This window comes from Blautia faecis, from assembly GCF_027662325.1.
Lineage (GTDB): Bacteria > Bacillota > Clostridia > Lachnospirales > Lachnospiraceae > Blautia_A > Blautia_A faecis.
In genome coordinates, this window is the sequence record NZ_JAQDKY010000015.1 from 33,323 (window position 1) to 81,471 (window position 48,149).

Below are 48,149 nucleotides of genomic sequence, written 5' to 3' on the forward strand. Positions count from 1 at the left end.
ATCACAGAACAACCAGTTTTTACGGCCTACTGTAAACGGACGGATCGCATTTTCACTGAGATTATTAAAAAAACTGCAGCGGCCGTCTTCCAGATAGGTGGACAGATAGGAGCGGCGGTTCTGAATGTAGGTGACAGCTTTATCCATTCTGCTTCCACGGATAGGGTTCTGCTGATCAAGCCACGCCCAAAAGCCTTCTAGCATCATATCTGCTATCGGAATAGAGTAGTACTCACAGATGCTTTGGATGATAGTCATTTTCTTCGTATACTCACATTGAGAAGATTCCAAGACTGAAATGATGGAGCAATCCGGGTACTTGCTCCTAATGGCTCTGATGATGGACTCATAGTTCGTGGAGAAACCATCTGTACAGTCATTCTGACCGTAGCAGATGATTGCCAAATCATACTCCATATTATCATTCAGAACCATCGTTCGGACATAACCGGCATAGGATACATTACCGCCCATTGAAACATTTGTGAAAGATACGCTGTTGCTGTTGCCATAGGTCTTTCTCAGGTTGTTCTGAAGAAGGGTGCACCAACCTTTTTCACCCTAACCATTTTCTGCAATTGAATTACCTACGACTAGCACATTCACATCAAAGCCATCTACTAGTTTCTGAAAAAAGCTATCATCTGCTTCAGTGCCTCTTTTTTTCTTGCTCTTCCTCCAAAAGCTTCTTGTTGAGTTCCCAAAATTCTGCTGATTTCTAGTCTTCACTGACGCTATTCATCCATAAAAGAATTCCCAGCAGTATCGCCAATATGACAGTTATTATTCCTAATATCAGATTTTTCTGGGAACTACTGCGGTACCCCCTCCCATTTATTATGACTCATATTTTAAATTCCCTTTCCCACTGAATGATTACAAATTTTCATTAAATTGTTTTCTAGCTCTTTCTAAGTCATCAGCATCATCAATTTCACACCACATGTTCTCTGGAACTTCAACTATACGTGCATCGCATTCTCTATAATATAACAAACTTCCTAGCACCTTCTCGTAATAGCTATTTTCTCCCATGTTCTTAACATACCACTTAATTAACGGCATATATTTCTTTTCGACGAAATCACGGCTAAATTTATACATATTAACTGTTTTTCGAGTATTGGTATAATCAAACTCCATTCCTTGCCATTTACCTAATATAAGTGCCTTTGCAACGTCACCTTCTACTTCTATGACTGTACCATCCATGGTATCTTTATTAAATGGTGATACTAAAATAGAGCATTCTCCTTTTCCCGCCTTTAATGCTTCTAGCATTTCTTTATGATAAAAGATATCACATTCCAGCATTAACATATCTTCATCACAAAAATCTATTGCCTTATATAACGAAACAATATTGTTTGTCTCCAAATACCGCTTGTTCTCATAGTACTTGATTGGAATACCTCTCCATTCCATACCGATATGCGATTTAATATAATCTGCCATATGTCCAACTACGATACCTATCTCTGAAATATCACCAATACTGTATAAATTATTTAATGCGTTTTCAAGCAATGGCGTTCCATTTACTTCTACCATAGATTTTGGAATTGTATTTGTAATTGGACGAAGTCTTTTTCCATACCCTGCTGCCAAAATTAATGCTTTCATCTTATTACACCTCACATAATTTTTCTTGATTCCATATAATATCGTTTTTCTTGAGCATGCCCCATAGAAAATGTTTTCCGTGGCAATGCACCGTCTTTAATAATTCCTTGAAATAAACTTTTTTTATCAATTGCATATAAAAGGAAACCTATCGTATCAGAATTATTGCTCAACTGTTTCAAAACACTATCGTCGTGAATATAATCCACAAGAATACTGCTATTATTTACATAGTCATCCAAAAAATTTTGCAAAATTCCTACAGTAAGTTCACCGAGACGTTCATCTAAATACAACGTACCGCAATCATCCTGCGCATAGTATTCAATCTTATGTTTGCTGTATTCTACACATATTTGTTCACGCATATTTTTTAATAAATTTTGTACGTCTACATATTTTAGCAATCTATGAATTGGTTCAAATTTCTGTGCTTCATCCTGCAAATTTTCTAATTCAACTAACGCATATCTTGCTTTTATCTGTGAGCCAAATTCTTCTTTGCGCAATTCATAACACTTTTTCGCAGCAGCCAGTGAATGGTTTCCATCGCCAACAGCAAAGAACATTGCATCTTCATCTAAATTCTGATACTTTTTCTCTGTTTCTTGTAAATATTTTTCTAAAGCATTATCAAATAAAGAAACAGCTTCTCCCTGAACTAATCGTCCTGTAATATGGCCCCCGTCTTGCATCAGATTAAAATCATATAACACTGGCAATTTGTCTTTTATTGTTTCAATTGATTCTAATAATTGATGCTCTGGATCATCACATAAAAGCAATATATGCGGCAGCTCCAGCGGCGCATTTTCTCGAATTTTCACTCTTGGTGGGAGGCGATCTACAACAGTTTTTTCTGTTGCCCGAATCCCTGTATTTGCTGTTGGTGTATAATCATAATCTTCCAAATCTATTACACCGACAATTCCCTTGCGAATAACGCCATTGTTTAATTCTCTTTCCACATAAACATATGAATTTTCATAAACATTAAAAATACCCTTCTGCAAATATTCTTCCATTGTTTTATTTATTTCAACAATTCTATCAGAATCATTTATTGATAATTCTGCTTCTGGTAAAATCAAATGATATGAAGACACATCGTCCCCTACAAGTTTTTTCACCTGTTCCCAATATTCTGGCTGTGATGTAAATTGATCACAAGCAACAACAGCCCATTTACTATAGCTATCTAATGCCGGTAACAAAATATCTGCCTTATTAAATATCATCCTATTATCCCCACTTATTATTTTTACTTCTCAGTTTCTATCCTTTTCTTAATATCAGTAGTACTGATGCCTTTTGTATATGATAAATACTCAATTGATGCCCCATATTCTGCAAACTGCTTCTCTGTCCGCAAGTATCTCGCAGAGCCTTTCCAGTCATCTCCCGAAAACAAAACATCAAATTTGAATTTTTTCAACGCAAGCATCTTATCATCGGTTTCTTCAATTGTTACCAATTCCGCATAATCAACAACTTTCAATGCATTGAGGATTCGTACTCGCTGATTTTCTGGATATACAGGTTGCTTCTTTTTGATATCTGTCACATACTTATCATCACAAACACCAACAATAAGAATATCACACATCTCCTTGCATCTTTCTAAAAGATTCAAGTGTCCAACATGAAACAAATCAAAAACACCACACGTATAACCAATATGATACTTTTTCATTTACATATCCTCCCTCATAATAAATCCCATAAAAATTCTGCGCATTTTCAATCACCATAAAACGCAAAATTAATATTTCTAAACAATGACGGTGCAATTGCTCTAACTCCACCAAACCCTATTGCAACCTCCGATAATCTCGCCATGCCAGAATCATTATCTCCATCTCCAATTGCAACCATTGGCTGTACAAATTGTTTGACAATCCGTTCTTTATCAGCAACACTTATAACCTTTGAAATACGATTGTTTACCACTTCTGCTTTGGAACAATAACAATGATTTTCTATTCCAATTTTTTTCATTAATCTGCTAATCCAAACATCTAAATTTCCTGTAACAACATAATATCTTTCTCTATTTTCTTTTATAAACTCTACAATATTTGAATTCAGTGGAATATCAGAAACTATATCATTAACTTCACTAACCGGAATATCACTTAATATCTCTACTCTTCTTAAAAAAGAAGTGCGAAAAGGAATTTCACCACGCATTGTTGCTTCTGTTAAATTTCTCATTTCTGCATTTCTATTAATTTTTTGTGCAATCGTTGGTAACACTTCTTCCTTGGTAATTGTTGAATCCATATCAAACAAAAATATATACTCTGATATTAATCTCTTCTCCCTTGTAACATATGTACGAAATCATTTTATAAATTTAGCAATTTAGCCAATTGCTCCGAAGAATGTCCATCATGATATTTATAAATATAATCTCTTACTTTTATTCTTTTTTCTTTATATTTATCATTGTGATTCACTACATCCATAATAAAATTTTTTTATTGTTCAAAGTCATATATTTCATGTCCTCAATAAGCTGATGAATATCTTCAACCACAAATCCAGAAATATATTCATTTAAGTCATCCAACACATAACCTATAGGACGATTTAATTGCAAATATTCATATGCTGCCCCAGAATAATCACAGATTAAAGCATAATTATCTTCCTTTACTTTTGAGACATTTACTTAACTGAGAATTAACTCACAATTTAATAAGTTTGGTATCTGTTCAGAATCCACCTGGGTTCTAAATAAACATTTGTTGTGCAAAACAGAGAATTGAAAAAAATTTTTCCGTCTGATCTGCAGTTACTTTGTTGTTAAAATCGATGCTTTCCGATCCATTTATCATCCTTGTGGATAAATCGGAAGCAGCATCCTATTACCTGCGTTATTTTCGCCTTATAGGACGATTTTAAATATATTTATTACCATTTGTATCTTCAAATTTTATACTTATCCACCGTCATTTTGCCATGTATCTTTTTTTCTGGTTAGCTTTTTTACGGCATTTCCGTTACAACAGAAATATAAAAAAACGCGGAAAGAAGGTGGTCTGAATGCCAGTTAATATCACAGAAGAATTCGTTCGTTTTCTGATGAAGCAAAACAAAGAACAAAGTGCTCACATTGCTGAGCTTTCTGCTGAAATTACAAGTCTGAACCAGACCATCCGAGAACTGAAAGAGCAGTTAAACCAAAACTCAAAAACAGTTTCAAGCCACCTTCATCTGACGGACTTAAGAAGCCGACTGTTAAAAAGGATCGCAATCTCCGTGAATCTTCCGGGAAAAAGCAGAGTGCTCAAAAAGGTCATGACAACGTTCATCTAGCTGTTATTTCAAAACCGGATCATGTCAAGGAGCATATGCACTCCGACTGTACCGGTTGTCCTTATCGTGCCAGCTGTCTTGATAAAGCATGCATAAAGGAAGCACGCCACGAAGTAGATGCTGAAGTGATCGTGGATGTCACTGCACACAGCCTGATTGAAGTGCGTAAATGTCCGATGCAAGGTAGTGTAAAAACCGGTGCATTTCCTCTCCTTACAATCGAATCGTCCTTCTTTCATTCCACATCAATATAAGCTTTAAATAAATGATGAGAAACACGCTTTTCTATCGGTGGCAGCTCCATATAATTTTTGTAAAAGCAGGTCAGCCACTGATCCCATCCTGCAGGTGCTTTATATTTTTTCCCCTCAAACTCTACCTCAACAAAGGAATCAAATATTTCTTTCGACGCTTTTATTTTGGTAGTAGCTAGAAAATTTCCTACCCAGCTGGTCTCCTGCGTGCTATATTTTTTTGAATTTCTGACAATTTTTCTGCAAATAAAACAAGGTGACACTTTGCCGCATATTGCTTTTATTGAATTTTTTACGAATCCCACTTTGCCAACGTTCCTTAATTTTGTTTTATACAACAAAAAATGATAGATTTTATTATAAAAATCTCTTTTTCGGTACATCCTCTCCACCAATTTATCGTCTTCTGGTGCATTATCATACACAAAAATATCAATATTGATAGACAACTTCACTCCTTGCTCATTTGGCTCATATAGAACCGTATTGGTATCCAACACCTTTCCAAATGGATATGGAAAATTTATATCGTTTTCAACAGAAAACACCTGATACTGTTTGTTGAACTTATTAAACATCGCCAAGAACCGGTCATAATCTGGGCGCAACATTCCAATATCAATGTCATCATCCCACGGAATATATCCACCATGTCTTATAGCCCCCAGTAACGTTCCTGAATCAAGCCAATAATTGATATTATTTTCTCTGCAAAAAGCATCTACGACATCTAAAATTGCAATCTGTCTATCTTTTAACTCATCCAATAAAATTTCTCTCATATATTTTCTCCGTTCAAGATTATACTTTCTGGAATACGAAAAGTTGCTCATCAGCACGACTTAACCTTAGACTTTAATACCTTCAATGGCATTAAAACTTCCTTACGATAGAATCCGATCAGCATTATAAACAATACTATTTGAATCATATACATTATGCAACCACTCGGAATCAGCAACAATAAAACAGCCTGAATAACTAACAATATGTATGATGCAATGTCTCTCTTCAAATATAGTTTTGCCTGCAAATACCTTCTCATATAGCACAATCTAATTCCCCAAACAACAATATAGGAGATTGCAGTTGAGACAGCAGCACCAATTGCTCCGACCATAGATACTAAAACAATATTCAAAATAATATTGACTACTGCACCAATTGTAGTCGATTGCGCTAACATCTTTGCTTCTTTTAAAGCTGAAAAGATTCCTCCTATATACCCTGCGGTAGCACCAAACACGATAGAAATCAATAAGAATGGTACATATTCCCACGCTTTATAAAAATCCTTTGCATACAGAATTCTTGCAAAGAACTTGTCACTCAAGATCAAAAAACTGCATGCAAGTACCATCAGACAATTAAAGCCGTTATACATATTCGAAAAAAATCCGTCTTTATCTTCTGGATCAAATTCTTTGACAGCCGACAACGTCCACGCTTGCGTAAAAATTGATTGCAAAATATTCAATATTGATGGAATCTTATATGCAACTGAATAAATTCCGTTTGCAGCAGTTCCACATAACCACATTACCACATAGCGATCCGATGCATTTGTAATCCACCAAGCCACCGTATTTGCAATCAAAGGACAGCTATATTTAAGCATGCTGCCTTCCGTATCTTTATTTATTCCCCGAAATCTGAGATATCTCCATGTTTTGGTAACTCTTGTCAGATAGAGCACCTGCGACAGATTCCCTAGAATGCTGGAGAGGAAATAGCCCATCAAGCCCAACTTAAAAACAACCAAGAACAAGATGTTTAATCCAATAAAAACAACCGAACCAAGTACACTTGCAATGGATATCTCTGTGATTTTTTCGCATCCTCTCGCAAACGCTATCATAATACCTACAAGTGCCTGAAAAATATACATCAGAACAAACACTAACAAATAATCATTGAAAATTGGGAACAAATTAGCTACATGATTTACCGCAGAAAATACTAGTAATATAACTAACCCTTTTCCAAATATATCCAAGCTAATGGATATAATATCCTTTTTCTCATAATTTTTGTCTAACGAAAAACGAATCGTAGCATCTTGAATATTCAGAGTCAAAATCGGAACTAACAAGTAAACCGTTGTAGCAAACAAATCATAGGTTCCGTATTCCTCCGTTGTTAATATACTGGTATAAAGTGGAACCAAAAAGAAACTTAGCAATTTTGTTGCAAAGTTACTAAGCGCCAAAACACCGATGTTTTTCGCCAAATACTTATAATTACCCATTTTTTTCCTTTCTTTTTTTACCACTCGATTATTTCGGTTCACATATCCTCTTTACCACTGATTCTATTTTCGCAATTCCTTTTTGGGATAATAGGCTTACACAGATTGATCCAAATAATGTCATAAATACCATTGACACATAGGCTAAATAGCCTCTCCCCAAAATATATAGGATATGCATTTTTTCCAAAATCCGATATACAAACATATGACACAGATAAATTTCCAACGAGATTCCAGAAATAAATGTTACACATTTATTATTTAATACAATACTTTCAACGCTTATTGCATAAATGACCCATAAACCAAAAACAATCAGGCAAACAAATGGCTCCACCAAACCGGATATCTGTGGCCAAGCGTAAATACTTGCAATAGTCATCAACAATATAACCAACAAATAGCCGTATCTGTGCTTTTTGACGTACGTCATAAATTCGCTTCTGTAAAGATAAACCAGACCACCAGCGCAAAAAAACATGGAACAAAACAGGAAGTTCGTATGGCTCTGATACCCTTCCACAACATGACTACTATCAAGAAAATAAAGTTGTTCACTTAAATTGTAAAAAACACACACTACAAATGTCAGCCAAGCATTTTTTTTGCTTCTCATCAAAAAACAATAAAAAGGAAAAATCATATAAAATAAAAATACTATTCCCAAAAACCAGCCCACTCCAAGTACCGAAATGCTTGCATTCGGTAATAAGGCATATACAAGAGTAATATCTGCAATTCCTTCAATGACTGAATTTAAACTAAGATTCGTCATGCAATCCATAAAAACTAACAATGCAAAAAACGGTAATATCTTTTTATATCTTTTTTTATAAAATTCTACAATTGAAATAGACTGATGTAGAATTCTTTCATAATATCCACAACACAAAGAAAAACCGCTAATAATCATGAATAAATAGATCAACCATTTCAGTAGATCTACTTTAGTAGAAACTGTACTTGCTATGCCGGTATATTCCGAATTTTCCAATACATGCATTGCTAAAATTGCAATTGCTGCATATGCCCTCATTCCATTAAGTGAATCATATTTTTTTCTCATAGTTATTTACCAATTCTCTGTAGATTTCATTCATCGCACAGACTCTCTGCGACCAAGTATAATTTTTTTTGATTTTCCTAAAAGCATTTTCTCCCATAGCTTGTCTCATTGAGTCATTTTCAATCAATTTCCTTAATGCTGTTGCTAAATCTACCATCACTTGTTCTTTCGAACAAACATTTACCAAAATTCCGCAGTCATTCTGAACAATGTCTTTTACGCCGTTTTGATTTAATGCAACAATAGGCAGTTTATTTGCCATAGCCTCAAACACGGCTGTTCCGGTTGTCTCTCTTAACGACGGCAGGCAATATACATCCGCCTTCTTATATTGTTCCTGCATCTCCGCAAATGGAATATTGCCATGAAAAAAGACCCGATTCTCCAACTTATACGCTCGAACCTTATTTTTTAAGAATTGCTTCTGTTCTCCTTCCCCATAGATATCTACAATATATGGTCTACTTGTCTCTAGGTGATTCACTGAATCTAGTAAAAGCTCAATTCCCTTTCGATAGATTAATCTGCCCGATACCAGTATATGTATCTCTCTTGAATTGTCATGAAGAAGTTTTTCTCTTTCTCTCAAGTAATCGTCATTTATACCCAACTCTGTCAGTCGATATACCTTATCCTGATCAGCATACTTAACCTTCTTCCTAATTACTTCTTCAGTTTCTGCATTTGAGCAATAAATCAAATCTGCGTGTGATAATGCCTTTTTATAATTCGGTAGCATAATTAGGAGTTTATTCATCCACGCACGAAATTTTTCGTTCTTCTCATGGCCCTCGATATAGTCACTTAAACACTCTGGTGTCTCTTGCGCTCCACCTACCGGACCAAAAATAAAGGGGATATTCAATTTCCAAAGATATCCTGGAAAGCGAAAATCTGCAATTGAAATAACATGGGCTACATCGAACTGTTTCGTTGTATGAAGTTTTTTTGCCTCTTTATATGCAGCTTTTTGCCACATATAATATTGCCCTACCACTGCCAGTTGCTTATTAAATTTATATACAATTTTTCCAAATAACTCTGAGCTTGGTAAGTAAATAAAATGAATATTTTCATAGCCTTCTATCTTATTTTCGGCACAATACTTGTCAATATAAGGCTTATGATCGATTCGAAGCAACACATAAACTTCATTGGTCTTGGCCATATTACTTACCCAGGACCAACCAACATAAGGGTCAGAACCAAACATCGGATTGCATTCAAATGCCGACAATAGTACTCTCATGAAAACCTCCTTATCATCTTTTTTACTTTGTCTTTAGCGACACGTGTAACCCCAGCCTTTTTCCTACCACTTTGGATAGGTCACCGCTAACCAGTGCCAATAAAAAGAAGAAGTATGAGTTAAAGCTAATCTCACCGAATGAACAAAAAAAGAAGCCTATTAAAAAGATCGCTGCCAACTGATTCTCAATGTTATTAAAATAGCCATATCCAACGTTCAAAAAAGCATAAATTGTGTAAACAAAGGGAATCAATCCAATCAGACCTGTTTGAGTAATTACATCCAAAATACCATTTTGAGCATTCAGATATCCTAAAGTTGTATTCTGCATTATGATTGCATTATCATATCCTGCCCCAAGCCAAATATCTGTTCTCATGATTTTTAGAAAAGCATTATAGATTTCAACGCGACCAGTCATCACACTGGAACGATGCAATACATTTACAACAAAATATTGAATCATCGGATTGTTAAAGAGAACATTTGAAAATATCATTACTGTGGTAATCCCTAATACAATTGTAATTAGCATCCACGGTTTAATTCTTACAACAATTTTTCTTCCCAGAATCAGGAGTACTGTTACGCATATGCATGCAATACCAGTTGAACACCTTATCCTTGTACACATAAATATCCCTGCAGCCAAAGGCAAAACAAACGCTATGATATTTCGATTACGTCTCTTTATTGAGTACAAACACAGCCATATATAATACATATAGAACGTGATAAATTTTCCGCCAAACCAATACGTTGCTCCTTGCCATCCATAGGAGAACAATCCATTTGGTGCCAGAATAACCGTTGCCAAATTGAAAAAGGAAAAAACGGTAAATATTCTATATATCATAAGAAATACTTTTTCACTCTGATATGAGAACATATATGACACAATTAAAAAAATTGTAAGAATCCCGAGCAGATAAACAGCAGCACGAAATACTTTCATTAAATCCTTTGTATAATTGATTGTAACCAGTAGTAAGATTATTCCCCACACCATAAATCCAATGACAGGTGCCTTAATCAATCTCAAGCTCTTTTTCGCACATAAAAAAATAGTCACGCTATAAATAAAAAACTGTACCAAGTATATCACGCGTACAATCTGCGCCGCCTTACCGCTCGCATAAATCAGTCCATTTGGCAAAAAGGTCACAAAAATAGATAATAAGAAAAATATCTGAATATATGTAACCTTCAATTTAATTTGCTTCATCTACATATACACCTTTCCAATTTACAATCAATTCGTTTGTATACGACATCAAGCGTTCCTCGAATACACGTGTAGTAAACTTGCTGGTATACAGATTTCGCGCATGTTCTCCCATTGCTTTGTCATCTCTAGCACTCCATGCCGATATCATTTTTTTGCACAACGCATTCACATCCGATTCAAGATAAGAATAACCATCATATTCATCTTTTACCATGTAGTACTGCCCTGAACCAGAACTGATAATCACGTTTTTCCCGAACATAAAACATTCTGTAACAACTACTGGCAACGGATCGTCAATTGAGCAACAGATCAGTGCATTGATTTGCCGATACAATGCAGGGATTTCGCTTCGTTCAACTCGAGGAATGTAATCGATTTCTGGATACTGTTTCACAACGCGCAAAAATTCTATATAATATGGATCCTTCTCATCCAAAGGAGTACCTACCAACATCAGTTTGCTAGCCGCTCTAATTTTCTTCGGCAACAGATTATAGGCTTGAATGGCAAACAGCTGATTTTTCCGGCTACATATAGCTCCCATTACCAAAAATGTATAAATTTTTTTACCATTCATCTGTGCAATGGGCTCTTCATTTTCTGCCAGATCATCCAGTCCATAGTAAAGCATCCGTGTTTTATACTGGATGCCGTTTTTCGCCAATGCCATGGTTGTTCTGTCACTCACTGCCAAAACCATTGTACTCGATGCAACATGAGTGGGCATTTCGGCTGCGATTGGATCAATGTAGGAATCACCTTCATGAAGCCACCAAATTGTCGGAAAATTATTTTTTTCAAATAACTCGACCCATTTGTACATTACGGCCGTATTAACAAATGCAAATTGAAACTTGCAACTCAACACCAATTTTGATAGCATCTTCCATCCTCTTGGCACAATCCAAACTTCAATTTTTTGATCTCGGCAAACTTTAATCAAGTCTCCATAAAATTCTGTATATAGTATCACCTTATACCCATTCTTTTGGTAAACTTTTGCCGCTTCCAGAAGCACCAGCGGTGCTCCTCCATATCCCATTCCATTTGTTACTAGTATACAAGCTTTCACTTTTTTTTTGCATTTGAATCCTACGATCAAGACTAAGGAGTAGATTGCCACAATAATGTCTCTTGCGAACTTTATGCTTTCTTTTACTGCGTGCATTTTATTCTTCCCATTCTCTGTTTGTAATCAAAGCGTTTTTAATCGCCTCAAGATACCCATACTGATATTTCTCATCTGGTTCCAAATATCCACATTCTGCCCATTCATTCCATGCAGTTATAAAGAGCATATCAGAATGATAAACCTCTCTGGCTCGCTTTACCTGCTTCGTCATATACTTTTCAAACTTTTCCGGTGTTGCTCCATCATATATCTTGGCCTCATTTCCTCTTCGAGGCGAGTTATCAAAACCAACAAAGGCACCTGGAACATTTTTCTCGCTTTCAGGCTTTCTTTTCAGGATTGCTTCCCACGCCTTATCATAACTGAGCGGCTTATTTTTATTAAAGAAATTCTCTCCATAGTGCAGTAAGTCAATACCAAAATGTTTACCCACCCAATTCGAAACATTTCTGCGAATTGCTTTCAGATATTTATGCTGATTTGCAAACATATCTCTATATGCGTATAGTGGCTCAAATTCAATATTCAAATCAAATCGACTATCATCTTTATCTTTTGTCAAATCAAAATCTATATTCTGATATGCAAAGCAAAAGCCATTTTCGAAACCATTTTCTTTTGCAAGCTTATTCCAGTAATCCAGCATTTCGTTCAAACAACCAACAATTTCCGGTCTGTATAAAACAAACAAAGGTCTTCCATTCACGGTGATATAGCGTTCATCCTTAAAAAACGGCAGCAAGTAATCAAAATGCTCCCTCCATTCTTTTTCTCTGCCATAATTTTGTGGGATTAATACTTTTTTTGCATCTCCAACCCAAGCCTTTGTCCAAGGTTCATTTGCCCAACAAACACAAAAAGGTAAATCAATTTCCTTATTAGCTAGCATCTGTTCCATTGGCTTTTCCAGCAGCATATGACCGCTAAACCAGTAATGGTAGTAGCAAAAACCATATATGCCGTATTTTTTTGCAAGATCCACCTGCCATTTTTTTATATTATCATCCAGGAGATTATAATAATTTCCATTTAGTGGTACACGTGGTTGGTAGTGTCCTTCGTATAATGGCTTCGATTTTTTTACATTGACCCATTCAGTAAATCCATCCCCCCACCATTCATCATTTTCAGGAATATTATGGAACTGTGGCAGATAAAATGCGATAACTTTCATAATTTTATGTCCTCCGTTTTTATTTCCATCGATTAATTTTTTTATAAACCATTGGCATTATTGGTCTAGCAAACATATACATGAATAAAGCCATTTTCATTTTTTTCCGAATACATGAATCCTGCATGACCAGTTTAAAATTAATTTTTAGAAATTGCTCACTAGTCTGAATTTCAGAATCAAACACTCCATTGCGTGGCGCATTCATATAGATTCGAAAGGCAGCTGCAGTTTGATAGGAACGTGCTGCCTTCTGCAGTTTTTCACTTCGGTTTGACATGTATTCCGTTAACTGCTGACAAATTGTCAAAATATCACAGTCTCTCTTTGAAAACTCTTTTGTGGTAATGCTTCCCTCGCGGTGCATATATCCATAAAGCTTTGCATTACCATAAACGATTTTCTTTGCTTTATCGAAAATCTTATACATTACAGCACTATCTTCAAACAGCATTCCTTCTGGGAATTCGATTTCAGTGAAATAGTCTTTTTTGTACAATTTCCCCCAGGCCGCAACCAAAAAAGATTTCTGATACAACATTTCTACGATTGCATCTTCTGCTTTATAAACGCGCTTAAAAGTTTCCTGCTCAAAAACAATTTTCTCATTCGGATAGCAATGTACTGGATCACAAATTGCGATGTCCCCATCATTCTCTTCTAGAATGTTGTACAAATACTCTACATAATCTGAACTCACCACATCGTCGCTATCAATAAACGTAATATATTCTCCTTCTGCCTGTATAATTCCTTTGTTTCTTGCATCAGATAGACCTCCGTTTTTTTTATGGATAACCTTTATACGTTCATCCTGTCCCATGTAGTAATCACACATTTTCCCACTGCAATCGGTTGACCCATCATCCACCAAAATAACTTCTATGTTGCTATATGTTTGTTTTAAGATGCTCTTCACACAAGTACCGAGATATTTTTCCACATTGTATACTGGGACAACTATACTAATTAGTTCATTCATCTTTGTATGCTTCCTTATATAATCTTTTTAATTCCTGGCAAATACTTCATAATTGTAACTATCATGTAAGAAAGTGCCAGGTTCACGATAACGAGGATCATTCCTCCCATTGCGAAACTCACAGCAAATGGATTAAACTTGAATAGCTTATATGCTAAATTAATTATGACCATGTGGATCAGGTAGATTCCAAACGACTTCTCCCCAATTTCTGACAACACTTGATCTAGCTTACTCTCTATGTTCATGGAATTAAATAGCGAAAAAAGTCCAATTGACTGTATCACAACCAGCACTGAATCATATCCAAATAATGAACTGAGTGGCACACCAAATCCTTCCCACAGCACAGAAGTAAAGATTAGTAGCCCAGATGAAACCATTACAAGCACAACATTAAAATTTTTTTCACGCTTAAACATTCCACGATTCCATGCCGCGCCCATAAGAAGCCAGAACGGATAGATTGTATTGATATGACAATAAAACCCTAGATTAATTTTCCAAAGTTTCAACAACTGAAAAATCGATCCAAATAAAAATAAAATCACAAGAATATATCTCAGTTGCGCATCAGACGCATAATCTGCAAGAATCTTATACATTGGCAACAACACATAAAGTCCAAGAAGACAATATAGATACCACATATGTGCCCAAGTATTTCCTGTTAACACATTATATGCAGCTTGTAATATCTGCCCGAGTTCTAGTGTTCTGGAGTCAAAAAACAATTCCATCCAAGAAAAAGCACCCCCAAAGATAAGCAATACAAGTAGCATACGGAGAATATACTTCCTGTATAGCTTTTTTAAAGGTACTTTTCGATTCGAATCAAGCAATAAGGATCCTGTCATCATCAAAAAACAAGGCACAGCCCACCACATCATATTCATCACACATCGGTACATACTCTTTTCCGCAACTGATGCTCCTTCACCAAATTGCAAAAGTGCCGAATACATTGTATGAATCGTAATGACTGCCAGAACCGAAAATGCTCTAATATGCTCAAAGTGCTTATTCTTTTTTATCTCCATTCCTTTTTGCATCGTTTACTCCAACCTTTAAAAATAGAAATTTTCCAGTTCTTCTCTAGTTGAATTCCAGAACGGTTCCTTGAAATTCAATCTTTTTTCCACAAGATCATCTACATATCCAATCACTCTCGCAGGATTTCCTCCAACAATTGTTCCGGAAAGAACACGTTTCGTAACAACTGCTGCGCCAGCAATAATTGTATTATCCTCAATTACTACTCCAGGCATTATTGTTGCTCCCCCCCCACGCACACATTGTTTCCAATCGTTATCGTTTGAAAATGTGCACGAAATGTTCCCTTGTCTTTATATTGCGGAGATGCTGAAAACATCTGTCCAAAAATGTCATGGGTAACAAACGAAACATTTGCCGCAATTCGAACATTATTTCCAATCGAAATCAAACATGCATCCGCTGGCAAATAAGTCGGTTCAAAATAACAATTGTCTCCCATCACATGAAATACTCGATGTTTCTTCAAATACTCAGCTCGCCAATGTCCGTCTTTTTTTCTGTAAATCGTTTTGAATAAAATTTTATGTATCGCATTAGCTTTTCTTTCTTCAGTCAACGTGTTTTTTCCGTCATTTATTATCATAAGCAAATTCCTTTCTATCCATTTACTTTGCATTTATTAAAAACACATCTTCATACTGTCCGCAGATTTTGTCCCACGTATACTCTTCTGCCACACGCTTTTTGGCCTTTTTCCCCATCTCTGCAATTTCATCTGCAGTCATCAGGTCAGCCTTATCAATCAGCTTAGCCAGATTTCCATTCATACGACTCCAGTATAAAGCGCAATCTTCTGCTACTTCTCTATTAAACCCAACATCAACCAGCAAATTCAAATCCGTACTACCAAGTGCTTCAATCAGCGATGGATTTGTGCCTCCAACGGTATGACCATGAAAATATGCATAAGCATTTTCTCGAATCTTCTTGAGCAATTCCTGATCATAAACAGTACCAACAAATTTGATTCTTTTATCGCTTTTAAAATGCAATTTTTCTTCCAATTCGTTCAGAAACTTAGCATTTACATTTGTGATGATAGCAAAGTCCTTTTGGCTCTTACTCTTCATAAACTCTCGAATCATAACTTCAAAAGAGTTTTCCGGTACGAAGCGACCAACAACAAGATAATATCCCTTCTTCGTCAGTCCTTTTTCCTTATACCAGTTCATCAGTTTTTCATCGTCATCTGGCAGCTTACTGAGTGCTAAATCTGCACCATAAGCGATAAACGTAGTTTTCGGATTTCTTCCTTTAATCCCTTTCCCGTCATAGCACTCATGGATATACTTTTCGATATTCACAGAGTCACAGATAGCTAGGTCACAGTATTTGACCATCATCTGCTCCGAAATCTTCCAGTATTTTCGAATCGGCGCAGACCACTTTGCTCTCATCCACTCGTGTCCATCCGGATTCAGGTACACAGTGCCTCCCAGCTTATGGATTTCTCTGTAGAAATGACCTGCAAAAGGTCCGATACGACAAGCCATTATGTAGACAATTGGATGCGGAATATGATTCTTTTTAATATGCTCACAACAAGCCTTTAGTGCTTCCACATCATAATAAATTGCCTGTGCAGGTCCAATCTGAGGAATATCAATTTTGAAGCAATGAGCATTGTGCAATTCAAATTCGTGGTCATTAATCTTTGTCACACCCTCAAATTTGTTCTCGTCCATGCAGCCATCACCATTGGCTTTACAGGCAACATGATATTTAATATTCTCTTTGCTCTGGTGGTACTCTGTGAGCTTATAGACAAACGTCTCATATCCTCCATACGCTCCGAGGCTTTTGGCGCCAACCAGATACACATGCTGTACTTCTTTTTTTGAATCCATTCCTCTATTCCATCCTCATTTTTTTGTTTTTATCGCAACAATTTCTTTTCCCCAAACACTTTTTCCTGTTACCTTTTGGCCTGGTATTGCTACATTATAATATAACTTATCTATTTTTTAATTAAAAGCAATCACATCGACCCGTCTTTCTTCGCAACCACCATCACCGTCTTCAAAAGAATCTTAATATCCAACCCAATATCCCAATTTTCAATATATTCCTTATCCAGTCTCACAACCTCTTCGAAGTCCGTGATATCGCTTCGCCCACTGACTTGCCACATACCGGTGATTCCCGGCTTGATTGCAAGTCTCGCTTTATGTCGCGGTTCATACAAATTCGTCTCCGAAATCAACGGCGGTCTCGTCCCTACAATGGACATATCCCCCTTGAGCACATTAAAAAACTGCGGAAACTCATCCAGACTCGTCCTTCTAATAAAATCTCCCACCCCGGTCTTATGCGACCCATCCGGCAGCACCTTATTTCCGATTACTCTTGGGTCGAAATCCATCTTGAACATTTTGCCATCGCCCAGTTTGTTCTCTTTCATAAGCTCGGCTTTCCGCGCTTCCGCATCCATATACATGCTGCGGAATTTGTACATTTTGAATTTCTTTCCGTTCTTTCCTACACGTTCCTGGGAGAAGAAAATCGGGCCCGGGGATGCCAGGTAGATGGCGGGGCCAACAAAGATGGTAATGATTCCTGTGAAAATACAGCCAACCAGTCCGCCGCAGATATCCATCAGGCGCTTCAGGAAAAGCTGTCCGAAGGATGCATAGTTCAGACTTGTGGTCAGAACTGTATAGCTTCCAACTTTTTCCACAAACTGTCTTTTGCCAGTCTGGTTGGTGATTTTTGCAAGGTTCAGATGAACGGTTACGCCGGTTTCGGTGAGCTTATCGACAAGCCCATCCGGGTATGGCAGATCTTCGGAGATGACAATCAGCACCTCGTCAATCCACTCCTGGCAGACGTACATAGGCACGTCACTTTCGCCTGCCACAACAGGGACGCCACAGATTTTCTCACCGGTACATTCCTCATCGATCACAACCACTCCGGCAAGGGAATATCTGGCATAATTGTTTTCCTGCATGCTGTGCACTACGTTCTTCGCTACCGCTTTGGAGGTGATGATCAGCAGCTTCTTGTCGCCGCCGTTTTCCATTTTTTTATGTAAGGAATTTTTCCAGATTTCTCTTATGGCATAGGTGAGGATCAGGTAGATCACAATTGTGGTAATCAGGATCATTCTGGAAAAGCTCTGGCCTTCCTGGATTATGAACAGATAAGCGATTGCAAGAGCACCTACTATCACAGCATTTTTCAAGGTGGAGACAAATTCCTTATAGTGACCTCTTTTCAGAACGCTTTTCATGGTGCCGGAGGTGAAGATCACCACCAGGTCTGCAAATCCAAGGAATATTGCCATATTTCGATACAATATATCTCCATACACATTGAATCCGTACCCGCGGAATGCATATGCCAAAATAAATGCCAGCTGCAGACAGATCATATCCAGAGCAATAAAATCCCCATGTTTTAACCAGCCCTCTGAGTCCTTCCGATACATATTTTCCTTTTCCCTCCCAAGTACTTTTCTTCCGTTCAGCTTAGGTAAATACAGCTGACAGAAGCCTTCCATTCTCTAAAATGCAATGGCAAAATCTATTTTTTGTCTTATATTTATAACTTATCTAAATTTATTTTTTTCCCGCCAACGCTTCCCGTTTATGATTTTTCTCAGGCATCTTTGGGTCACCTCTCTCTTTGGATCTGTAACCACCGTTCATGCGTCAGCGGTATTATTTATTCCTTTTTTTCCAATTTCGACAAATTTCACCATTCCAGTCTTCTTAATAAAATACCACCCTGCCCTATTAGTGTCAACCCCCCCAGGTTTCTTTCTGGCCTTTCCGGCAAAGTTTGGTAATTTTATCCACTTAACCCGATTTTCCCACTGGTTTTTTCCACTACTTTTTCATAAAGTGTTTGATAAACAGGTACATGAGAATCACCAGTGCCCCAAAGTACCCCAGCACTCCAAAAGCCGGAATTCCCATTATTTTCGGTGTCATGTCTGTGGTGCAGATAATACTGGAGCTGATCAGAAGTGCCATGACCCAAAGACCAAGCACGATGTTCCGGATCAGGCGGCGCATCAGCCACGCCAGGTCATCGGAGGCGTGAAGGTCCAGATTGATCTTGGTCTGGCCCTTCATGCAGCCCTGCAGGAAATCTGCTGCCAGCGCAGGGATATCCACGGCGCGGAGCATGGAGCGATACAGCTTTTTCCCGGTGCCCTTCATCTGCTTCTTCCAGTTTCCTTCATCCAGAAGGTTTCCCTTCAAGCGGGCTGCTGCAATCTGCACCATATTGATCTCCGGGCTGATATCTGCCAGTACCCCTTCCATATGCGTCAGTCCTCTTGCAAGCATGGTAAGGCCATGGGGCATGACGATCTTGTTCTCCTTCATTACGTCCATCAGATCTGTGAGGATTTCTACGATATCGATTTCGCCAAAATCTGCGGTGCCGTATTTCGCCATAAGGTCTCGGATGTCTGTGTAAAGGCGGCTCTGATTGGGTTTCCCCTTGAATTCTCCAAGTGCCAGCACTGCATCCTGAATTTTTCCAATGTCATTCAGTGCCACCCCTTCGATAGCCTGCCCGATCAGCTCGCGGTCACGATCATTCAGCCGTCCCATCATTCCCATATCGATCCACACGATTTTGCCGCCCTGGATCATCACATTTCCAGGATGGGGGTCTGCGTGGAAAAAGCCGTCGTCCATAACCTGCTTGATAAAATTATCCACAAATTTGCTGCCGATCTCATCAAGGTCATAGCCGCCTGCGAGAAGCTCTTCCTTATGGTCGATGGGAATACCGTCGATGTATTCCATAACAAGGACACTGGCTGTGGTATACTCCCTGTAAAGAATAGGCGTTTTTACAAATGCCACATTTTTATTTTTCCTGGAAAATTCTTCCATGTTGGCTGCTTCCGTCAGGAAATTCATCTCTTCCTGGGTGACGCGCCACAGCTCTTCCAGCACAAGATTCAGATCTACCGCTTCCTTGATGCTTACAGGGGGAAGGAGCTTCACCGCCTTCTTCATCAGGCCGATATCGCGGGCCATGATCTCGTAGATGCCCTTTCGCTGAACCTTTATCACAACTTCTTCGCCAGTTTTCAGGACGGCGTGGTGTACCTGGGCGATAGAGGCTGAGCCAAGGGGCTTCTCCTGGATTTCCTGAAATTCTTCCTGCCAGGGACAGCCGAAGGCTTCCCGGAGGACTTCTTCTACTTCCGCAAATGGCATAGGGTCTACATCAGAGCAAAGCTTCATCAGCTCGTCGCAGTAGCGTTTGGGCAAAATGTCGGAACGCATGGACATGATCTGTCCCAGCTTGATGAAGGTGGGGCCGAGATCTGTGAGAATGAGGCGGAGCTTCTCCGGGGAGACGCCTCGGGTGATGGCATGCTTGTGGAGGACGACTGTAATTTCTTTTAGCCTTTCTTTATAAGTGCCGGTGTCTTTGCCATTTGACTTCTTACCAGCTGTACTGCTTTTCTCATTTTTACCCTGTTGGATTTCTGCTTCCAGATTCTTTCTTTGTGCCTGGTCTGCTTCTGACTTCATCGTACTGTCATTCTTTGTCACACCCATGTCTGTTCCCCTTACTGAAAAGGCAGGATTCGGGTACTCTTTCTCCTCATCCTGCCTTCATAAATTTCTTTATTTCGTTCTGCAATGCCGTTCAGGATTTCCTGCTGCACTTCTTAAACAAGGCAATACTATTTCTTTTTCGGAAAATGTTATTGCTTATTCCTGAGGGTCGTCCTCGTATTCTTCTTTGGCTTCCTCCACTTCTTCTGCCTCTTCCTCTTCTTCGGCAGTCTCCTCTGCGTCTACGTCTTTCGCCTGCATCTTGCTGATCTGCTCTTTCAGGGCGGCCAGCTGATCCGGAGTCATTTTGCCAAGGACTTCCTTCAGCTCGTCCGGGTTGGATGGCTTCAGAGTTACGTTTACGTTCTTCTTCACGCTCTCTTTGATATTGTGCTTCAGTTCCTGATTGAGGACCTTGCCCTGTTCTACAGTGAGCTCACCTTTCTTTACCAGTTCATCCAGAACTTCTTTGGATTTCTCTGCGGTCACTGCTGCAGTGCCGATTCCTGCAAGTAATATTTTTTTGATGCCTTCTCCAAGTTCCATAGTGTGTGCTCCTTTCTTATTTACAGCTATATCTGCCAACTCCCTGTGGGATTTTCGTTTTCAGCAGATCGGACTTCTCATAAAAGTCCAAGAAATACCAGCCCTTTAGGTACGAAAATGATCAGTCCGGCGATGGCGGCCATGATGGCGGCGATCAGGACGGCGCCTGCTGCGGTGTCCTTGGCGATCTTCGCCAGGGGCTTGTACTCGCTGGTCACCAGATCCACCACGGATTCTACGGCGGTGTTCACCAACTCCAGTGCCATCACCAGTCCGAAAAGGCCAAGACAGATGCACCATTCCACTGGGGAAAGCTTCAGGATGATGCCTGCGATCACTACCAGGACTGCCATGATACAGTGGATCTTCATGTTCCGTTCCTTGCGGATGCAGGTGAAAATTCCTTCAAATGCGTATCCGAAACTTTTCGTAATTGGTGGTTTCTTGGGTGCTGTCATTTCGTACACTTCCTGTCTGTTGGTTTGGGGATAGTATAGCATATTTTGTGCTAAATTACTATAAATTTAGATATTTTTTACAATCATCTCATAATTTTATATCTTTTTGTCGTTCCTTCAGCTTCTCCATAACCGTAGGATACCGCTTATAATCTGTATGTGGCAATGCCTGTGCCGCTACCATTAATTCCAGGAAATCCTCCACTTCGGCGAACTGAATATAAACCATTTCTTCCAGGATCTGGTCGATGTCAGTGAGGAGACTCCGGTTTAAAAGAAGCTTCTGAGCTCCTTCCAGTGAGGAGTTTCCAGCGTTGATAATGTGGTCGCGATCCATGTCGGGATACATGCCGATGGTGATGGCAGACTCTTTGGATACGTGTTTGCCAAAGGCTCCTGCCACGTAGAAGCGGTCAGCCTGGTCTAAGTCAAGACCGGATTCACGGAGCATGATCTCCACCATGGTGTGAGCGGCGGATTTGGTGCGGATGAATTCGTCAATGTCTTTCTGGTAGAAGTACAGACCTGGGGCATATTCCACACAGAGCTGGTTGTCTCTCTCCTGGATAAGAGGGCTTTTTTCCGGAGAAAGCTTGCCGCGGATGTCGATCCAGCCCTCCAGAAAAAGCTCTGCGATCAGATCTATGATGCCGGAACCGCAGATTCCCCGAGGTTCTTCCCCCGATGAATTCTCCTCATGATTACCTGAATTTTTCTCATGGCTTCCTGAGTCTTCCTTATGGCTTCCAATCACATGCACATAAATATTTCCATCTCTTATCTTCACTTCATCCACAGCTCCAGCCTCCGCCCGCATTCCGGTGCGCACCACACCGCCCTCCAGTGCCGGACCTGCTGCGCCTGCGCCGCAGAGAAGGAATTCTTTATTTCCAATCACCAGCTCGCCGTTGGTTCCGATGTCGAAGAAAACACTGATCTCGTTTTTCTTGTATAATTCAGTGTCAATCATGCCACTGATAATATCGCCACCAAGGTAGTTTGACTTGGCAGGGTAACAATAAACGTAGCCTTTCAGCGGAATGTCCAGATCGCGCGCCAATTGAAAGCCGGGGCAGTCGGCATGAACTGCGTGTGGAGTGTAGAAAACGCAAAAGGAATCCATTCCAAGAAGGAAGTGAATCATGGTGGTGTTGCCCGCGATTACCATGGAGAGCGCGGAGTGGCTTGCATCCAACTTATCCATGCATTCACAAATGGATTCCACCGTAGCCCGCCGCACTTCTTCCAGCTTTTCCCTATTATCTTTACAGTAAAAAATTCTGGACAGAATATCTGTCCCCCACTGGATCTGCTTATTGAAGCAGCTGACTTCCTTCAAAATCTCTCCACTGTTGCAGTCCAGAAGTCTCGCCACCACAGTGGTACTTCCCAGATCCACCGCCAGCCCATAATGCTGCGCGGTGGTATCTCCTTCCTCTATCTCCACCATTTCCCAGTTGTCCCCATTCCAGGCAAGGGAAACCGTTATTTTCCACTTTGCATTGTCAAGCAAGGGGTATAACTCCCGCAAAATGTGGACAGGTATATGAACTCGCTCTTCCACACCTGCTGCCGCCAGGCTATCCAGGATTCGTTGCTGATCTGAGCGGGGATCGTCTTCGGTTGGGAGGGGGAGTTCGAGATATCGTTTTTGGCTGAGTCCGTTCATCATTTTTCAGCTCCTTATTTTTACTCATTTTTCAACCTATGAAGAATTTATGGTTATTTTAACCGCAGGTATTTTACTTGTTTCTATTCTAGAATTTGCCATACATAAGAAATAGCCGTCCTAACCCTCGGAAAGTTGCGGAACGGCTATCTCAATAGTCAACGCCCAATATAACAGGATCGGGTAGAAAGTGTCTACCTTCCAGCTTTTCTGGTGAACATATTATATCTATTCTATATGATTTTGTCAATCAATAATAGAAAATGGAGCGAAAATCATTTAAGCGATCACTTACACTTTTAGCTTTTTCCATGCTGCTTACCATGCTCCTTGGAATATCTTTTCCAGTGAGAACCCAGGCAGCGTCTCCGGGAACATGGGTGCGGGTCTGCCACAATGGGTACGGCGATCCGGTGGAAATTGGCGGATATTCCTATTACTATAACCATGAGCAGGGAAGCCCTCTTTTCCAGGTGTGCCGTCAGGATTGCCAGACAGGGGCGACCCAGGTGATCCTCGATTTTAAGCCACAATATATAAGCGTTGCCACATTCATCTATACCAATGGCAAATACCTGGTCTACCAGGATGACATAGGCTATGTCTACTGCAAAAATGCCGATGGCACCGGTAAAGCGCGCAAAATCCTGGATCTCCACATATATAAGACCAAGAACAGTTTTACCACCATGATTCCCTATAGAAACAAAATCTTCTATAGCACCTGCAGCGGATACACCACCCATTACAAAATTTACAGTGTAAACATCAACGGCAAGGCCAATAAGAAGACGATCTCCAAATCCTACAATCTGGAATTCCCATCACCCCAGGTTCAGGACCGTTACTTTTACGTGTCTAATAAAAGGAATCAGGCTGCTGTCTTAGATGCCAAAACTGGCAAGATCCGGAAATTAAACAGCAGCGGAACTACTTCCACAGTTACCCGCATAGGAAATTACTGGTATTACGCCGTATCCACCCGTACCTTCTGGTACTACGTGAGCAAAAACGCTACATACTTGTAACTATTATAAAACTTCCCATACCAAATGAATTTTTATTGTTGGTGTGGGAAGTCTTAAACAATTATTTTATCTCTTATTTTTCTAATTGAATTAATAAATCGTCTAGCATTACCTCAAAAAATTCTGCTGTTGGTTGTTCTTCTTTTTCTTTAATATTGATTAACTCAATTAAATCTTGGTCAGATAAGCACATAATTAATTTTCCATTTTCACGTAAACATCCTCTTGCTGCTGAAAGAGCATTCTTACTAGCTCCTTTTCTTGATATAATTATTGCAACACGTCTTAAAGCCTTTTCATATAAATACTTTTCTGTTGTGTATATTTCCTTTTGACTTATTTCTTTTTCATAGTTTTTGAATTCAAACACTATATATTTTGTATTAAAATAATTTTTAATTGTATCAAAAAAATCTTGATTTACACCATTTTTTATTTTACAACATAAGTCAAAACGATATAAGCCATTATTTGAAGACTCCTGAACTTTCCATAATCCCAGATATTCACCAAGCACATTTTTTAATATTTCTATACAAATGTCCTCATATTCTTTAGAACGTTCTCCTTTTCCAGGTTTGATAGCTAACAACTTGGACTTCCATGTACCTTCATTTTTTATATTCCTCTGTTCTTGAAATAAAGAATGACAAGGCTTTTCTAATTTCAAATCATCCACACTGTACGTTAGCAAAGAAATGAACTCATTCTTAATGTCCGGATATTCTTCAAACAACCAAAGTATATTACTTAAGGTCCAAATATGGATTTTATATTTTTCGAAATATTTTTCTACTATTTCTTTTGAAACAATATTCCCAACAACTAATATCAGATCTTCCTTAGCTTTTAAAGACACCAAGTATGCGCAAGCTCGCTCTATATTTTTTTCAATAGCATAATTACTATTATAAATTTTTAATTCAAAACAAATATCTTTTCCCTGCACATTGCATTCAAAATCCACACTCTTTCCAATTTTTACACTTTGACACTTTTTAAAAAGATATTTTCTAAATATATCAGCAAACACATCCTCCCTTACCACATAAGACGTTCGTAACAAATTTTCTTCTGTATTTCCTAGTTTTTTCGCTATCTGAGTTACAATTTCCACATTCGGGCTATACACCAATTGTCTATACATCCATGCTTTATTACTTATATCAAGATTAAAACTATCTGGAATTGCCTTCAATCTTGCAAATTCCCGATGGGTTATTTTTCTAATGACTCCATTGTTACATATCAATGGGATTTTTCGTAAATTTGTATCTGCTAAATTAGCCTCTACATATTGATTTTTTTCCCAGCACAAAAATGTATTTTTTCTAATTTTCTTGTCAATCTGCTCATAATTGACTTTATAATAATACCCATCCACCTCATCACTTTCTAATATTTCATTTATCGAACATATACTTTGTTCTTCAAAATCAGGAAATTTTAACTCACATTCTGATGAATCTCTAGTACCTATAAGATAAACACAATCTTCCTTAATAGGTAATCCAGTAGAACCCTCGGTATTTATAATTCTATAACTATAATTATAACCTTCATCCTTTAAATAGTCTAATAATGCTTTAAAAGGTTTTAATCTAGCATAACCACACTGAACAAGAAAGAAAACCTTTTTAGGCTGTTTAAATTCGATAACTGCCTTTACCGCATTTCTAAAATGATGTGTTTTCCCCATACCTGCACTCGTAAAAGAAAGTCCTCTACGAAAATCGCATGCTAAGATATCCATATCAGGTATTTCTTCAAAATTATTATAATCAAGCTCCCCTATTTTATATGTTTTATCCTTTGCATTGTTTTCATAAAGCTCTCTAGCTCTTTCATCATGTTCATAAGCAGCCACAACTTTACAACTGGCATTTTCAAATCCCATTGCCATTGCACCAATTCCTGCCCCCAATATTACAACCCTGTTTTCCCTAATTTCCATAAATTCATCCTTCTGTACAATACTATAAATTTGAAAAACCGATTGATTTTTCACGACCAATCGGCTATGTACCATTGTGCAACTAAACTAACTTCAATGCAATTTCTTTTATTTTCGCTTCGATATTCTTCATATTATCTGACCACTGATTTTCTTTTATAAAATAGTCTTTTATTTGAAGATAACTTCTGTCATTCAAAAGATTCGTCGCCTTAACCGCAGCATATGACTTATCAAATAAACAATTCTCCATTATCTTTTGCAAACGGTTTCTATATTTGTTCTTGTATCCTTCTTCTTTTAAATCCTCTTCTATTTCTTCCAAATGCACTTTCAATGCTTCCCACTCAGTCATCCTTGGAACCATTACTCGTTCTATATCGTTAAGCCCTATTACCTCTATTGTATTTTTGCCAATGCCTTGTGTATCGATTCCTTTTAATCTATAACGATTTACACTTGTCACCCCTAAATATTCTTTTGGTTCGTCTACACATGGATTTACAATTCTTTCTTCACGCTTATTTTTCTTTCTATTACATCTCAAACAAGCAGGAAAAAGATTCTCCCATTCTACAACTTCATCTGGATTCTCCGATTTCGGAAGAAAATGGTCTATTGTAACATCTTTAGATTCTATTCCTAATTTACATTCACAATAGGAACATTTTCCATGACTCATCTCTAGCATAGCCTTTTTCAAAGGCTCCTTTATTTTAGATGAATTCCATACATCCCTATCTTTATCTTCAGCATATATTTTTTTAATTCTTCACAGACATCATTCTTAAGCTCTTCTGGTTTTTCACCTCTACTAAGCTTTATCATATGCTTCAATCATCTCCATATCCAATTCTAAAACTTTACTTTCATTGCTATCTGGTTTTACCATTTCCTTCAATTTTTTATAAAATGCTTTTGCATCATCATAATTTTCGTGGTCCATTGCCAATGAAAATTTTTCCAAATAATCATTAAAAATAGCTGTTTTAGGCTCTACTCCCATTTTATATTCCTGAATAGCTTCTATACTCCATCCCTTATAATTTCCTTTTTCTTCTGCAAATGTCATTGTTTTTATATCAAAAACTTCTGCTGCATCTAATGACTGGATTATAAATGGCGAATGTGTTGAAATAATAAACTGGCAATTTGGAAATGTTCTTTTCAAATCGGCTACTATTTCTTTTTGCCATTTCGGATGTAAATGTAAATCTAGCTCGTCAATTAAAATCACAGCTTCTTCTTCCAAAGGGTTTAAAGAATTCGGATTTGCAATAGATAATCTTTTTGCGATATCCGCAATAACAGATAATACAGCTTTATATCCGCCACTTAATTGATCAATTTGTAAATCTATTCCCTCTGCGTTCGTCATTACCATTCTTGATGGTGCTAGTTCAATTCGCAGATTAGAATACCCTTTTATCATCCGTTCTAATGCTGTTCGGACACAATTAAGTTTCGGATTTTTGTAATTTGAACTTTCACGCAATCCTCGAAGTTCAATGTCCTCTTCTGTCTTAAACCAGTCATAAAAGTCTCTAAAATAATTCACATTGTCAAAACAATTTCTTAATGCATCTATTACATTAAAATTTTTAATATGACCGCGCTGTGGTACTTCTCTTATAATTCTATCAGTTCCATAATAAAGCACCAGAGGTAATGCTTTCGTTTCAACACACTGTGCATATTTTATCTTTAATTCCTTAAGGTCTTTAACATTTTCCAGCTTTTTTTCGCTGATGTTTTCAAATGGTTTCTGCGATGAAAATCTACGCTTATTAGTCCAGATATACCGTTCGTTATCCAGGCTTATTCCTAATGTAACCCCTGTACTATTTGCTCCGTTTCTAATATCGTTATTCGTTAAATCACATTTTTTCATTGCCTCTGCATTGATCGATCTTAATACAGGTACAAATGCCTTAGTAATGCTCTCCAATATAGTAGTCTTTCCGCTCCCATTGTCTCCGATTAAAGCAACAAAGTTTTTATTTTCGAATATAATATCTTGCTTTTGAATATTTCTAAAATTCGTCAATTCCAGGAAATCAATTTTCATTGCATCACCTTCTCTATATAATATAAATTGATTATATCTTACAAACTCCTTCTCCGCAAGGTTTACTATAGGTTTCAAAAAAACTCCCCACCGATCATTCAGTGGGGAGTTTCTCAATTCCAGTAATCTTTATTTCGCAACAAAGTTTACAATCTTATTCGGTACATAAATCTCTTTCACAAGAGTCTTTCCTTCCAGGAAGGAAGCCACTCTCTCATCCTTCTTAGCCAGCTCAAGAGCTTCCTCTTTCGCACAGCCGTTAGGGATTACGATGGTTCCGCGAACCTTACCGTTGACCTGAACACCGATTTCTATGGAGTCCTCTACAGTCTTACTCTCTTCATATTCCGGCCACTGGGAAAGGGAAAGTAAGCCTTCTCCGCCGATGGTCTCCCAGATTTCCTCGCAAAGATGAGGTGCAAACGGGCAAAGGAGCTTGATGAAGATTACAAGGTCATCCTTGCTGATCTTACCAACAGCATAAATCTCGTTGATGAGAGTCATCAGGCAGGCAATTGCAGTGTTAAACTTCATAGCCTCAATATCGGAGGATACCTTCTTGATTGCCTTATGGATCTTAACCTCCATATCCTTGGCTGCCGGCTCCTCTGTCATGATATCGGTCAGTCCTGCAACTCTCTCAAGGAAACGTTTGCAGCCTCTTACGGAGCTGTCGTTCCAAGGAGCAGCTGCGCCGTAGTCACCCATGAAGAGAACGTAGGTACGAAGTGCATCTGCACCATACTCATTTACAATATCAAGCGGATCAACAACGTTGCCCTTGGATTTACTCATCTTGTCGCCGTCTGAGCCAAGGATCATACCCTGTGCAGAACGTTTCGCATATGGCTCCGGAGTATTGACAATTCCCATGTCATACAGGAAATGATGCCAGAATCTGGAGTAGATCATATGTCTGGTTACATGCTCCATACCGCCGTTGTACCAGTCAACCGGCATCCAGTATTCCATCTTCTTGCGGTCTGCAAGAGCTTCTGTATTGTGTGGATCCACATAACGAAGGAAATACCAGGAAGATCCAGCCCACTGTGGCATGGTATCCGTCTCTCTCTTGGCATCGCCGCCGCATTTCGGGCATTTGCAGTTTACGAAAGAATCGATCTTTGCAAGTGGGGACTGTCCGTCCTCACCAGGCTGGAAGTCTTTGATCTTCGGCAGACGAAGCGGAAGCTCCTCATATGGAACTGCTACATCACCACATTTCGGACAATGAACGATCGGGATTGGCTCGCCCCAGTATCTCTGACGGTTAAATGCCCAGTCTTTCATCTTATACTGAACGCCAGCTTTACCAATGCCCTTCTTCTCAAGCTCTTCCAGCATGCGCTTGATGGAATCCTTCTTATTTGTATAGCCATTCAGGAAATCGGAGTTGATCATCTCACCGTCACCTGTGTAGGCTTCTTTCTCAATGTCGCCGCCCTTGATAACCTGGATAATGTCAATACCAAATTTCTTGGCGAAATCATAGTCTCTCTGGTCATGTGCCGGTACCGCCATGATCGCGCCGGTACCATATCCCATCATTACATAGTCTGCAATGTAGATCGGGATCTTCTTGCCATTTACAGGATTTACGCCCTCAAGTCCCTGGATGCATACACCTGTTTTCTCTTTTACAAGCTGGGTTCTCTCGAACTCAGTCTTCTTCGCACACTCTTCACGGTAAGCCTTGATCGCATCCATGTTGGTAATGCGGTCAGCATATTTGTCGATCAGCGGATGCTCCGGTGCGATAACCATGAAGGTTACACCAAACAGGGTATCTGGTCTGGTGGTGTAAATCTGCAGTGTCTCATCAATTCCATCAACTGCAAAGTTTACGAAAGCACCTGTGGATTTACCGATCCAGTTTACCTGCTGCTGCTTGATGTTCGCCGGATAGTCCACATCCTCCAGTCCCTCAAGAAGCTTGTCTGCATACTGGGTGATTCTTAAATACCAGACATCCTTGGACTTCTGGATAACGTCGCTGTGGCAGATATCGCATTTGCCGCCCTGACTGTCCTCATTGGAAAGAACAACCTTACAGGATGGGCAATAGTTAACTAATGTCTTATCACGGAAAACAAGTCCGTTCTCAAACATCTTTAGGAAAATCCACTGGGTCCATTTATAGAAATCTTCCTGTGTGGTATCGATCACACGGCTCCAGTCAAAGGAGAATCCAACACTCTTCAGCTGATTAGTGAATTTCGCAATGTTCTGGTCTGTGATCTCACGAGGATGTGTATTCGTCTTAATCGCATAATTCTCAGTAGGAAGTCCAAATGCATCGAATCCGATTGGGAACAGTACATTGTATCCCTGCATTCTTCTCTTTCTGGAAAGTACCTCGATACTGGAATATGCCTTAATATGTCCAACATGCATTCCCGCACCACTTGGGTATGGGAACTCTACAAGGCCGTAGAATTTCGGTTTATCACTTCCGTCAACAGCTTTAAATGCCTGCTGCTCTTCCCACTTTTTCTGCCATTTCGGCTCGATTTTCTTAAAATTGTGTTTCATTGATGGTTCCTCCACATTTATTGTGCCTGTCATAACTGTTCAATGCATTCACAGCTATTGCCTGTCAACAAAATAACTGTCGGCTGATTTGCCTGTTTATCGCGCAGATCAGGCGCGTTATTTTGCAAAAATCCTTTTACCATTCTAATCCAACATAGTGGTTTTGTCAACGAGAAACCGCCTCTATTGCGGCCTGAAGCTGATTATCCTCGTCATGGGTATAATCCGTCCGATTCAAAAGACTGGCATCCAGTTTCACCTCCACATCCGGTGTGATTCCAACCTTGTGGATATCATTGCCCTTGGGGGTAAAATATTTCGCCGTAGTCAGCTTCACCGCACTTCCATCAGAGAGCTGGCGGATGCTCTGAACGATTCCCTTTCCATAAGTGGTGGTTCCCACAATCGTTCCAATCTCATAATCCTTCACTGCCCCGGCGAAAATCTCCGATGCACTGGCGCTGTTCTCATTTACAAGCACTGCTAGCGGAATGTCGATCGGGGTGTCGCCGTCACACTTCATCTCCTGTTTTTCCCCATATTTGTCCTCTGTATACACGATCAGTCCTTCGGGCAAAATCTGGCGCAGCACATCGCACACAGAAGAAAGCACCCCACCTGGATTGTCACGAAGATCCACGATCAGCTTCTCCATGCCTTTTTCCTGAAGATCTTTGTACGCATCCTCAAACTGCTGGGGTGTCACCATGGTAAACTCTGTAATTCGCAAATATCCTATAGAATCCTCCAGCATTTCATAAGAAACAGTGGGCAGTTCCACATCGCTCAAAGTCACTGTAATTTCTTCCGGTTCATCTGCCTCCTGGTGATAGACGGTCAGGATAGAAGTACAGTTCTCATTTTCCCGGATCATCTTTGAGACCTCAGCTGGCGTCATTTCCGTTACATCCGTTCCGTTCACAGCCGTGATCACATCATTCGCCTTCAGTCCGGCCTCATCCGCCGGACTGCCCTCATAACAGTCCACTACCAGAATTCCGCCCTCTGTATTCTGGGTAATGCTCACGCCGATTCCAGAGTAAGAGCCCTCCGTATCTCTCATCTCCTCCTCGTATTCTTCCTCCGTATAATATCTGGAATACGGATCCCCCAGCCCATACAGAAGCCCGGTATAAATCCCCTCTTTCAGCGAATCCTCATCCACATCTTCCAGATAATTCTGATCTATAATATCTTCCAGATACTTAATCTTCTGGGTAACCGCCACATCCGACAGTACATTACTTCCCGCACGCCCCGCTTTCTGAAGACCCACATATCCCCCGCCCAGCACCAGGGATGCGCAAAGCACACCAGTTACAGCCCCCTTCATAAATTGTTTATCTGCCATATATTATCACTCCTCACCATACAAGTTTCATCCAGTTGCCAGCTAGCTCACCGGAGCGTTGCACCGACTTGCGTGGAATATCATTTGCCCCAATGCGTCCGCCTTGAAACACCTTACTTGTTTTTATACAAAAGGACTGCCAGATCTCTCCAGCAGCCCCCATATCCTCATCTCATATTCTGGCGGAATGCGAACAACCGCCCTTATTGTAAAACAGAACTCTCACACCTTCAAGTGTTTTCTTGTAGTAATAAAGCTTCCCACAAGACCAATTCCAATTCCCAGAGCCAGCGCCACCGGAACCAGTGTCTGGTAGATCTGTCCAACCGGAATGAAATCTACAACACCCAGAAGTACGCTGAACTTGGTATATACATAGGTTACCACATTATTGTAACAGAAATACAAAATGATCAGTGGAATTCCCGCACCGATCAGTCCCAGGATCATACCCTCCAGAAGGAACGGCGCACGTACAAAACTATCGGTAGCACCAATATATTTCATAATTCCGATTTCGTCCTTACGAACTGTAATACCAACGGAAATGGTATTGCTAATCAAGAAAATAGCGATCAGCAGCAGGATCACGATCACAGCCACAGATACATAGGAAACAATACGGTTAATGGAACCAAGAGTCTTGGCAGCCTGTTCAGACTGATTGACCTCTCGTACATTATCCAGTGTCTTGATGTAGGCAACCAGCTCAGACTGTTTCTCAATGTTGTTCATGTACACACGGTAGTTGGATGAGTTTGCCAGCGGGTTATCATCCTTGAAACCGTCTGCTGCCTCAGAGTCATCACCGAAATATTCCTGCTTCATCTTCTCCCAGGCTTCATCACCGGACTCAAATTCAATCTTGGAAACCTCCGGGCGCTGCCTGATCAGTTCTCCAACTGCATCCATCTGCTCCTGCGTGGTTCCTTCATTAAAAAGCACTGTGATCGGCACATCTTCCTCAACCTTATGCGCCAGCGTATTCACATTATTTACAATGGAAAAGAAAATTCCGAAAAGAAAAATACATGCTGCCATCGTAATAATAGAAGCAATGGAAAACATGAAATTTCTCTTGATGTTCTTGATACCCTGCTTCAGAGTATACCAGATGGTACTAGGCCTCATAATATTCTCCCTCTTTCTCGTCGCTGATGATCACTCCATTATGCATGGTCAGTACACGCTTCTTCATGGAATTGACAATCTCTTTATTGTGGGTTACTACCAGAACGGTGGTTCCACGCTGATTGATCTCCTCAAGGAGCTTCATGATCTCCTCGGATGTCTTCGGATCAAGATTACCAGTGGGCTCGTCTGCAAGAAGGATGTCCGGACGGTTTACAATCGCCCTGGCAAGGGCAACTCTCTGCTGCTCTCCACCTGACAGCTCGTCCGGGTATGCCTTGTATTTCCCTGCAAGTCCAACCTCCTGAAGTACCTCCGGAACTCTCTTGCGGATAACTCTGGTAGGACGGTTCACAACACGCTGGGCAAAAGCTACATTCTCATACACATCCCTGTCCTTCAGAAGACGGAAGTCCTGGAATACAACACCAAGCTTACGGCGGTACTTGGCCACACGACGGTGCTTCATTCCCTCAAGCTTCTCTCCGCTTACGATAATCGTACCGGATGTGGAATCCAGTTCCTTCAAAAGCAGCTTGATCAGCGTGGATTTACCAGAACCGCTGTTTCCTACTATAAATACGAATTCACCTTTATCTACATGGAGATTGGCGTGATTCACTGCCGGCAGTCCCGGTCCATAGGACTTGCTTACATCTATCAGATCAATCATGATATCCTCCTACATTTTTCATATAAAAATTCAATTCAGCAGTTTGCTTAATTTTTATGTAACATTATTGTAATATATGTCTGATGAAAATGCAACCTTATTTTTCCCGAAAGCATAAGCATTACCGGTTACTGGTTACTGTGAACTTCGTTCACAAAAAACGCCTCGCGGAATGTTACCAGTGAACAGTAACCATTACCGTTCTATCGTTATCATATCTTCTTCCATACACAGTAACATGCCATCTTTCCAGCTTCATTTTCAGGCAGTACTTTATTATAACAGAGAAAACTAAGAACGCAATAGATTTCACAAAGGAAACACAAAGCAGATCCAGAAATATTTCCAAATACCACGTTCAGAGTTCTCATACTGATAAATCACAAGAGATAAAATATGCCTGCCACAAACAAATGCAGCAGGCACAGAAATTACAGATATGAAAATTAATACTCCAGAGTCTCCATATACTTCATGTATCTTACAACCATCAGCGCAATCTTGAATGTGATCGCATCCTCGAATACACGAAGGTCAAGACCGGTGCTCTTCTGAAGCTTGTCCAGACGATAAACCAGAGTATTACGGTGAATGTAAAGCTGTCTGGAGGTCTCGGATACATTCAGGCTGTTCTCGAAAAACTTGTCGATGGTGACCAGAGTCTCCTCGTCGAAATCATCCGGGGACTTGCCGCCAAAGATCTCCTTAATAAACATCTTGCACAGCGGGATCGGAAGCTGATAGATCAGACGACCAATTCCAAGAGAGCTGTAAGCAATAACATCCTTCTCAGGTGAGAAAATCTTGCCTACATCAAGAGCCATTCTGGCTTCCTTGTAGGAACGGGAAACTTCCTTCAGCTCGCTTACGATAGTTCCATATGCAATATGTGTATTATTCTCTTTCTCAAGGCCTAAGGTATCAAGGATGGTCTGGGCAAGCTTGTCCATCTCCTCGTATCCTTCATTCTCCTCAAGCTCCTTGACAATGATAATACTCTTCTCATCAACAGCTGTGATAAAGTCCTTGCTCTTGCCGCCGAACAGACTCTTCACGCTCTCCATGGAGCTGTGCTCTCTCTCCTGCTCAAGCTCCAGGATCATAACCACCCGTCGAACATCCGCATCAATATGAAGCTTCTTCGCACGATTATAAATATCTACCAGAAGCAGGTTATCAAGAAGCAGGTTCTTAATGAAGCTGTCCTTGTCAAAACGCTCCTTATATGCAACGATCAGGCTCTGGATCTGGAAAGCGGCAAGCTTTCCTACCATATAAGTGTCTTCATCTTCTCCGTGGGCGACCAGAATGTATTCCAGCTGGTAATCATCACAGACCTTGAAATACTGATAACCTTTCACAAGCTGGCTGGCAGCCTGGGATTCCACAAATGCCTGAATATCCTGTGGCTGAATCTCAAATTCACTGTAGGTGGACGCCAGTGTCTTGCCATCTGTGTCAATAATGCAAAACTCCGTCCTGGATATCTCCCTGAGCCCCTCAAGTGTATTCTGCAGTACCTGATTTGATATCATTACCCTTCCGTCCCTTCTTGTAAATTATAGGGCTACTGGTCTCACAGCTGTCAATGTATTCCAGGATAGTGAAAAGATAGTGAAAACATTGTCAAAGAGAGCAGTAACATTATATGTTCGCCGGTATGACCGGCATGAATCGCTGTCCATTAGTGCCAAAATTCGCGGTCTCAAATCTGTAATATTGCACAAAACCCCAGACAGTCTTAGGAAAATCTACTGATTCAAAAAATCCATGAACCTATTTTAATACAAAATCACCAAAAAAGGAAGAGGAAAGTAGAAAAAATTTACAAATTTCCAGCAAATTTTTTTAACTTTTTCTATAGCACTCCAATTTCAAGCCCTATTTTCCTTTTTTTGCGGTGCGCAAAAGGCTTTGGTAAAGTTTTTCTTTTTACTTACGTTCAATAAATCCCTCACCATGGACTTCACGCACGTCAGACACGATCACAAAAGCATCCGGGTCAATATGGTCTACCAGCTCTTTCAATGCCACGATCTCCTTGCGTCCCACAACGCAGTAAAGAAGCAGCTTGTCCTGGCCGGAGTACATTCCCTTTCCGTGGATTCCGGTCACGCCACGATCCAGTTTGTCCATGATTTCTTTGGAAATCTCGTCAGGCTTGCTGGTAATGATATACGCCTGTTTTGAAAATTTCAGACCTTCGATCAAGCTGTCAGATACCTTTGTTACAAGATAAACGGCGATGATGGCATAAAGTGCTTTCTGCACACCGAACACATACATACCTACAAGTACGATGGCTCCGTCAATAAACTGCATAATCTGGGCAATGGAGTAATGGCGGAGCTTCCGCTGCAGCAGTGCCGCCATCATGTCTGTGCCCCCGGTAGTTCCTCTTCCAAGAAACACAAGTCCGATTCCAATCCCCTGGATTACACCACCATAAACGGCTGCCAGCAAAAGATCATTTCCTGCAATATCAAATGCCGGAAGAACCGCCAGCCAGAATGACAGGCAGATTTCTCCCACCAGTGCCCTTTTCACAAACTGGAATCCACTGAGCTTCATTCCGATCAGAAACAGCGGGATATTCAGACTTAAGTTTGTGATCCACAGCGGGATGCCTCCCGGCACGACTCCCTCCGTCCACTCTTTTACCAGGATCGCAATACCGGAAAAGCCTCCGGTTACCATACCGGACATATCGAAAACACTGTTTATGGCAGTTGCCATAAGGGCTGTACCCACAATGATCATCAGGTAGTCCAGGAAGGCAGCTTTTTTGTTATTTTGGAACATGGCGTTACCTCCGTATTCTGCTTTCTTATTCATCATCCTCCAATTGCTTTGTAAGATATCTTCCAACGATTTTGGAAAATCCGGTAATATTCCGGATATATGCAAAATCCTTTCCAAAAATCTTCTTCTCCGTCGCCAGATCTTTCTCTTCCCCGGCGAAAACACCCAGCACGCTCACTCCCTGGCTGCGCAGCTTACGGATCTGGGCTGCAGTGTCAGTAATTGCGTACTTCCCATGATACGGTGCCGGATTCTTCGCATTGGGACGATTGACAATAACATCGTAAGGACGTCCATCACTGAGAATGATCAGAATCTTTTTCTCTTCCTCCCGGTTCAGCAGGCCGTATCCTGCTGCCCGGATGGCAAGTCCGTCACGGTTGTTGGATGATGTTACATAGTTAAATATATTTTCGTTTGCACTTCTTGGGTCGTCATATTCTCTGAAGCGATGGAGAATGGTATAGTCCCAGAAAGTGCAGTAGCTCATCACTCTGTGGGGCAGCTCTGCATTGCTAAGTGCCTCGCTGATAATGTAGGCCTGCAGCGCTACCTCGCCCTGGCGGCTCATCTGGGAACCACTGGCATCGATCAGCACATCTACCACAAAATCAGAAGAATCTCCCTTCAATTCCCGCTTAAAAACCTGTGCATCACTGCTTCTTCCAAGCCTCCACAGCCTTGATGGAACAATCATTCCTCTGTCTGAAAGAATCTCCTGATTTTCACTTTTGATGACCAGGGACTTCTTCAGCATTTCTGTGAGAAGGGAGATATTCCGCTTCACAATGCGGTGTTTGTCATGATAAAGCCAGATATTCTTATTTTTCAACCTTTTTGCATATTCATACTGGTAATTTCGTTTTACCGGACTTTTCAGAATTCCCTCAGTAAAATACAGGCTGCAGTCGCTGTGGATGTCACGGCACATCAGCTGGTTTATCCGCTTCTCTTCCAGCTCGCTCAGATAAGTTTTTCCAAAATTCAGTTCCACATAGGTGTGGGCTTTTTCCAAAGCCTCCGGAGGCAAAACTGTAATTTTCTGTTTCGACTGCCTTTCCTCTTCCATCTCCCGGGTGACATCCACATTCTCCATACCCGCCACATTGGAGGTAAGCTGCTCCATATAGCTTTCCAGTGCGTCCTCATACATTTCTTCGGAAAGATAGTCGTGCCAGTCGAACTCCGTCAGATCCTCCATAGTGACAGCAAGCACCTGCTCAAGGGTTGCCTTTTTGGAAAAATCGGGGTCAGCGACTTCATTGTATACAGTATCTATGATGCGGATTAAAGACATTGTATCCGTAGTCTCTGCTGCGCTGGAGATTAAATCAATATAGTGATAGATTCCTTTGTATTTTCTATCTTTTTGTTCTTTTTCCGTTATATTTGTTATAGTTTTGTTTGATGCATCCGCATTTTCCCCTCTGTCAATCCGCCTTCTCAGCAGATTCACTCTCAGATAGCCCAGCTTATCTGCTGCCGACGGCATAGTCTCATATTCCTGATCCAGTATGTCCTCGCAGGCTTTCCTCTGCATCTCCCAGATCCCAGGGCGCTGTTCACAGATCCGTTCTCCGATGGCTTCTTCAATACAGAGCTGCGAAACAAAGGTAAGCGCAGCTTCATCCGCGCCCATGAAGATTTTTTTCACCAGATACATTCCCAGAAAATCTTTATCGAAGAATTTCGCCAATGCGCCCTGCTTAATTCCATCATACAATGCAATATCCTTTGACCTGAGGAACAGGGAAACATCCGGCTTCATCTGCTGGGTGTAGTCCCCGCTGATAGTCCAGAGCAGATTTCGGATACGGTTTTCCAGCTCTAATTGATAATCCTGGATATTCAGTTCCTTAGTCTCCATAAACATCTTCCCGTGTCCAGCTCTGTGGAATTCTGGTTCGCACCACATCCTCCACGATTTCCTTCTCAAACACATCAAATGTTTTATTCACAATGCCCATGCGTACCGCCTGCCATGGGGAAAGCCCGGTACGCACGATCTTCATGGCAGCAAGCAGGCCGCGAAGATCCAGCGGCTTTGTGGAAATCTCACTGTTCATGGATTTCTGCTGCAGATCCAGAAATACTCCTATAAACTGCTCCACAGCCTCTTTCTTTGCATCCGGGAACATCCTGTTGAAAATAAATCCAAGCGTTTCCTCATTCTGTGCGGGCATGTCGATTACCAGAAAACGGGAAACCAGAGCCTCATTCAGCTCCTTGGTTCCGGCATACCCGTAATTCATGGTTCCAATAAATCTTGCCGCCGGGTGAAGGTCTATTTTGTCATATCCTGGCACATCAATAGACCGGCGGTAATCCAATGTGGCGTGAAGTACAGAAACCGCATCATTCTTCGCCATATTGATCTCATCCAGAATACCGAATCCGCCTTCCTCAGCACACTGGTAAATGCTTCCCTTACGCAGCTTCACCTGATTATCCACGAAAGTATCTGTTCCAATCAGGTCACCGCTGTTTGTATTCACATGAAAGGACACGTTATACACCGGTCTCCCGAAAATATATGCCAGATTTTCTGCCAGCACATTCTTTCCCGTAGCCTTCGGTCCTGCCAGAAGCAGATTCTCCTGCTCCAGCACCGCTGCCATGGCCATCTCCAATGTTTCCTTCCCATAAAATGGCAGCGCCGGCTTTATCCGTCTGTGCTTCGCTTCCTCTGAAACACCATATTCCTGTCGAAACTCTTCCGCCGCCTTAATAAGCGCCGCACTGACGCCTTGTTCCTCTAAAAAATCAAATTCACTCATCTTTTTCCTGCTTTCACTTTACCTCTTTAATAGAAAAGAGGACTGCGGCTGCAGTCCTCCTGATCACTTTACGGCTCAAACACCAGATCTCCATAAGATGGCATCGGCCACATATCTTTATCCACTAACATTTCCAGTTCGTCAACCGGCTCTCTTAATTTCTCCATTGCCGGAACCAGTTTCTCTCTGCAGAACACAGCCCTGTCACGTCCTTCCGGATGCGTCTCGATCTGATCTACCAGCTTGCTCAGCTTATTCATGGTACTGTTCACTTCTTTCAGAAGCTTGCTTGCTTTCTTCAGAAGATCCATCTGAACGCTCACGTCAATTGGTCCAACTGCCTTCACCTGATTGATGGACTCTGCCAGTACAGTTGTATACTTGATAACTGCCGGAATGATCTGCTTGGTTGCCATGTCCACCATGGTTTTCGCTTCGATGTTAATTGCTTTCGCATAAATCTCATACTGGATCTCCGCTCTGGACTCCAGCTCAGTCTTTGTAAATACTCCAAATTCTCCGAACAGTTCTACAGCCTTATCTGTAGTAAGTGCCGGAATGGCATCTACCATAGATGGCAGAACAGGAAGTCCGCGGCGGCGTGCCTCTTTTTCCCATTCAGGAGCATAGCCATTGCCGTTAAATACGATTCTCTGATGCTGGGTAGCATATTCCTTGATCAGATCATGGACTGCCAGATCAAAGTCTTCTGCGCTCTCCAGAACATCGCAGGCTTCCTTAAACGCCTCAGCAGTAATGGTATTCAGCACCACATTGCATGCGGAAATGGAATCCTTGGAACCAACCATACGAAACTCGAATTTATTGCCGGTAAAAGCAAAGGGTGAAGTACGGTTACGGTCTGTAGCATCCTTCATGAAATCCGGAAGCGTCTTAACGCCTGTATCCATTTTCTCCCCTGTCTTACTTCTTGTAGCAGTACCAGTGCTGATCAGCTGCTCCAGCACATCCTCAAGCTGCTCTCCAAGGAAAACCGAAATAACAGCTGGCGGAGCCTCATGACCGCCAAGGCGCTGGTCATTTCCAACATCTGCTGCGGACTCACGAAGAAGATCTGCATGCTTGTCAACGGCTTTCAGGATACAGGTCAGAACCAGAAGGAACTGAATGTTCTCATGTGGTGTCTTCCCCGGCTCCAGAAGATTAATTCCGTCATCAGTAGTCAGGGACCAGTTATTGTGCTTACCAGAACCATTCAATCCTGCAAAAGGTTTCTCGTGAAGCAGACAGCGCATGCCATGACGGCTTGCCACCTTTTTCAGGATACGCATCATGATCTGGTTGTGATCTGCTGCAATATTAACAGGTGCATAGATCGGCGCAAGCTCATGCTGTGCCGGTGCAACCTCATTGTGCTGGGTCTTGGCTGTAACTCCCAGCTTCCAGCACTCTTCATTTACTTCTTTCATATATGCGGAAACTCTCTGACGGATGGTTCCGAAATAATGGTCATCCATCTCCTGTCCTTTCGGAGGCATGGCTCCGAAAAGAGTGCGTCCGGTGTAAACCAGATCCTTTCTCTGCATATATTTCTCTTTATCAACAAGGAAATACTCCTGCTCTGCACCAACAGATGGTGTCACTCTCCTGGAGGTCGTATTTCCGAAAAGTCTGAGAAGTCTTAACGCCTGTGTATTGATGGCTTCCATAGAACGAAGAAGCGGTGTCTTCTGATCCAGCGCTTCTCCTGTATAGGAACAGAAAGCGGTAGGAATGCATAAGGTTCCACCTGCTGCATCATGTCTTACAAAAGCCGGTGAGGTACAATCCCATGTTGTATAGCCTCTTGCCTCAAAGGTGGCACGAAGTCCGCCAGATGGAAAAGAAGATGCATCCGGCTCTCCCTTGATCAGCTCTTTACCAGAAAAGCTCTGAAGGACTTTTCCATTCTCCATAGGTGCGGTGATAAATGCATCGTGCTTCTCTGCAGTTACGCCTGTAAGGGGCTGAAACCAGTGACTGTAATGAGTGGCCCCCTTCTCGATGGCCCATTCCTTCATCTCGTGGGCAACCACATCTGCAACCTCCATGGAAAGCTCCTTGCCCTCTTCAATGGTTTTCTTCAGCTCTTTGTAAACCTTCTTCGGCAGACGGTCCTGCATGACGGAATCATTGAATACATCACATCCGAATAATTCCTTCACATTAACATAATCTCCCATTGTTCCTCTCCTCTCGTTCATCTCGCTGCTTATTTCCCCAGGCTTCCATTTATCTGCGGTACCTTCTCTCCATAAACAACGATTCATCACACATTACTGGTTCTTATTTTTTCACATGTAAGCACTTAATGCTTTCACAGGTGCAAGGCAAAAAACGCGCAAAAATTCTCTCTGGTGATACCAGCCGGTCTCACCCTGTTTACTTGTCGCTCTTCAGGCAAAGATTCAGTGCCTGCTGCAGATTCTCAATCTCTACCAGCCTTGGGCTTCCGCCGTACTCACCATCCAGTGTCCATGCTACTTCTTCCTCTGCTTCAACTGTAAGCTTCCGGGCCTTGAAAGAATAGATCAGGTCAGAATTATCCTCCATGTTGAGAAGATTCCGGATAATCTCCTGCATTTCCAGCGGGTTCTTAGGCTGTACGATCAAAGTGACCTCAAAAAGGCCGTCGTTCATATCCACATCCTTGGTCAGGTTCTTAAATCCGCCCACAGACCTGGAATTGGTGACCATGCCGTAGATAAAATTATCTTCTATCACACCATTCTCTGTTGTCACTTTCATATGGTAAGCCTTGATATCCAGAAGTCTCTTGGCACCTTCCAGGACATAAGCAAGATGGCCCAGAATGTTCTTCAGATCCTGACTTGTCTCATACGACACATCTGTAAAAAGACCAAAAGCAGCTACATAGGCAAAAGTCTGGCTGTTAAATCTGCCTACGTCGCATCTGTAAATCTCTTCCTTCATGATCATAGATGCCGCATCCAGCATATTTTTCGGCATAAAAAGGCTGTTGGCAAAGTCATTGGTGCTTCCTGCCGGTATGTATCCGACCGGAACCTTGCTTCCCACCTCGGTAATTCCTGTAACCACTTCATCCAGCGTGCCGTCACCGCCGCTGCAGACGATCAGATCCACCTTGTCCGCATATTTCTTCACCTGTTCATAGGCATCCTTCGGGGCCTGAGTTGCGCGGATGATCACCTCATAACCGCCTTTATTAAAGATATCTACTATATCCATCAGAGATGTCTTGATCTTGCCCTTCCCTGCTTTGGGATTAAAAATAAATACCAGTTTTTTCTCCAACTTCATTCCTCTTTTTCATTACCATTTATTTTACACATAAAATCAATTCACATATGATACTATAAAAAAAAGAGGGCAAAATGTCAACGCTTTTGCCCTCTTTTATAGTCTTTTTAGAATTAAAACAAGCTAAATTTTTTTGGTCTGTTCTGCTTATTTTTGGAAAAACTGAAGCATTTCTTTTCCATTTTTTATATTCTTCCTGCTTAAGCCTCACGCACAGCGTCTTTCATAGACTTTACATAATCCTTTACATATGGGACGCAGTTTTCTCCATGTGCGGCACAAATTTTCACAATGGCGGAGCCTACAATCGCACCGTCGGACTGGGCAGCCATTTTCTTTGCCTGCTCCGGGGTGGAGATGCCGAAGCCTACTGCACAGGGAATGTCCTTTGCAGCTTTTACCAGCTTCACCATCGCTCCGATATCGGTGGTGATCTGGGTTCTGGTTCCGGTTACGCCAAGGGAGGAAACGCAGTATACGAAGCCATTTGCCTCTTTTGCAATCCGGGTGATCCGGTCGTGGGATGTGGGTGCGATCAGGGAAATCAGCTCCAGACCATACTGTTTGCAGACCACATCGAACTCCTCTTTTTCCTCAAAAGGTACATCAGGAAGAATCAGTCCGTCCATTCCAATTTCCGCAGCTTTCCTGATGAAACGCTCTGTTCCATAGGAAAAAACAACGTTTGCGTAGGTCATAAATACCATTGGGATACTGGTTTTTTTACGGATTTTTACCACCATGTCAAAGATCTTGTCTGTGGTTACTCCGCCGCTCAGTGCACGCACATTGGCTTCCTGGATCACAGGACCTTCTGCTGTCGGGTCGGAAAACGGGATTCCAAGCTCGATAAGGTCTGCGCCTGCTTCCTCCATTGCATAGACAAGCTGCTCAGTGATCTCCAGAGATGGATCTCCGCAGGTGATAAATGGGATAAATGCTTTTCCTTTTGCAAATGCTTCTGAAATTCGGTTACTCATGGATATCCTCCCCTCTGTATCTTGCGATTGCTGCACAGTCTTTGTCGCCTCGGCCGGAAATAGTGATGACTACGCACTGATCCTTGCCCATCTGGGGCACGATTTTTTTTGCATAGGCAACAGCGTGGGCACTTTCAATGGCAGGAATGATTCCTTCTGTTTTGGAAAGATATTCAAAGGCTTCTACTGCTTCTTCATCTGTTACAGGTACATACTGGGCGCGGCCAATGTCGTAAAGGTGGGCATGCTCCGGTCCGATTCCCGGATAATCCAGTCCTGCGGAAATAGAGTAAACCGGCGCGATCTGTCCGTACTCGTCCTGGCAGAAATAGGATTTCATTCCATGGAAGATTCCAAGTCTGCCAGTGGCAATGGTGGCTGCGGTCTCTGCAGTATTTACGCCGCGGCCTGCTGCCTCGCAGCCGATCAGCTGTACATCTTTGTCTTCAATAAAGTGGTAAAAGGTTCCGATGGCATTGGAGCCGCCGCCTACACAGGCAAGGACTGCATCTGGAAGCCTGCCTTCTTTTTCCAGCATCTGTTCCTTGATTTCTTTGGAGATAACTGCCTGGAAATCGCGGACAATGGTTGGGAAAGGGTGAGGGCCCATAACGGAGCCCAGTACATAATGGGTATCTGCTATACGGTTGGTCCATTCACGCATGGTCTCGGATACGGCATCTTTCAGGGTGGCAGTTCCGGAGGTTACAGGATGAACTTTTGCTCCAAGGAGACGCATCTTATATACATTTAATGCCTGGCGCTCGGTATCTTCTTTTCCCATGAATACCTCGCATTCCATTCCCATAAGGGCTGCTGCTGTGGCTGTGGCTACACCGTGCTGTCCGGCTCCGGTTTCCGCGATAACACGGGTTTTGCCCATTTTTTTTGCAAGAAGCACCTGACCTAAGACGTTGTTGATCTTGTGGGCGCCGGTGTGGTTTAAGTCTTCTCTTTTTAAATAAACCTTTGCGCCGCCAAGGTCTTCGGTCATGTGAGCTGCGTAGTAGAGGCGGGATGGTCTTCCTGCGTATTCATTTAAAAGTTCTGTAAGCTCCCGGTTGAATTCCGGATCGTCTTTATAGTGGTTGTAGGCTTCTTCCAGTTCGATCACTGCGTTCATCAGGGTTTCGGGGATATACTGGCCGCCGTGGATTCCAAATCTTCCGTTTGACATAGCGTTGTTTCCTTTCGTTTCGCTGTTTTGTATATGAATTACTTTCTTCACTCTTCACTCTAAATCTGCTTCTCGCTCTTTTCTGTATGCTTCCAGTGTATTAATCTGCTTCAGCATACGGGCAATCTGCTGTATTTTCGCCCGGTCTTTTCTTCCATCGGTTTCCAGGCTGCTGCTCAGGTCTACAGCCCATGGGTGTAAGGTTCCGATGGCGCTGCGGAGGTTTTCGGGACCGATTCCTCCGGCAAGGAAGAATGGGCGACGGACTGGGGGAACCAGGGTCCAGTCGAAAGGTTCGCCGGTTCCTCCTGCGCCCTGGTCTAAGAGGATGTAGTCGGCAGGGCTTCGAAGGGCCCGCTGTACATCTTCGGGTGTTTTTATGGAAAAGGCCTTGATGACAGGCTTTCCAGTCATATTCTGGATTTTTTCGATGTAGTCTTCGTCTTCATCCCCGTGAAGCTGGGCTGCCCATAGGGTGCCATCTCTTAATAAGGAAATGGGGAGTTCCGGGGCAGCGTTTACGAATACACCTACGGGAAGGATTTCCTTGTCCAGTCCCTTAACCAGGACTTTGACCTGTTCTGCCGTAAGGCTTCGTCTTCTTCCTGGAACTTCAATTATGAATCCCGCAAAATCCGGTTTTGCTCCATTTACGGCTTCAATATCCTCTTTGCAGGTCAGACCGCAAATTTTTAATTTTGCCATACTGTTTCGTTCCTTTTCTTTAATTTTTTATTTTCCAACTATTTTATCAGCACATTGTACATCTTAGATTGCCAGAGCGTGCATGGAATATCACTTATCACCATGAGTCAGCTCAGACAATCCCTGCATTTAATGCCCCAAGTGCCGCTTTCTTGTCAGGGCTGCGCATTAAGGTCTCCCCGATCAGGACTGCATCTACTTTGTTTTCATATAATATACGGATATCCTCCGCTGTCTTAATACCACTTTCGGAAACAAACACCGTATCAGCAGGTGCCATGTTCCGCAGTCTGATACTGTTTCCCATATCAACGGTAAAATCATGGAGATTCCGGTTGTTCACTCCCACGATTTTTGCTCCAAGATTCAAAGCACGGTCCACTTCCCACTGATCATGAGCTTCTACCAGAGCATCCAGCCCCAGCTCCTGTGCCAGTTCCCCAAAGGCTTTTAACTGGCTGTTATCAAGAATCGCACAAATCAGAAGTACAGCGGAAGCCCCAAATGCTTTTGCCTGGTAGAGCATGTACTCATCTACTGTAAAATCCTTTCGAAGCACCGGAATATTCACTGCCTGGGAAATTTCCTGCAAATACCTGTCTGCGCCCTGGAAATAAAAGGGCTCTGTGAGACAGGAGATTGCAGAAGCACCGGCCTGCTCATATTCCTTTGCAATGTCCAGATAAGGAAAATCTGGTGCGATCAATCCTTTTGAAGGAGATGCTTTTTTTACTTCACAGATGTAAGACATTCCCGGCTTTTTTAATGCCTCCAGAAAAGAGATTTTTTCCTCGGCATGTTTCGCCAGATCGGAATTCTGCTGTGAGATAAGTTCCCTTAATGGGAATTTAAATTTTTCCTCCGCAATACGCTCTTTTGTGCGCGCTGCTATCTCGTTTAAAATACTCATTCTATCTCCTGTAAAACTCTCTGTGATGTCATTCTCTCTTGTCGTCACCTTTATCCAAATGAGTTATATTGTTATTTTTTTTAGTGTTATTTTGTTTTGTGATGTGATTATTGTTATTTTTGTTATTATTTGTGTTTATTTTTCACTCCAGATTACTCTTTTGTATAAATTCTTCCAGTTTCTTCAGGGCAGCCCCGCTGTCGATCAGCTGCTCTGCCATCTTCACACCTGCTTCAATGGAAGCTGCTTTGCCTGCAATATAAAGTGCGGCACCAGCATTCAGGCAAACTGCATGACGTTTCGCACCTGTCTCTTTGCCTTCCAGAATTGCTTTTGTGATTTCGGCGTTCTCCTGCGGGGTTCCTCCCTGAAGCTCCTCTTTTGTGCAGCGCTCATAGTCAAACTGCTCCGGAGTGAGTACATAGGATGTAAATTTGCCATCTTTGATCTCACATACAGAAGTCGGTGCACTCATGGAAATTTCATCCAGACTGTCCTGTCCAAAGACAACCATTCCTCTTGTTACTCCAAGATTTGCCATAACCTGCGCAAGAGGCTCAACAAGGGCTTCATCATAAACACCCATCAGCTCCATATTGGCGCCAGCCGGGTTGCTTAACGGTCCAAGAATATTAAATACAGTACGGATTCCCAGCTCTTTACGGATTGGAGCCACATACTTCATTGCAATGTGATAGTTCTGGGCAAACAGGAAGCAGATTCCGATTTTTTCCAAAAGCTCCTGGCTTTTTTCCGGTGGAATTGTGATCTTAACGCCCAGAGCTTCCAGCACATCTGCGGCTCCTGATTTTGAAGAAGCGGCTCTGTTTCCATGCTTTGCTACCGGTACACCTCCTGCTGCGATCACAAGGGAGGCAGTAGTGGAAATGTTAAAGGAATTGGAGCCGTCTCCACCAGTACCTACGATTTCCAGTACATCCATGTCATGAAGCAGCTTGATGCAGTGTGCTCTCATGCCTGCCGCGGAAGCGGTAATCTCATCAATAGTTTCCCCTTTCAACGCCAGAGCAGTCAGATAGGCTGACATTTGTACCGGAGTAGCTTTTCCGCTCATAATCTCGTCCATTACCTCTTCTGCTTCCAGATAGGTTAAGTTCTGTTTCTTCGATAATTTGATAATACTTTCTCTGATCATTTTTTCTGCTCCTCTCTGATGTTGTCCTTTATAAATTGTCAAATCTGACTTGCGCTTCCAGAGCGTGTTTGAAAAATCAT

42 protein-coding genes and 2 pseudogenes are annotated in these 48,149 nt (G+C 41.4%); 3 read left to right on the forward strand and 41 right to left on the reverse strand.

Going from position 1 to position 48,149, the window contains the following annotated elements; all coding sequences use genetic code 11:
• The 6 genes and pseudogenes from PGQ38_RS09060 to PGQ38_RS20590 all read right to left on the reverse strand — a co-directional run.
• Positions 1–195: pseudogene (locus PGQ38_RS09060) on the reverse strand (IS66 family transposase); the annotation flags it as partial.
• A 681-nt stretch (positions 196–876) separates the two neighbouring features.
• Positions 877–1,623 carry a phosphocholine cytidylyltransferase family protein gene (locus tag PGQ38_RS09065; protein WP_270431402.1) on the reverse strand — a complete coding sequence of 249 codons (747 nt, stop codon included), beginning with the start codon at positions 1,621–1,623 and terminating at the stop codon, positions 877–879.
• A gap of 11 nt (positions 1,624–1,634) precedes the next feature.
• Positions 1,635–2,861 (reverse strand): DUF1015 domain-containing protein, encoded by a 1,227-nt coding sequence (locus PGQ38_RS09070; protein ID WP_270431405.1) that lies wholly within the window; start codon positions 2,859–2,861, stop codon positions 1,635–1,637.
• Between the two features lie 23 nt (positions 2,862–2,884).
• Complete coding sequence (locus PGQ38_RS09075; protein ID WP_270431408.1) at positions 2,885–3,316, reverse strand: FAD synthase family protein; 432 nt, start codon at positions 3,314–3,316, stop codon at positions 2,885–2,887.
• Positions 3,317–3,363: 47 nt separating this feature from the next.
• On the reverse strand, positions 3,364–3,906 hold the full coding sequence (locus PGQ38_RS09080) for an HAD-IB family phosphatase (protein WP_270431462.1): 543 nt from the start codon (positions 3,904–3,906) through the stop codon (positions 3,364–3,366).
• A 175-nt stretch (positions 3,907–4,081) separates the two neighbouring features.
• Positions 4,082–4,258, reverse strand: a complete 177-nt coding sequence (locus PGQ38_RS20590; RefSeq protein WP_416386747.1) for a hypothetical protein — start codon at positions 4,256–4,258, stop codon at positions 4,082–4,084.
• Positions 4,259–4,671: 413 nt separating this feature from the next.
• Between PGQ38_RS20590 and PGQ38_RS09085 the strand changes: the two genes are divergently transcribed.
• Complete coding sequence (locus PGQ38_RS09085) at positions 4,672–4,944, forward strand: hypothetical protein (RefSeq protein ID WP_270431411.1); 273 nt, start codon at positions 4,672–4,674, stop codon at positions 4,942–4,944.
• Positions 4,857–5,198: pseudogene (locus PGQ38_RS20595) on the forward strand (hypothetical protein); the annotation flags it as partial. The gene PGQ38_RS09085 and the pseudogene PGQ38_RS20595, both read left to right, overlap by 88 nt.
• Here PGQ38_RS20595 and PGQ38_RS09090 read toward each other — a convergent pair.
• From PGQ38_RS09090 to PGQ38_RS09170, 17 genes are all read right to left on the reverse strand, one after another.
• Positions 5,180–5,980: a LicD family protein gene (locus tag PGQ38_RS09090; RefSeq protein ID WP_270431414.1), complete on the reverse strand. Its 801-nt coding sequence runs from the start codon at positions 5,978–5,980 to the stop codon at positions 5,180–5,182. The pseudogene PGQ38_RS20595 and the gene PGQ38_RS09090 sit on opposite strands and share 19 nt — an antisense overlap.
• 50 nt (positions 5,981–6,030) lie before the next feature.
• Positions 6,031–7,446 carry an oligosaccharide flippase family protein gene (locus tag PGQ38_RS09095; protein ID WP_270431416.1) on the reverse strand — a complete coding sequence of 472 codons (1,416 nt, stop codon included), beginning with the start codon at positions 7,444–7,446 and terminating at the stop codon, positions 6,031–6,033.
• A gap of 28 nt (positions 7,447–7,474) precedes the next feature.
• Positions 7,475–8,515 (reverse strand): acyltransferase family protein, encoded by a 1,041-nt coding sequence (locus tag PGQ38_RS09100; RefSeq protein WP_270431419.1) that lies wholly within the window; start codon positions 8,513–8,515, stop codon positions 7,475–7,477.
• Entirely contained in the window at positions 8,499–9,764 is a 1,266-nt protein-coding gene (locus tag PGQ38_RS09105) for a glycosyltransferase family 4 protein (protein WP_270431421.1), read from the reverse strand. The genes PGQ38_RS09100 and PGQ38_RS09105 overlap by 17 nt, the downstream gene beginning before the upstream one ends.
• Before the next feature lie 22 nt (positions 9,765–9,786).
• Complete coding sequence (locus tag PGQ38_RS09110) at positions 9,787–10,989, reverse strand: O-antigen ligase family protein (RefSeq protein WP_270431423.1); 1,203 nt, start codon at positions 10,987–10,989, stop codon at positions 9,787–9,789.
• Positions 10,976–12,163, reverse strand: coding sequence for a glycosyltransferase family 4 protein (locus tag PGQ38_RS09115; protein WP_270431425.1), 1,188 nt, complete (start codon positions 12,161–12,163; stop codon positions 10,976–10,978). The genes PGQ38_RS09110 and PGQ38_RS09115 overlap by 14 nt, the downstream gene beginning before the upstream one ends.
• 1 nt (position 12,164) lies before the next feature.
• Positions 12,165–13,301, reverse strand: a complete 1,137-nt coding sequence (locus PGQ38_RS09120; RefSeq protein ID WP_270431427.1) for a glycosyltransferase WbsX family protein — start codon at positions 13,299–13,301, stop codon at positions 12,165–12,167.
• Between the two features lie 19 nt (positions 13,302–13,320).
• Positions 13,321–14,283 carry a glycosyltransferase family 2 protein gene (locus PGQ38_RS09125; RefSeq protein ID WP_270431429.1) on the reverse strand — a complete coding sequence of 321 codons (963 nt, stop codon included), beginning with the start codon at positions 14,281–14,283 and terminating at the stop codon, positions 13,321–13,323.
• A gap of 14 nt (positions 14,284–14,297) precedes the next feature.
• Entirely contained in the window at positions 14,298–15,335 is a 1,038-nt protein-coding gene (locus tag PGQ38_RS09130; RefSeq protein WP_270431431.1) for an acyltransferase, read from the reverse strand.
• Positions 15,336–15,350: 15 nt separating this feature from the next.
• Positions 15,351–15,551 (reverse strand): acyltransferase, encoded by a 201-nt coding sequence (locus PGQ38_RS09135; protein WP_270431434.1) that lies wholly within the window; start codon positions 15,549–15,551, stop codon positions 15,351–15,353.
• Complete coding sequence (locus tag PGQ38_RS09140; RefSeq protein ID WP_270431436.1) at positions 15,551–15,922, reverse strand: acyltransferase; 372 nt, start codon at positions 15,920–15,922, stop codon at positions 15,551–15,553. Before PGQ38_RS09140 ends, PGQ38_RS09135 begins: the two co-directional genes overlap by 1 nt.
• A gap of 22 nt (positions 15,923–15,944) precedes the next feature.
• Positions 15,945–17,186, reverse strand: a complete 1,242-nt coding sequence (cps2T, locus tag PGQ38_RS09145; RefSeq protein ID WP_173717044.1) for a beta 1-4 rhamnosyltransferase Cps2T — start codon at positions 17,184–17,186, stop codon at positions 15,945–15,947.
• Between the two features lie 131 nt (positions 17,187–17,317).
• Positions 17,318–18,769 (reverse strand): sugar transferase, encoded by a 1,452-nt coding sequence (locus PGQ38_RS09150; protein ID WP_270431438.1) that lies wholly within the window; start codon positions 18,767–18,769, stop codon positions 17,318–17,320.
• A 400-nt stretch (positions 18,770–19,169) separates the two neighbouring features.
• The gene (locus PGQ38_RS09155) at positions 19,170–20,870 is read right to left on the reverse strand and encodes an ABC1 kinase family protein (protein WP_270431441.1); all 1,701 of its coding nucleotides are present in this window, start codon (positions 20,868–20,870) and stop codon (positions 19,170–19,172) included.
• A gap of 156 nt (positions 20,871–21,026) precedes the next feature.
• Positions 21,027–21,416 carry a phasin family protein gene (locus PGQ38_RS09160; protein WP_148463236.1) on the reverse strand — a complete coding sequence of 130 codons (390 nt, stop codon included), beginning with the start codon at positions 21,414–21,416 and terminating at the stop codon, positions 21,027–21,029.
• A gap of 77 nt (positions 21,417–21,493) precedes the next feature.
• On the reverse strand, positions 21,494–21,874 hold the full coding sequence (locus PGQ38_RS09165) for a diacylglycerol kinase family protein (protein ID WP_148463237.1): 381 nt from the start codon (positions 21,872–21,874) through the stop codon (positions 21,494–21,496).
• A gap of 88 nt (positions 21,875–21,962) precedes the next feature.
• A complete protein-coding gene (locus tag PGQ38_RS09170) occupies positions 21,963–23,546 on the reverse strand; it encodes an ASKHA domain-containing protein (protein WP_270431444.1) in 1,584 nt (527 codons plus the stop codon).
• Positions 23,547–23,806: 260 nt separating this feature from the next.
• Here PGQ38_RS09170 and PGQ38_RS09175 point away from each other — a divergent pair, with 260 nt between their 5' ends.
• Complete coding sequence (locus PGQ38_RS09175; RefSeq protein ID WP_270431448.1) at positions 23,807–24,571, forward strand: hypothetical protein; 765 nt, start codon at positions 23,807–23,809, stop codon at positions 24,569–24,571.
• A 73-nt stretch (positions 24,572–24,644) separates the two neighbouring features.
• Here the strand turns inward: PGQ38_RS09175 and PGQ38_RS09180 are convergent, their stop codons facing one another.
• The 18 genes from PGQ38_RS09180 to trpD form a co-directional block, all read right to left on the reverse strand.
• Positions 24,645–26,525, reverse strand: coding sequence for a DNA cytosine methyltransferase (locus PGQ38_RS09180; protein WP_270431450.1), 1,881 nt, complete (start codon positions 26,523–26,525; stop codon positions 24,645–24,647).
• A gap of 82 nt (positions 26,526–26,607) precedes the next feature.
• Positions 26,608–27,216, reverse strand: coding sequence for an HNH endonuclease (locus PGQ38_RS09185; RefSeq protein ID WP_270431452.1), 609 nt, complete (start codon positions 27,214–27,216; stop codon positions 26,608–26,610).
• A gap of 123 nt (positions 27,217–27,339) precedes the next feature.
• Positions 27,340–28,671 (reverse strand): AAA family ATPase, encoded by a 1,332-nt coding sequence (locus PGQ38_RS09190; RefSeq protein ID WP_195699032.1) that lies wholly within the window; start codon positions 28,669–28,671, stop codon positions 27,340–27,342.
• Between the two features lie 51 nt (positions 28,672–28,722).
• Positions 28,723–31,125: a leucine--tRNA ligase gene (gene leuS, locus PGQ38_RS09195; RefSeq protein WP_118578356.1), complete on the reverse strand. Its 2,403-nt coding sequence runs from the start codon at positions 31,123–31,125 to the stop codon at positions 28,723–28,725.
• 166 nt (positions 31,126–31,291) lie between these two features.
• Positions 31,292–32,476, reverse strand: a complete 1,185-nt coding sequence (locus PGQ38_RS09200; RefSeq protein ID WP_270431455.1) for a S41 family peptidase — start codon at positions 32,474–32,476, stop codon at positions 31,292–31,294.
• A gap of 222 nt (positions 32,477–32,698) precedes the next feature.
• Positions 32,699–33,607 (reverse strand): permease-like cell division protein FtsX, encoded by a 909-nt coding sequence (gene ftsX, locus PGQ38_RS09205; RefSeq protein WP_148463242.1) that lies wholly within the window; start codon positions 33,605–33,607, stop codon positions 32,699–32,701.
• Entirely contained in the window at positions 33,597–34,280 is a 684-nt protein-coding gene (ftsE, locus tag PGQ38_RS09210; RefSeq protein WP_118578359.1) for a cell division ATP-binding protein FtsE, read from the reverse strand. Before ftsE ends, ftsX begins: the two co-directional genes overlap by 11 nt.
• A 446-nt stretch (positions 34,281–34,726) precedes the next feature.
• Positions 34,727–35,815 (reverse strand): PucR family transcriptional regulator, encoded by a 1,089-nt coding sequence (locus PGQ38_RS09215; RefSeq protein ID WP_118578361.1) that lies wholly within the window; start codon positions 35,813–35,815, stop codon positions 34,727–34,729.
• Positions 35,816–36,212: 397 nt separating this feature from the next.
• Positions 36,213–37,082: a YitT family protein gene (locus PGQ38_RS09220; protein ID WP_118578378.1), complete on the reverse strand. Its 870-nt coding sequence runs from the start codon at positions 37,080–37,082 to the stop codon at positions 36,213–36,215.
• Positions 37,083–37,107: 25 nt separating this feature from the next.
• Complete coding sequence (locus PGQ38_RS09225) at positions 37,108–38,955, reverse strand: vWA domain-containing protein (RefSeq protein WP_270431464.1); 1,848 nt, start codon at positions 38,953–38,955, stop codon at positions 37,108–37,110.
• The gene (locus PGQ38_RS09230) at positions 38,939–39,859 is read right to left on the reverse strand and encodes an AAA family ATPase (protein ID WP_270431457.1); all 921 of its coding nucleotides are present in this window, start codon (positions 39,857–39,859) and stop codon (positions 38,939–38,941) included. The genes PGQ38_RS09225 and PGQ38_RS09230 overlap by 17 nt, the downstream gene beginning before the upstream one ends.
• Before the next feature lie 68 nt (positions 39,860–39,927).
• Positions 39,928–42,042: a glutamine synthetase III family protein gene (locus PGQ38_RS09235; protein ID WP_270431459.1), complete on the reverse strand. Its 2,115-nt coding sequence runs from the start codon at positions 42,040–42,042 to the stop codon at positions 39,928–39,930.
• Between the two features lie 199 nt (positions 42,043–42,241).
• Positions 42,242–43,141 carry a diacylglycerol/lipid kinase family protein gene (locus PGQ38_RS09240; RefSeq protein WP_464147928.1) on the reverse strand — a complete coding sequence of 300 codons (900 nt, stop codon included), beginning with the start codon at positions 43,139–43,141 and terminating at the stop codon, positions 42,242–42,244.
• Positions 43,142–43,341: 200 nt separating this feature from the next.
• The gene (gene trpA / locus PGQ38_RS09245) at positions 43,342–44,121 is read right to left on the reverse strand and encodes a tryptophan synthase subunit alpha (protein ID WP_118578364.1); all 780 of its coding nucleotides are present in this window, start codon (positions 44,119–44,121) and stop codon (positions 43,342–43,344) included.
• Positions 44,114–45,298, reverse strand: coding sequence for a tryptophan synthase subunit beta (gene trpB, locus PGQ38_RS09250; RefSeq protein ID WP_270431461.1), 1,185 nt, complete (start codon positions 45,296–45,298; stop codon positions 44,114–44,116). Before trpB ends, trpA begins: the two co-directional genes overlap by 8 nt.
• Positions 45,299–45,352: 54 nt before the next feature.
• Positions 45,353–46,003 carry a phosphoribosylanthranilate isomerase gene (locus PGQ38_RS09255; protein WP_173718792.1) on the reverse strand — a complete coding sequence of 217 codons (651 nt, stop codon included), beginning with the start codon at positions 46,001–46,003 and terminating at the stop codon, positions 45,353–45,355.
• A 112-nt stretch (positions 46,004–46,115) separates the two neighbouring features.
• Positions 46,116–46,913 (reverse strand): indole-3-glycerol phosphate synthase TrpC, encoded by a 798-nt coding sequence (trpC, locus tag PGQ38_RS09260; RefSeq protein WP_195699035.1) that lies wholly within the window; start codon positions 46,911–46,913, stop codon positions 46,116–46,118.
• 142 nt (positions 46,914–47,055) lie between these two features.
• Positions 47,056–48,069 carry an anthranilate phosphoribosyltransferase gene (gene trpD, locus PGQ38_RS09265; RefSeq protein WP_118578368.1) on the reverse strand — a complete coding sequence of 338 codons (1,014 nt, stop codon included), beginning with the start codon at positions 48,067–48,069 and terminating at the stop codon, positions 47,056–47,058.
• Positions 48,070–48,149: the final 80 nt, after the last annotated feature.

What these genes read in the sequence shown, in the direction of transcription:
- PGQ38_RS09255 (WP_173718792.1), bottom strand. Translation starts at nt 46,003, where the DNA reads ATGGCAAAATTAAAAATTTGCGGTCTGACCTGCAAAGAGGATATTGAA.
- ftsE (WP_118578359.1), bottom strand. Translation starts at nt 34,280, where the DNA reads ATGATTGATCTGATAGATGTAAGCAAGTCCTATGGACCGGGACTGCCG.
- PGQ38_RS09085 (WP_270431411.1), top strand. Translation starts at nt 4,672, where the DNA reads ATGCCAGTTAATATCACAGAAGAATTCGTTCGTTTTCTGATGAAGCAA.
- PGQ38_RS09105 (WP_270431421.1), bottom strand. Translation starts at nt 9,764, where the DNA reads ATGAGAGTACTATTGTCGGCATTTGAATGCAATCCGATGTTTGGTTCT.
- PGQ38_RS09200 (WP_270431455.1), bottom strand. Translation starts at nt 32,476, where the DNA reads ATGGCAGATAAACAATTTATGAAGGGGGCTGTAACTGGTGTGCTTTGC.
- PGQ38_RS09215 (WP_118578361.1), bottom strand. Translation starts at nt 35,815, where the DNA reads ATGATATCAAATCAGGTACTGCAGAATACACTTGAGGGGCTCAGGGAG.
- PGQ38_RS09135 (WP_270431434.1), bottom strand. Translation starts at nt 15,551, where the DNA reads ATGCCTGGAGTAGTAATTGAGGATAATACAATTATTGCTGGCGCAGCA.
- trpC (WP_195699035.1), bottom strand. Translation starts at nt 46,913, where the DNA reads ATGAGTATTTTAAACGAGATAGCAGCGCGCACAAAAGAGCGTATTGCG.
- PGQ38_RS09115 (WP_270431425.1), bottom strand. Translation starts at nt 12,163, where the DNA reads ATGCACGCAGTAAAAGAAAGCATAAAGTTCGCAAGAGACATTATTGTG.
- leuS (WP_118578356.1), bottom strand. Translation starts at nt 31,125, where the DNA reads ATGAAACACAATTTTAAGAAAATCGAGCCGAAATGGCAGAAAAAGTGG.
- PGQ38_RS09130 (WP_270431431.1), bottom strand. Translation starts at nt 15,335, where the DNA reads ATGCAAAAAGGAATGGAGATAAAAAAGAATAAGCACTTTGAGCATATT.
- PGQ38_RS09100 (WP_270431419.1), bottom strand. Translation starts at nt 8,515, where the DNA reads ATGAGAAAAAAATATGATTCACTTAATGGAATGAGGGCATATGCAGCA.
- PGQ38_RS09080 (WP_270431462.1), bottom strand. Translation starts at nt 3,906, where the DNA reads ATGGATTCAACAATTACCAAGGAAGAAGTGTTACCAACGATTGCACAA.
- PGQ38_RS09070 (WP_270431405.1), bottom strand. Translation starts at nt 2,861, where the DNA reads ATGATATTTAATAAGGCAGATATTTTGTTACCGGCATTAGATAGCTAT.
- PGQ38_RS09160 (WP_148463236.1), bottom strand. Translation starts at nt 21,416, where the DNA reads ATGGAACTTGGAGAAGGCATCAAAAAAATATTACTTGCAGGAATCGGC.
- PGQ38_RS09075 (WP_270431408.1), bottom strand. Translation starts at nt 3,316, where the DNA reads ATGAAAAAGTATCATATTGGTTATACGTGTGGTGTTTTTGATTTGTTT.
- trpD (WP_118578368.1), bottom strand. Translation starts at nt 48,069, where the DNA reads ATGATCAGAGAAAGTATTATCAAATTATCGAAGAAACAGAACTTAACC.
- PGQ38_RS09155 (WP_270431441.1), bottom strand. Translation starts at nt 20,870, where the DNA reads ATGGGTGTGACAAAGAATGACAGTACGATGAAGTCAGAAGCAGACCAG.
- PGQ38_RS09110 (WP_270431423.1), bottom strand. Translation starts at nt 10,989, where the DNA reads ATGAAGCAAATTAAATTGAAGGTTACATATATTCAGATATTTTTCTTA.
- PGQ38_RS09180 (WP_270431450.1), bottom strand. Translation starts at nt 26,525, where the DNA reads ATGGAAATTAGGGAAAACAGGGTTGTAATATTGGGGGCAGGAATTGGT.
- PGQ38_RS09185 (WP_270431452.1), bottom strand. Translation starts at nt 27,216, where the DNA reads ATGCTAGAGATGAGTCATGGAAAATGTTCCTATTGTGAATGTAAATTA.
- PGQ38_RS09090 (WP_270431414.1), bottom strand. Translation starts at nt 5,980, where the DNA reads ATGAGAGAAATTTTATTGGATGAGTTAAAAGATAGACAGATTGCAATT.
- PGQ38_RS09165 (WP_148463237.1), bottom strand. Translation starts at nt 21,874, where the DNA reads ATGACAGCACCCAAGAAACCACCAATTACGAAAAGTTTCGGATACGCA.
- PGQ38_RS09230 (WP_270431457.1), bottom strand. Translation starts at nt 39,859, where the DNA reads ATGAGTGAATTTGATTTTTTAGAGGAACAAGGCGTCAGTGCGGCGCTT.
- PGQ38_RS09125 (WP_270431429.1), bottom strand. Translation starts at nt 14,283, where the DNA reads ATGAATGAACTAATTAGTATAGTTGTCCCAGTATACAATGTGGAAAAA.
- PGQ38_RS09140 (WP_270431436.1), bottom strand. Translation starts at nt 15,922, where the DNA reads ATGATAATAAATGACGGAAAAAACACGTTGACTGAAGAAAGAAAAGCT.
- PGQ38_RS09065 (WP_270431402.1), bottom strand. Translation starts at nt 1,623, where the DNA reads ATGAAAGCATTAATTTTGGCAGCAGGGTATGGAAAAAGACTTCGTCCA.
- PGQ38_RS09120 (WP_270431427.1), bottom strand. Translation starts at nt 13,301, where the DNA reads ATGAAAGTTATCGCATTTTATCTGCCACAGTTCCATAATATTCCTGAA.
- PGQ38_RS09220 (WP_118578378.1), bottom strand. Translation starts at nt 37,082, where the DNA reads ATGTTCCAAAATAACAAAAAAGCTGCCTTCCTGGACTACCTGATGATC.
- PGQ38_RS09175 (WP_270431448.1), top strand. Translation starts at nt 23,807, where the DNA reads ATGGAGCGAAAATCATTTAAGCGATCACTTACACTTTTAGCTTTTTCC.
- PGQ38_RS09240 (WP_464147928.1), bottom strand. Translation starts at nt 43,141, where the DNA reads ATGAAGTTGGAGAAAAAACTGGTATTTATTTTTAATCCCAAAGCAGGG.
- trpB (WP_270431461.1), bottom strand. Translation starts at nt 45,298, where the DNA reads ATGTCAAACGGAAGATTTGGAATCCACGGCGGCCAGTATATCCCCGAA.
- PGQ38_RS09235 (WP_270431459.1), bottom strand. Translation starts at nt 42,042, where the DNA reads ATGGGAGATTATGTTAATGTGAAGGAATTATTCGGATGTGATGTATTC.
- trpA (WP_118578364.1), bottom strand. Translation starts at nt 44,121, where the DNA reads ATGAGTAACCGAATTTCAGAAGCATTTGCAAAAGGAAAAGCATTTATC.
- ftsX (WP_148463242.1), bottom strand. Translation starts at nt 33,607, where the DNA reads ATGAGGCCTAGTACCATCTGGTATACTCTGAAGCAGGGTATCAAGAAC.
- PGQ38_RS09225 (WP_270431464.1), bottom strand. Translation starts at nt 38,955, where the DNA reads ATGTTTATGGAGACTAAGGAACTGAATATCCAGGATTATCAATTAGAG.
- cps2T (WP_173717044.1), bottom strand. Translation starts at nt 17,186, where the DNA reads ATGGATTCAAAAAAAGAAGTACAGCATGTGTATCTGGTTGGCGCCAAA.
- PGQ38_RS09150 (WP_270431438.1), bottom strand. Translation starts at nt 18,769, where the DNA reads ATGTATCGGAAGGACTCAGAGGGCTGGTTAAAACATGGGGATTTTATT.
- PGQ38_RS09095 (WP_270431416.1), bottom strand. Translation starts at nt 7,446, where the DNA reads ATGGGTAATTATAAGTATTTGGCGAAAAACATCGGTGTTTTGGCGCTT.
- PGQ38_RS09170 (WP_270431444.1), bottom strand. Translation starts at nt 23,546, where the DNA reads ATGATGAACGGACTCAGCCAAAAACGATATCTCGAACTCCCCCTCCCA.